Raw genomic sequence first — 57,032 nt, forward strand, 5'->3', positions numbered from 1 at the left:
GTAGTGCGTCTCGAGGTCGCGGATGCCGGGCATGTCGGCGCCCCACTCCCCCGTGCCCAGGAAGCCGAGTGCCCCGGGGACCGCGATCAGGGTGATGACGTCGCCGCAGTCCTTCGATCCAGGGTCGCCGAGCGAGAGCACCGAGAAGTCCGAGCCGGTGTGGCAGGCGGCTTCCGCAGCAGCCATCTTCATCGGCTGCTGCTCGTACATGAGCTTGCCCTGGACATCGCCGGAGACGACCGTCCCGAGGAAGCCGAGGACGGCGATGACGGCGCCCAGCCGCAGCGACCAGATCCAGACGCCGTGGTCGGTGCGGTCGCGCCCGGGCGCGGCATCCGTCTCCCCCACGACCACACGACCCGCCTCGTCGACCGTGTCGATGCCGTCGTGGCGACGGCGCCACAGGTGGTACCACGAGATGCCGAGCAGGAACATGCCGGCGACGACCAGCGCACCGAGGATCGTGTGCGTGTAGGCGGCGAGGGCGGTGTTGTTGGTGAGCACGGCCCAGACGTCGGTCATGACAGGCCGTCCGTCGGCCCCCATCTCCACGCCGACGGGATGCTGCATCCAGGAGTTCGCGACGATGATGAAGAACGCCGAGATCCACGATCCGATCACCGCGCACCAGAGCGCCGCGAGGTGCAGGCCCTTGCGCAGGCGGCCCCAGCCGAAGATCCAGATTCCCAGGAAGGTCGACTCGACGAAGAAGGCGAGCAGGCCCTCCATCGCGAGCGGGGCCCCGAAGACGTCACCGACGAATCGGGAGTACTCGCTCCAGGCCATGCCGAACTGGAACTCCTGCACCAGACCGGTCGCCACGCCGACGATGAAGTTGATCAGATAGACCTTGCCCCAGAACTTCGTCATGCGCAGGAACTTCTCGTCTCCCGTGCGCACCCAGCGGGACTGCATGATCGCGACCATCATGCCCAGGCCCAGCGTCAGCGGCACCATCAGGAAGTGGTAGACGGTCGTGATGCCGAACTGCCAGCGGGCGATGTCGAGCACGTCCATGCGGGTCTCCTCCTCGGATCGTTCCGTGCGTCCGATCCTCTTTAATTCTACGCTTTGTAGAACTACTTCGACACACAATAGAACAATTTCGACGAGAGGTAGAATGGATGCGCCGGAAGAAACCACCACAAGCACGGGAGGCGCCGATGAGCACGCTCGGAGAACTGGAACGCGCCGTCATGGACGCGCTCTGGGATGCGGACGGCTCCCTGAGCGCCTACGACGTGCAGCACACCCTGGAGGCCGACGGCCGGACCCTGGCCGCGACCACGCTGCTGACCGTGCTGTCGAGACTCGAGAAGAAGGGCTTCGTCGCCTCGGACCGCTCCTCGCGCCCGCACCGCTACACCGCGGTCGCGTCGCGAGCCGATCACGTGGCCGAGCTGATGCACTCCGTGCTGGGCGATGCGGGCGACCGCACCGCCGTGCTCGAGCGCTTCGTGGGCGGTGTGTCGGCGGAGGATGCCGCCGTGCTGCGCCGTCTGCTCGGCGGCGCGGGCTGAGCACACGGCCATGCCCGGCCTGCTGACCTCGGTCGACCACGCGCTGGCGGATCCCGGCATGGCCGGGGCGCTGGTGATCCCGCATGCGGTCGTCATCGTCGCCGCTGTCGCCTTCGGCGTGGTCGCCGTCGCACTGGCGTGGCCGGTGCCGGTCGTCCTCTCCCGGGCCACGTGGCCCATGCGCGCACCGGTGATGGCCCTGCTGCTCTGGCAGGTGATCGGCCTGGCCGGAGGACTGTCGATGATCGGCGCGCTCGCCCTGGCCGGCTACGCGGCCCTTCCGCAGCATCCGTGGCTCGCGCCGATCCCCGCCGTGCTGTTCACCGTGTACCTGCTGACCCACCTCGCGATCACGGTGGTGCAGGTGACGCGGCTGCGCCACCGCCACCTGGCGCTGCTCGAGATGCTCACCTCCCCGCACCCCACCCGTGCGCGCACCCGGGTGCTGGACGACGCCGTGCCCGTCGCGTACTGCCTGCCGCGCGGCGCGCGCTCGGTGACGGTGCTGTCGCAGGGTCTTCTGGATCGTCTCGATGCGGACGAGCTCGTCGCGGTCATCGCGCACGAACGCGCCCATGTGGAGCAGCGCCACGACCTGCTGCTGCTGGCGTTCCGGGCCTGGCGCTCGGCGCTGCCCTGGTTCCCGATCGCGGCGCGCGCCGAAGTCGAGGTCGCCGCCCTCGTGGAGATGCTCGCCGACGACCATGCTCGCCGTGAGGTGCACGACGAGGTGCTGGCGCGCGCGATCCTGCAGGTGGGCGCCAGCGGGGTACCCGGTGCGGATCAGCCGGTGTCGGGATCGATGAGGGTCAGCGACCGATTCCGGCGGCTCGCAGGCTGACCCGGTCCGCCGCCGGCGCAGGCGACGTGTCGCCGAGCCGCAGGACCACGTCGTCCTCCCTTCGATCCCCGGGACGATGCGAGACCAGCACGACGATGCGGTCAGCGGTCGCCGCGCGGACGTCCGCCATCATCGCCGCTGCGGTGGGCTCGTCCAGGTGCGCCGTGGGCTCGTCGAGCAGGATGACGTCGGCCCGGGTGAGCAGCGCCCGCGCCACGGCCAGTCGCTGGCGCTCGCCTCCGGACAGGGCCGATCCCCCTGCGCCGACCCGGGTGTCGAGCCCGTCGGCGAGGGAGCCCATCAGGGCACCGAGCCCGGCACGCTCGAGCGCGTCGCGCATGTCCCGGTCGTCCGGCGCATCATCGCGCGAGCGGGCGAGCAGCAGGTTGCCCCGAAGCGTCGAGTCGAAGACGTACGCGTCCTGCGGGCACCAGGCGACGAGGTCCCGCCAGGCGCGCTCCTCGAGCGCGGTGAGCGGACGGTCGTCCGCGCGGATCTCACCCGTCTCGACGGGCAGCACCCCCATGATCGCGGACAGCAGGGTGGACTTGCCCGACCCCGACGGCCCGTCCAGGACGAGCCAGCGGCCGCGCTCCGCCATCCCCGTCACCCCGGCCACCGCCGGGCGGGCGGTGCCCGGGTAGCGCACCGTGACGCGCTCGAGCGCGACCTGGCGCACGGCATCCGGATGCCCGGTCCGCCAGGCCGGCGCGGGTGCCGGCTGCAGGATCGGGTCGAGCCGCGCGAGCAGGGCGCGCAGCGCCGGCATCCGCTGCGCCGACGCGACGAGGGCCGCCAGGGGCTCCAGCACCGCGAGCGCGAGCAGAGCCACGATCGATGCGGACGCCGCGGGTGCGCCCGCCGACAGCACGGGGACGAGCACGGCCAGCAGCGTCGTAGCCGCGGTGACGACGGCGGTGCCGAGCCCGGCCGACCAGGCGGCCCGGCGCTCGGCGGTCGCGAGCAGTTCGGCATGCGCGTCGAGCTCGCGCAGGGCGCGATCGCTGACGCCGTTCCCCCGCAGATCCGCGGAGGCGGATGCCAGCGCCGATGTTCCGCGGACGATCGCCGAGCGCGCGGCGATGCGCTCAGCTCCGGCGCCGCGCGCGCTGCGGACGGCGAGAAGCGTCCCGACGAGGACGGACGCGATCAGCGTGACGCTGACGAGCAGGGTGAGGCGGGGCATGACGGCGGCGGTCGTCGCGACGGTGCCCGCGATGACGAGGATGCCCGCGCCGATCGGCGGGATGATGCGCGGAAGCTGGTCGCGCAGGTCGTCGGCCAGCGTCACGAGATAGTCCAGCGGCGCACCGCCCTCCAGCAGCCGGCGAGACCCTGCGCCGCGCGCGGCGATGGCGCGCCACAGGCGCAGGCGCAGCGCGTCGACGACCTGGAATGCCGCCCGGTGCGTGACGAGCCGCTCCGCATAGCGCGCCACCGAGCGGCCGATGCCGAAGGCCCGCACGCCCACGATCGCGACGAGCAGGTACATGATGTACTCCTCAATGCCCGCGCGGACGATGAGCCATCCCGACACGGCGGTGAGCGCGGCGGCGAGACCTGCGGCGAGCGCCCCGAGCGCGACGGACGCCGCCCACAGCGGGGCGTGCGGGCGCAGCAGCGAGAGCAGGGTGAGGCGGCGCGCGGGCTCGGGCGCACGCGGCGCGCTTTCGAGCGGCTCGCTTCTGAAGGACGCCTGCACTTCTGAAGGATGCTCGGACGCGGATTCTCCTTCAGAAGCGGAATCCTCCTTCAGAACGGAGGGTGCGGATGCCTCTCCGACCGGGATGTGCCAGTCGGCGAGGGCGAGGGTCTCCGGCTCATGACTGGCGAAGACGATCATGCACGCCGCTGCGCGCCGGCGGATGGCATCCCGCACGAGCTGTGCGGCAGAAGGGTCCAGGTGGGCGGTCGGCTCATCGAGCACCAGCAGCCGGGCGCCGGCATCCGCTCTCGCCAGCGCGCGGGCCACGGCGAGACGCCGCAGCTCCCCCGGGCTCAACTCGGCGACGGCCGCATCGGCGAGCGCGCCCAGGCCGACCTCCTCGAGGGCGTCGACGCTCCCGCCGTACAGCGCGACCTCCGCCCGTGGCGTGTCGGCGAACGCCCTCGGCGCCTGCGGCGCCCAGGCGACGGCATCCGCACCTCGGATCGCTCCCGTGACCTCGGCATCCGCCGGCAGGACTCCGGCGAGCGCGGCGAGCAGCGTCGACTTGCCCGCACCGCTCGGACCGGTGATCGCGGTGACCCCATGCAGATGGGTCGTGAAATCGCTCAGCGTGGGGACCTCCCGTCCGGCATACCGGACCGTGAGCTTCTCGACGTGCACACCCGGGGCCGCTTCCGTCCTGGCCCCGCGCGGACGCGGCTTCGCCAGCAGAGTTCGGGCGCGGTCGAGCGCGGACAAGCCGTCTTGAGAGGCATGGAAAGCCGCCCCCACATCGCGCATGGCCTGGAAGCACTCCGGCGCGAGGATCAGGGCGATCAGCGCCGGCTCCAGCGTCATGCTGCGGTCGAGCAGCCGCAGGCCCAGGACGACCGCGACGAGGGCGACCGAGATCGTGGCGATGAGCTCCAGCGCGAGCGATGACAGGAACGCCCAGCGCAGGGTCTCCTCGGTGCGGGCGCGATAGCGCCGCTGGATGTCGTCGAGCGCGCGCGTCTGCTCGTCGACGCGACCGAGTCCGACCAGCACGGGAAGCCCGCGGGCGAGTTCGGTGAGGTGGTCGGCGAGCCGGGTGAGGGCGGTGAGCGCGGCATCCGTCCGTTGCTGGGTGTGCTTGCCGATCAGGATCATGAACAGCGGAACCAGCGGGATGGTGAGCACGATGATCAGCGCGCTGAGCCAGTCCGCACCGAGGATCCTCACGCCGACGATCAGCGGCACCACGGCCGCCGCGATCAGCGCGGGGAGGGTCTGCACGTAGTAGTCGTCGAGGTCGTCGAGCCCGTCGGCGGCCAGTACGGCGGTGCCGCCGCCGGAGTCACCGCCACCCTGGTCCGTCCCGCCGAGGGCGATGCGTCGCCACAGACGGCTCCGCAGGTCGCGCTTGACGGTGGTGGCGATGCGACGCGCGACGACCGAGGTCGCCCACTCGCCTCCGGCGCGGAGCAGGATGCCGAGGAGTCCGAGCAGAAGGATGATCCGGGTGGTGTCCGGGGTGATGCCGGCCCCCGCGAGAGCCCCGATTCCGCGCGCGACGGCCTCGGCGATGAGCACGAGTCCGACGGCACGCGAGGCGGCCAGCACTCCCAGCAGGTAGATCGAGGGCTTCGGCACCGGCCCGAGATCGGGTCGGCGGAATCCGGGCGCTCGCTGCGCCCGTTCGGCCTCGGCCGCCCAGGGATCGTTCGGGATCGGATCGACGCTCACTCCTGAATTCTACCGCCTGTAGAAGACTGGTCGTGCCGGATCGTTCCGCTCCGGACGACGCGCTCGGTGCGCAGGATGCTACGGTGGCGGCATGCAGTGCAGGTGAGTCGCCTCCGTCCCCGCCGTCAGGCCGCCGTCCGGCGTGCCGCGGCATCCCCGACCGAAGGACCCACGATGCACCGCCCGCTGCCCCTTTCCGGACAGACCGCACTCGTCACCGGCGTCTCCCGCCGCAAGGGCATCGGCTTCGCCGTCGCCCGCGAACTCGCCGCGCTCGGCGCCCACGTCTTCATCCACCATTTCCGTCCGCACGACACCGCGCAGCCATGGGGCGGCGACGACCTCGATGACGTGCGGGGCGGCATCCGCGATGCGCTCGCACCCGGCGCCGTCATGGCCGACCAGCACGCCGATCTGCGGGACGCGCAGGAGATCGAGAACCTGCTCGACGCGGCGACGGCGCTGACCGGCGCCGTCGACATCCTGGTGTGCAACCAGGCCCTGAGCGGATCGGACGGCAGCATCCTGGAGATGACCGCCGACCGGCTCGACGCGCACTGGCGGACGAACGCGCGGGCAAGCCTGCTGCTGACGGCCGGGTTCGCGCGCCGGAAGCGGGATGCCGGCGCATCCGCCCCCTTCGATGCGCCCACCGGCCGCGTGATCTGGATGACCTCGGGTCAGGGGGACGGTCCGATGCGCGACGAGGTCGCCTACGCGACCAGCAAGGCCGGTCTGGCCGGCGTGACCCGCACGGTCGCCGCCGAGCTCCTCGACCTCGGAATCGTCCTGAACACGCTCAACCCCGGGCCCGTGAACACCGGCTACCTCGACCCGGAGACCACAGACCGCGACCTGAGCTGGCTTCCGGGTTTCCTGGAGAGCACCCCGTTCGGAAGGTTCGGCCGGCCGGAGGACCCCGCCCGTCTGATCGGCTGGCTGTGCTCCGATGCGGGATCGTGGGTCGTCGGTCAGGTGCTCAGCAGCGACGGCGGCTTCGCCCTGCGATGAGGAGGACGCCATGACCCTGCAGCCCTACGCCTCGCTCCCCCTCGACCAGAGCGAGGTCAGCTACGCCTACGGTCCGGACTCGTATACGCGTCCCGGAGTCGAACCCGGCCGGATCGACCGGTTCACGATCGACGACAGCACCGTCTACCCGGGCACGACCCGCTCCGTCTGGGTTCATGTGCCGGCAGGCCACGACCCGCTGCGGCCGGCACCCGTGATGCTCTTCAACGATGGCTGGTGGTATCTCGACCCCGAGGGCGATGTGCGCGCCGGAGTCGTGCTGGACAACCTCGCCGCTCAGGGCGCGATCCCGTCTGTGGTGGGTGTCTTCGTCGACCCGGGCATCCGCACGGCATCCGAGGAACCGAAGAACCGCAACGTCGAGTACGACGCCGCCGACGACCGCTATGCCGGATTCCTCATCGACGAGGTGCTGCCGCGGGTCGCTGCGCTGCACACCCTCGAGCCGGGCGGCCACGGCATCTGCGGCGGGAGCTCGGGCGGCGACGCGGCCTTCACGGCCGGCTGGCGGCGGCCGGAAGTCTTCCGACGCGTCATCGCGTTCAACCCCAGCTTCGCGCAGATGCCGCAGGGCAATCCCTACCCTCGGCTGCTGAGCGGAGGCGAGCGACGCGATCTGCGCATCCTGCTGCACGCCGCGCACCGGGACATCGGCTGGAACGACCCGGAGTGGAACTGGTTCGCCGAGTCGCTGGAGACCGCCGCCGCTCTCACCCGCACCGGGCACGACGTGCGACTGGTCGTCGGCGACGGCGGGCACAGCCCGAACCACGGCGGCGTGCTGCTTCCGGATGCGCTGCGCTGGCTGTGGCGCTGAGCGCCGTCAGACCCGGCGGGCCTCGATCAGGTGCCGGGAGGAGTGGTCCACGAACACACCGTCCCGCTGAATCTGCTCGTGCAGGTCACGAAGGCGATCGCGATACTTCTCGACCGTGAATCCCGGCACCCACCAGACCAGCTTGCGCAGCAGGTAGACCACCGCGCCGATGTCCCTGATCTCGATGCGCAGGCGGGCGGTGCGCAGGTCGACGATCTCCAGGCCGGCTGCGCGCGCGGCATCCGCCTCGACCTGCGGATCGCGGCCCTGGCGCTCGCTCGGGAGCGGGCCGAGGAAGTACTCGATCAGTTCGAATCCGCTCGCGGGACCCACGTGCTGCGCGAAGTAGGCGCCGCCGGGGACCAGCACGCGCGCGATCTCCTGCCAATCCGGCGAGACCGGGTGCCGGCTGGTGACGAGGTCGAACGCACCGTCCGCGAACGGGAGCGGCTCGCCCGACGTGGTCCGCACGACGGCGACGCCGCGGGGGTGCAGGCGTGCCGTCGCCTGCGCGGCGTTCGGCGGCCATGCCTCGGTTGCGACCGCGACCGGAGGGAAGACGGATGCCTCGCCCAGCACCTCTCCGCCGCCGGTGTCGAGATCGAGCGCCGCCCGTGCCGATGCCCAGCGCTCCGCCAGCAGGCGGGCGTAGCCCCAGGGCGGACGCTCCTCCGTGGCCCGATCGTCGAGCCAGCCGAAGCCCCAACCCGTGACGTCCGCGGCCTCCGCATCCGCGATGAGTTCCTCGAAGGTGCCGTCCATCCTTCGATCCTGACACGCTCAGCGCGCTGCCGCGTCCCACTCCCGCAGGATGCCGACGATCGCCGCCGACGTCTCCTCCGGGGCGTCCGCCATGACGACGTGGCCGGCGCCGGGGACCGCATGCAATCGCACGCCCTCGGCGTCGGCCCACGCCTGCATGGCTGTCCGGATGTTGCCCGTGCGGTCCTCCGCACCGACGACCAGCCCCAGCGGCACCGGCGAGCGGTACTCCGGATCGGGTGCGACGAACGACGCCGTCGCGCGCCACACGTCCAGGAACACGGCCTTCGGCATCCCGGTGAAAGTCGCGCGGATCGACTCGACCGCGTCGGGCGTCACCGCCGAGGCATCCGCCATGAGCGCGGGCAGCTTCGCCCCGGGGATGAGGCGGAGCAGGGGCGCCGCCATGCGCAGCCCGAGCCGCTCGCCACGGCCGAGCGGGCCTGTGTTCCAGGTCGTGCCGACGGCGATCAGCCCGCTCGCGCGGCCGGGGTGCGCACGCACGTGCGCCTGAGAGAGATTGCCCCCGAGGGAGTGCCCGACCAGGACCGGCCTTTCCAGCCTCAGTTCGTCGATGAGAGCGCCCAGATCGGCCAGCGCGTCCTGCGCGGTGAAACGCACGCCGGGCGCCAGCGTCGAGGCGCCGTGCGCACGCAGATCCCAGCGGATGCTGCGGAATCCGGCATCCTGCACGGCCTCCGCCTGCGCGGCGAACGAGGCGGAGTCCATACCCGCGCCGTGTGTGAACACGACCGGCCGTCCAGAGCCGCCCCCGTCGCGGTAACGGATGACCGCCGTGCCGCGCTCGAGGATGCCCGTCATGCCTCGAGCCTAGGAGATCCCGTTGCTCAGGCGACCGGCGCAGCCTTCGCCGGCTCGGGGAACATCGCCGTGAACAGGTTGCCGACCCACTCGATCAGCTCCGCGTCCAGCGGCATCGGCACGACGAGAGCCTCTCCCCCGCCGACCAGCTTGGCCTTCGGGTACAGCCGTGCCAGCCGCACCTTCATGGAGTCCTCGAAACGCGCCGGAGCGATGCGCAGGTTCGAACCCATCGCCACGACATCCGTGAGACCCGCCCGAGCCGCCCTGCGCCGCAGTCGCGCGACGGTCACGAGCGTCTCGACCTCCTCCGGCAGCGCGCCGTAGCGGTCGATGAGCTCCTCGGCGACCAGGTCGATCGCGTCCTCGGCCGCGCCGGCGCCGGCCGCGGCGGAGAGCTTCTGATAGGCCTCCAGACGCAGCCGCTCGCTGTCGATGTAGTGCTCGGGGATCCGGGCGTCGACCGGCAGCTCGAGGCGAAGCTCGACATCCGACGAGGTCTCCTCGCCGCGGAACGTCGCCACGGCCTCGCCGATCATGCGCAGGTACAGGTCGAAGCCGACACCGGCGATGTGACCGGCCTGCTCGGCGCCCAGCAGATTGCCCGCCCCGCGCAGCTCGAGGTCCTTCAACGCGACCTGCATGCCCGAGCCGAGATCGTTGTTCACCGCGATCGTCTGCAGCCGGTCGGCCGCCGTCTCGCTGAGCGGCTTGGCGTCGTCGTAGAGGAAGTACGCGTACGCCCGCTCGCGACCGCGGCCCACACGACCGCGCAGCTGGTGCAGCTGCGACAGCCCGTACTTGTCGGCCCTGTCGATGATGATCGTGTTGGCGTTGGAGATGTCCAGGCCCGTCTCGATGATCGTCGTCGACACGAGCACGTCGTACTTGCGCTCCCAGAAGTCGTCGACCACCTGCTCCAGCTGATGTTCGCCCATCTTGCCGTGCGCCACGGCGATCCGCGCCTCGGGCACGAGCTCGGCCAGCTCCGCCGCCACCCGCTGGATGGACTGCACGCGGTTGTGCACGAAGAACACCTGGCCCTCGCGCAGGATCTCGCGGCGGATCGCCGCGGCGATCTGCTTGTCGCTGCGCGGACCGACGAAGGAGAGGATCGGATGCCGGTCCTCGGGCGGGGTCTGCAGCGTCGACATCTCACGGATGCCGGTGACCGCCATCTCGAGCGTGCGCGGGATCGGCGTCGCGCTCATCGCGAGGATGTCGACGTTGGTCTTCATCTTCTTCAGCGCATCCTTGTGCTCGACGCCGAAGCGCTGCTCCTCGTCGATGATCATCAGGCCCAGATCCTTGAAGATCACCTGGTCGGTGAGGATGCGGTGCGTGCCGATGACCATGTCGACCGACCCGTCCACGAGCCCCTGCAGCGTGAGCCGCGCCTCTTTGTCGGTCTGGAAGCGCGAGAGGGGACGCACCTTCACCGGGAAGCCGGCGAAGCGCTCGGTGAAGGTCTCCAGGTGCTGCTTGACCAGCAGGGTGGTCGGCACGAGCATCGCCACCTGCTTGCCCTCCTGGATGGCCTTGAACGCGGCGCGCACGGCCACCTCTGTCTTGCCGAAGCCGACGTCGCCGGAGAGCAGTCGGTCCATCGGGATGGGCCGCTCCATGTCGGCCTTGATCTCGTCGATCGTCTGCAGCTGGTCGTGCGTCTCGGCGAACGGGAACGCCTCTTCCAGCTCGCGCTGCCAGGGGGTGTCCGGCCCGAAGGCGTAGCCCTTCGAGTTGACGCGCGCGGAATACAGCTTGACCAGTTCCACGGCGATGTCGCGGACGGCCCTGCGGGCCTTGCCCTTGGCGGCCGACCAGTCGCTGCCGCCCATCTTGGACAGTGCGGGCGCCTCGCCGCCGACGTACTTGGAGAGCAGGTCGAGCTGGTCGGTGGGCACGAACAGCTTGTCGCCCGGGTAGCCGCGCTTGGAGGGCGCGTACTCCAGCACCAGGTACTCGCGGGTGGACTTGACGGCGTTTCGTCCGCCGGAGGACACCTCGCGCTTGGTCATCTCGACGAACCGGCCGATGCCGTGCGTGGTGTGCACGACGTAATCGCCCTGCTTGAGCTGCAGCGGGTCGACGACGTTGCGCCGCCGGGACGCCAGCTTCTTCACGACGCGCTGGTCGCCGCCGATCGTGCGGCCGTAGAACTCGCTGTCGGTGAGCACGGCGAGCTTCGCCTCGGGCACCTGGAAGCCGGACTCGACGGAGCCGACCACGAGCGAGGCGATCCCGCCCTCAGGTGCGTCGAGGAGATCCTCGACGATGCGTGCGGCCAGGCCCCGGTCGCTCAGCACGTCCCGGGCGCGCTCCACGAGCCCGTGCCCGGAAGCGATCACGACCACGCGCCATCCTTCGCCCAGCCGTGCCTCGACGAAGGCGATCGCGCCGTCGACGTTGCCGTGGAAGGACGGGATGACCGAGGAGTCGAGGTTCGCGGCATCCGCGTCGTCGATCGCGAACGGACTCAGCCGCCACCACACGCCCTCGCGTCCGCGCACGATGTCGCGCAGCTGTGCGATGGTGCGGAAGTCACCGGCGCCCAGATCGATCGGAGCGGATGCCCCGGAGGTGGCCGCGCTCCACGCGGCGTCCAGGAACTCCCGGTTCGTCTCCCCCAGGTTCTGCGCGCGCGTGCTCGCGCGCTCGGGGTCGACGATCGCCGTCGCGGATCCTTCGGGCAGGTATTCGGCCAGTGTCACCAGCGGTCCTGCGACGGCAGGAAGCAGGGACTCCATGCCCTCGACCGGGATGCCCTCGGCCATCTTCTCGAGCATCCCCGAGATCGCGGGGAACCGGCCGACCAGTGCGGCGGCGCGCTCGCGCACGTCGGCGGTCAGCAGCAGCTCGCGGCTGGCGGGCAGTCCGACGGATGCGACGTCGCCCGGGAGGGAGCGCTGGTCGGCGACCGAGAAGGCACGGATCTGATCGACCTCGTCACCGAAGAACTCGACGCGGGCAGGGTGATCGGCCGTGGGCGGGAAGACGTCCAGGATGCCGCCGCGCACGGCGAACTCGCCACGACGCGAGACCATGTCCACGCGGGAGTACGCGCGCTCGACGAGCTGCTCCACGGCGTCCTCGAGCTCGATGCCGCGCCCTCCGACGCGGAGCTCGAGCGGAGCCGCGTCACCGAGGTTCGCGGCGACGGGCTGCAGCGCGGCGCGCACCGAGGCGACGACGACCAGCGGCTTCTCGCCGCTCCAGGTGCGGATCCGGCGCAGCGTCTCCAGCCGGCGCCCCACGGTGTCGGGGCTGGGGCTCAGGCGCTCGTGCGGCAGGGTCTCCCAGGCGGGGAAGGTCAGGACCTCGGCATCCGAGAGATAGGTGCCGAGCGCTGCCGCGACCGATTCGGCGCGACGGCCCGTCGGCGTCACGACGAGGGCGGATGCCGGGTGCCCCGCCTGTGCACGCTTGCGCAGCAGGCCCGCGATGACCGGGGCGTCGAGCCCGTCGACCACCGAGATCTCGCCGTCGGTCTGCGCCCAGGTGAGGGCATCACGATAGAGGTTCGCCTCTTCCAAGGCGCGCAGAATCCCCGGAACAGTCACCGGAACATACTATTCGGCTGCGCCGACATCGGGTTCTGCTGGACGCCGCCGCGCCGCCCGGAAGCCCTCGACGCCCAGCAGCGCGAGCGCCACGGCAAGGATCAGGTAGACGACGGCGTCCGCTCCCTGCATCCGCTCGCCGAGCACGAACGCGACGCCGACCAGCAGCACCGGCTCGACGTAGGTGAGCAGGCCGAACACCGGCATGGTGAGCATGGTCGACGCGCCCAGGTACAGGACCATCCCGATCCCGCCGAGCAGGCCCACCAGGGCCAGGCCGGCGAACTCGGCGATCGGCAGCGGACCCGGCGTCGCCGTGAGGAACACGACCGCGGCGACCGGCGACATGACGGCCAGCTCCACGCCGAACACGAGCGGTCCGTCGAGCCCGAAGCGCTGCCGCAGCACGAAGTACACGGCGTAAGGGATGCAGATCACGATGGTCACCCAGGACAGCTGCGGCGTGGCAGCGAACTTCACCGCCACGGCCAGCAGGGCGAGCGCGACCACGCACCACTGCACCCGGCTCACCGGCGCGTGCAGGATGAAGCGCCCGCCCAGCACGAGCGTGATCGGCAGCAGCAGGTAACCGAGCGAGGCATCCAGCCCGTGCCCGTGCATGGGCGCCCACATGAACAGCCACAGCTGGAAGCCCACGATCGAGGCGAGCAGCAGGGCGAGCAGCGGCATCCACCAGCGGGCGCGCAGCCGGCGGAACAGCACCCGCAACGCCTCCCGTGCCCCGGGGTGCCACAGCGCCATCAGGTAGAGCGCCAGGGTCACGAACACCCGCCAGGCCCACACGACCTCCGCAGACGAGCTCAGTTGCGCCGTCAGGTAGAAGATGCTCGCGAAGAGCACGGACGCCAGCACGCCCTTGGGCGATGAGCGCTGCATCGGCACGGCCGTCCTCCCCGGTCTGACGGCGGAACGGCCGTGCCACCAGCGTACCGACCGGGCCGTACGCTGGGCGGATGGAACCCGTCACATTGCGCACCGAACGTCTCGTCCTCAGCATCCCGACCGAGGCGGACGTCGACGCGATCACCGCGGCCTGCCAGGATCCCGAGGTCCCGCGCTGGACGACGGTGCCGAGCCCTTACTCGAGACAGGACGCGGAGGAGTTCGTCGCGCTCGTCGCCTCGTGGTGGGCGGACGGCGTGGAGACGGTCTGGGCGATCCGCCGGGACGGTGCGTTCGCTGGAATGATCGGGCTGCACAAGATCACGCAGCGCGCGGACGGCGGTGACGCCGAGATCGGATTCTGGGGTGTCGCGGAGCAGCGCGGTCAGGGCGTCATGACCGAGGCCGCGCGCGCCGTCGTCGACTTCGCGTTCGGCGAACTGAACCTCGCCCGAGTGGAGTGGCGCGCTGTCGTCGGCAACGTCCCGTCAGCACGCACGGCCCGGGCTCTCGGTTTCCGGTACGAGGGCCTGCTCCGCCAGGGACACTCCAGCCCCCGCGGCCGCGACGACGCCTGGATCGCCGGACTCCTGGCATCCGACGACCGCACTCCCGTGGAGTGGCCGGTGCTCTGAGGCGCTGGCCGTTGTCGGACGCGGATGACAGGATGTCTGCATGCCCGAGATGCCGGAGGTGCAGGGGCTCGTCGACTTCCTCGGCGAGCGCGCGGTGGGACACGCGATCACGCGCACGAGCGTGGGCGAGATCGCGGCGCTGAAGACCTACGATCCCCCGAACACCGCGCTGCACGGAGCGACCATCACGGCGACCGCGAGGTACGGCAAGTTCGTCGACATCGCCTGCGGCGATGACCTCCACCTCGTCTTCCATCTGGCGAAGGCCGGCTGGCTGCGCTGGTACGACACCCTGCCGACGACGCTGATCAAGCCCGGGCGCAGCCCGATCGCGCTGCGGATCGCGCTCGACGACGGCAGCGGATTCGACCTCACCGAGGCCGGAACGAAGAAGTCGCTCGCCGTGTACGTCGTGCGCGACCCGCAGGAGGTGCCCGGCATCGCCCGGCTCGGTCCCGATCCTCTGGATCCGTCGTTCACGCGCGACGTCTTCGCATCGCTGCTCGAGGGAAGGCGGATGCAGATCAAGGGCCTGCTGCGCGATCAGGGCGTGATCGCGGGCATCGGGAACGCCTACAGCGACGAGATCCTGCATGTCGCGAAGATGTCGCCGTACGCCCCGTCCGGCAACCTCGACGACGAGGCGATCGACCGCCTCTACACGGCCATGCAGGAGACGCTGCGCGAGGCTGTCCGGGTGGCCTCGGGCAAGCCGCCGTCGGATCTGAAGGATGCCAAGCGCGCCGGCTTCCGGGTGCATGCGCGCCGTGGCGAGGCCTGCCCCGTCTGCGGCGACACCGTGCGCAGCGTGTTCTTCGCCGACCGCAGCCTGGAGTACTGCCCCACCTGCCAGACCGGCGGCAAGCCCCTCGCCGACCGCCGGCTGTCGCGCCTGCTGAAGTGAGTTGTATTACCGGGAATGAATCATCGGATGCCGCGTTGACTAGACTCAGAGCATCAACGTGCTCCGGGGTCGGTGTGAATCCGAACCGGCGGTGACAGTCCGCGAACGCCTGGTCACAGGCGCCGATCCGGTGGAACTCCGGAACCGACGGTGATGCGAGCAGCAGCTCGCTAGTCCGGAGGAGAGGCAGCACGGGCGACGCGTCGAGCGTGCCGCCGGACCCCGGGAATCCAGAGAGAGACGACCGATGGCATCCAGCGAGGCGGAACGCGAGGCCATGACGCGCGCCCTGGCGCTGGCGCTGAACGGCCCGCGCGGGCTGAACCCGCAGGTCGGCGCCGTGATCCTCTCCCCCGCCGGAGAGCTGATCGCCGAGGGCTGGCACCGCGGTTCCGGCACCCCGCACGCCGAGGTCGATGCGCTCTCGAAGCTCTCCCCCGGTCAGGCCCGCGGCGCCACCGCCGTCGTCACTCTCGAGCCCTGCAACCACACCGGTCGCACGGGCCCGTGCTCGCAGGCGCTCATCGACGCCGGTGTCTCGCGGGTGATCTATGCGCTCGACGACCCGGGCCGGGCATCCGGCGGCGGAGCCGAGCGCATGCGCGCGGCCGGCCTCGATGTCGAATCCGGCGAGCAGCAGGACGCGGCGCGCACGCTCATCGCCGACTGGCTCACCGTGCAGCGACTGCGTCGCCCGCACGTGACCGTGAAGTGGGCGCAGAGCCTGGACGGCCGGGCCGCGGCATCCGACGGCACCAGCCAGTGGATCACCGGACCCGACGCCCGCGCCGATGTGCACCGCCGCCGCGCGGCGTCGGACGCGATCGTCGTCGGCACCGGAACCGTGCTCGCCGACGACCCGTCGCTCACCGCCCGCGACGGCGACGAGCTCTACGAGCACCAGCCGATCCCCGTCGTGATCGGCGCCCGCCCGACCCCGGCGGACGCCGCGGTGCGCCGCCACCCGCACGAGCCGCTGTTCTACGACACCCGCGACCTCGCCGCCGTGCTCGGCGACCTGCGTGAGCGCGGCGTGCAGCGCGTGTTCGTGGAGGGCGGACCGACGCTGGCCAGCGCGTTCATCGCCGCGGGACTCGCGGACACCGTGCTGGCGTACCTCGCCCCGGTGCTGCTCGGCGGCGGACGCCTCGCGCTCACCGACATCGGCGTCGACACCATCGCGGATGCCCGTCGCCTCACGGTCGACGAATGGCTGCCACTAGGCGACGACCTTCTCGTGGTCGCCCGCCCTTCCGTTCTGAAGGAGAGAAGCTGATGTTCACCGGAATCATCGAGGAGATCGGCGAGATCGCCGGGATCGCGCCGTCGGGAGACGGCTGGCGTCTGACCGTGCGCGCCCCGAAGGCGGCATCCGATGCGGTGCACGGCGAATCGATCGCCGTGAGCGGCGTGTGCCTGACCGTGGTCGGCTCCACAGCCGACACCTTCGACGCCGATGTCATGAAGCAGACCCTCGACGTCTCGGCCCTCGCAGCTCTGAACGTCGGCTCCCGCGTGAACATCGAGAAGGCCATGCCGGTCGGTGCGCGCCTGGGCGGCCACATCGTGCAGGGGCATGTCGACGGCACCGGTGCTGTGCTGGAGGTGCGCCCGGGCGACCAGTGGCGCGTGCTGCGTATCTCCCTGCCCGCCGACCTCGCCCCGCTCGTCGTCGACAAGGGCTCGATCAGCGTCGCGGGCACCTCGCTCACGGTGAGCGCCGTCAGCGACCCCTCACTTCGGCTCGCTGACGCTCGCTCAGTACAGGCGACGGACGCAGGAACCCAGGCATCGGACGCGTGGTTCGAGGTCTCGCTCATCCCCGAGACCCTCGAGGCGACGATCCTCGGGGCGCTCGCCCCCGGCGACGTCGTCAACCTCGAGACCGACATCCTTGCCCGTCACGTCGAGCGCCTGCTCGCGTTCCGCTCTCTCCCGGAAGGAGGCTCCCGATGAGCCTTTCCACCATCGACGCCGCCCTCGATGCGCTGCGCGCCGGCCGTCCCGTGATCGTCGCCGACGATGAGAACCGCGAGAACGAAGGCGACATCATCATCTCCGCGGAGCTCGCGAGCCCCGAGGTGATGGCCTTCATGGTGCGCTGGACGTCGGGTCTGATCTGCGCGCCGATGCCCGCCGACCTCGCCGACAGCCTCAACCTGCCGCCCATGGTGGAGAGCAACGAGGATGCCCGCTCCACCGCCTACACGGTCAGCGTGGATGCGGCCGAGGGCGTGACCACGGGCATCAGCGCGCACGACCGCGCGCACACCCTGAACGTGCTCGCCGACCCTTCTTCCACCGCGACGAGCATCATCCGCCCGGGGCACATCCTGCCGCTGCGCGCCGTCGACGGCGGCGTGCGCGAGCGCGGTGGTCACACCGAGGCGGCCGTGGAGCTGATGCGCCTGGCTGGTCTGCACCCGGTCGGCGCGATCGCCGAGGTCGTCGCCGAGGACGGAAGCATGATGCGCCTGCCTGCGCTGCAGGAGCTGGGCGCCCGCGAGGACATCCCGGTGATCACCATCGAGCAGCTCATCCGGCACCTGAACGAGGTCGACCCCCGCGACGAGGCCGACTGCCGCGCCAAGAAGACCGCCCGTCGCGTCAGCCTGCGCGCCGACGCGACCGTGCCGACCGAGCACGGGACCTTCCGGTTCCTCGCCTACAAGGACCGTGTCACCGGCACCGACCACATCGCGGTCGTCTCGGGCACGCCCGGCGAGACCGCCCTGGTGCGCGTGCACTCCGAGTGCCTGACCGGCGAGGCCTTCGGCTCGCAGAAGTGCGAGTGCGGGCCGCAGCTGCAGGCGGCGCTGGACCGCATCGACGCCGAGGGCGGCGTGGTCATCTACATGCGCGGCCACGAGGGACGCGGCATCGGCCTGATCAACAAGCTGCGCGCATACAGCCTGCAGGAGGAGGGCCTCGACACCGTCGACGCCAACCTCGCGCTCGGACTCCCCGCCGACGCCCGCGACTATGCTGCCGCCGCCGGCATCCTCTCGGATCTCGGCGTCTCCAAGGTGCGGCTGCTGACCAACAACACCGACAAGGTGAAGCAGCTGCGCGAGCTGGGCCTGGACGTCGTCGAGCAGGTTCCCCTGATCGTCGGCGTCGGCCCCAACAACCACCAGTACCTCGAGACCAAGCGCGATCGCATGGGCCACATCATCGGCGAGTCCGAGCTGGCCGAGGCGCTCGCCCACGGAAAGGACGACGCATGAGCGGCGCCGGAGCACCCACCCCTCTCACCCCGGTCGACGGCACGGGCCTGCGGGTCGTCGTGATCGCCGGTACCTGGCACGAGGTCATCTCCAACGGTCTCATCGCCGGCGCGCAGCGCACGCTGGACGCCGCGGGAGCCGAGCACACCCTGGTGCGCGTGCCCGGGTCGTTCGAGCTGGCCGTCGCGGCGCAGGCCGCGTTCGCCGGCGGAGCGGATGCTGTCGTCGCCCTCGGCGTCATCATCCGCGGCGGAACGCCCCACTTCGAGTACGTCTCGGCCGCCACCACCGATGGCCTCACCCGCGTCTCGCTCGATGCCGGCAAGCCGGTCGGTTTCGGCCTGCTCACGCTCGATGACGAACAGCAGGGCCTCGACCGTGCGGGGCTGCCGGGCTCCCAGGAGGACAAGGGTGCCGAGGCCGCGGATGCCGCGCTGCGCACCGCCCGCGTGATCGCGGACCTGCGGGGCTGACGCCCTTCTCGACGGGCTCAGCGGACCGGCATCGGTTCCGCTGAGCCCGTTCGCGTATCGCATTCCGCGACGGACCGTTCCTGGATAGCCTGGACGGCATGGGAACCCTCCGTGAGATCGTCGTCTTCCTCCACATCATCGGCTTCGCCACCCTGTTCGGCGCCTGGGCAGCTCAGGCGTTCGGCGGCAAGAAGCAGTTCACGCAGCTGATGAACGTCGGCCTGGCGATCGCCGGCATCGCCGGTCTGCTGCTCGCGTGGCCGATGGGCCTGTTCGAACCGGGAGCGGGCTTCTACATCAAGATCACCGTCAAACTCGTCGTGCTGATCGTGATCGGCGCGCTGATCGGCATCGGCATGGCCCGCCAGAAGCGCGGCGAGGCCGTGCCCGCCGGGATGTTCTGGAGCGTCGGCGTGCTCGCGCTGCTGAACGCGGGTCTCGGGCTGTTCTGGCACTGAGCGGATCCGCGCACCGCGCGTAACGCTGCACGCTCGACCCGCATCAGCGGTCGTAGACTCCGAGCAGTTCCCTAGGGACTGTCACCGGAGGAGCATCACATGACCACGACCAGCGCGCCCGCCAACCCCCGATCCCGGGTGATCCTCGCGAGCCTCATCGGCACGACGATCGAGTTCTACGACTTCTACGCGTACGCCACCGCTGCCGTGCTGGTCTTCCCGATCCTGTTCTTCCCGACCGGGAACGACACCACGGCACTGCTGTCGTCGTTCGCCGTGTTCGGCGCCGCAATGGTCGCACGCCCGATCGGTGCGATGGTCTACGGGCACTTCGGCGACAAGTTCGGCCGCAAGGCGACCCTGGTGGCGTCACTGCTCACGATGGGCATCGCCACCTTCCTGATCGGCCTGCTCCCCACGTTCCAGCAGATCGGGTGGTGGGCCGCCCTCCTTCTGCTGGTGCTGCGCCTCGCCCAGGGCTTCGCGCTCGGCGGCGAGTGGTCGGGGGCGGCTCTGGTCGCCACCGAGAACGCGCCGTCCGGCAAGCGCGCCTGGTACGGCACCTTCCCCCAGCTGGGCGCGCCGCTCGGGTTCATCATCGCGAACGGCCTGTTCCTCATCATCAACTTCGCCCTGCCGCATCAGTCGGATCCGGCGCTGAAGTCGGAGGCCTTCCTGAGCTGGGGCTGGCGGGTGCCGTTCCTGTTCTCGGCCGTGATGGTGATCATCGGACTGTGGGTGCGCCTCAAGCTCGTCGAGTCCGACACCTTCAGGAAGGCGGCGGACAAGGGCGTCATCCGCAAGCTGCCCCTTGCGACCGTGTTCCGCCACCACTGGAAGCAGCTCATCCTCGGCACGTTCATCATGCTGGCGACATACGTGCTGTTCTATCTGATGACGAACTTCACGCTCAGCTACGGCACCAAGGCCGCATCCCTCGAGGCGGCCTCCGCGGCAGCCAAGGCCGCTGCGGAGGCCAAGGGCGCGACGTTCGACGCCGCCACCTTCGCCGCGCAGTTCTATCCGGGCCAGGGGTTCGGCTACACCAACTTCGTCCTGATGCAGATCGTCGGCGTGGTGTTCTTCGGCATCTTCACCATGGTGTCCGGCCCCTGGGCGGACCGGATCGGCCGCCGCAAGCTGCTGATCGGCGTGACCGTCGCGATCATCCTGTTCGGGTTCACCTTCCCCCTGTTCCTCGGTCAGTCGGCGACGGAGCCAGGTGCGGTGCCCCTGACCCAGGCGTTCCTCATCCTCGGCTTCCTGCTGATGGGCCTGACCTTCGGACCGATGGGTGCTCTGCTGCCCGAGCTCTTCCCGACGAACGTGCGCTACAGCGGTTCGGCGATCGCCTACAACGTGTCGTCGATCCTCGGCGCAGCACTGGCTCCACTCGTCGCCGTCTGGCTGTGGTCAGCGGCAGACGGCTCGTCGTGGATGGTGGGCATCTACCTGTCGGCCATGTCGGTGCTGACCCTCGTCGCGCTGATCCTCACGCCGGAGACGAAGGATCACGACTACGAGGACGACCTCGGCGTCGCCGCGCAGCTCTGAACGGGAAGCTGGCTGATTCGGGCCGCGGTCGGGATCGCGCCGCTCTGGATGCCGGGCGCGGGTCCGCGTAGCCTGACGGCATGGCGACGATCGAGGATGTGCGTCGGATCGCGATGAGCTTCCCCCGCGTGGAGGAGCGCAGCGGCGGCCACAACGGCGGGCTCGCGTGGCGCACGAGCGCCGGGATGCTGGTGTGGGAGCGGCCGCCGCGCAGACATGACCTCGAGCAGCTGGCGGAGCTCGGACGGGAATGGCCGGAGGGCGCGGTCGTCGGCATCCGGGTCGACGGCGAGCAGGCGAAGGCCGCGGCCATCGAGACCTACCCGGAGGTGTTCTTCACCATCCCGCACTTCGACGGCTTTCCCGCTGTGCTCACCCGGCTGGACGCCATCGACGAGCAGCTGCTGCACGAGATGCTCACAGATGCCTGGCTGCTGCGCGTCCCGAAGACGGTCGCCGCGGCCTGGCTCGCCGAGAACGGGCTGTCCGAGTAGCCGGATCCGCGGGAATCATGGTGGCGGACGCGAGATCAGCCGTCAACTTCTATTGACAACCGACGGGAAGTCAACCTAGATTGACACCATGACCCCGCACACCGCCCTCGCCGTCGATCCCGAGGGAGAGCCGATCGCCGAGCTGCATCGGCTCACCGGCATCCGCCGCGAGCTGGCCCGAGCGGAGGAGGCGCAGGTGCGCCGCGCCCGCCTGGCCGGATACTCGTGGCAGGCGATCGCGAGCGCCCTCGGCGTCACCAAACAGGCGGCGCATAAGAAGTTCGGCAGACAATAGATCGGATGCCGCGGCCCGATACCGTCGCACCGCTCCCCAGAACGAGGTTCCCCATGTCTCGCACGGCGACAGCACGCCGACGCGGTCGCGGCGCGCAGCAGGACGGCCCGCGCGCCACGTTCCGCCAGCTCCTCCCCTTCCTCTTCGAGCACAAGAAGGTGCTGGTGGCCGTCGCGCTGCTCAGCATCGTCGGCGCCGCAGCATCCCTCGCGCAGCCGCTGCTCGTCGGGCAGGTCATCGACCGCGTGCAGAAGGTCCAGATGCTGGGCGCGCTGGTCTGGCTGCTCATCGGCCTGGTGATCGTGGCGTCGGTCATCTCCGGCTACCAGCACTACCTGCTGCAGCGCACCGGCACGGCGGTGGTCTACTCCAGCCGCCGCAAGCTGATCGCGCGCATCCTGCACCTGCCGATCAGCGAGTTCGACGCGCGCCGCACCGGTGACCTCGTCTCCCGGGTGGGCACCGACACGACGCTGCTGTACGCGGTCCTCACGCAGGGGCTGGCGGATACCGTCGGCGGCGCCATCCTCTTCATCGGCGCCCTCATCGCCATGCTCCTCATCGATCCGCTGCTCCTGCTGCTGATCGTGCTCGTGATCGGCGCATCGGTCGTGGTCGTCGTGCTGCTCAGCGGCCGGATCCGCACGGCATCCGCCGCGCAGCAGCACAAGGTCGGCCAGCTCGCCTCCGGCATCGAGCGCGGCATCTCCAGCATCCGCACCGTGCGCGCCTCCGGTGCGACCGAGCGCGAGACGGCGGCCGTCGAGGGCCTCGCCGGCGAGGCCTACGGCCTGGGCGTTCGGATCGCGAAGATCTCGTCCATGGTCGTTCCTGTCGCCGGCATCGCCCTGCAGCTCTCGCTGCTGGTGGTGCTGGGCGTGGGCGGCTTCCGCGTGGCATCCGGCGCCCTCACCATCGCCTCGCTGGTCACGTTCATCATGTTCCTGTTCATGCTGGTCATGCCTCTCGGCCAGGCATTCGGCGCCATCACCTCCGTGAACCAGGCGCTGGGCGCGCTCGGGCGCATCCAGGAGATCCTCGATCTGCCCACCGAGACGCAGGACGACGAGTCGGATGCCGCCATCACCTCGGCCGCGGTCGCGGGTGCCCCCGCCATCGAATTCCGCGACGTGCGCTTCCGCTACCCTGACGACGTCATCGCGGCGCGGGAGGCGGCCGCGAAGGAGGCGCGGAACCTGCTCGCCGACGCGCACCTGCGGCGTGCGGGCGAGGCGGACCCTGAGATCAGCCGCGACGTCCTGAAGGGCATCTCGTTCTCCGTGCCGCGCGGCGCGCGGGTGGCGCTGGTCGGGCCTTCCGGTGCGGGCAAGAGCACCACACTCGCACTCATCGAGCGGTTCTACGACCCGACCGGCGGCTCGATCCGGCTCGCGGGCCACGACGTGCGCAGCTACCCCCGGCAGCAGCTGCGCGCCCATTTCGGGTATGTGGAGCAGGATGCCCCGACGCTCGCCGGCACGCTGGCCGAGAACCTGCGTCTGGCAGCGCCGGATGCCACGGATGCCGACTGCGAGCGCGTGCTGCGCTCGGTGAACCTCGGCGACGTGCTCGAGCGGAGCCCGCTGGGCCTGGACGCCCCTGTCGGTGAGGACGGCGTGATGCTCTCCGGCGGTGAGCGCCAGCGTCTGGCGATCGCCCGCGCGCTGCTGACAGAGGCTCCGATCCTGCTGCTGGACGAGTCGACGTCCTCGCTGGACGGCGTGAACGAGCAGCGCATGCGCGAGGCCATCGACGCTGCGGCGGCCGACCGCACCCTCGTCGTGATCGCGCACCGCCTGTCGACCGTGGTGGACAGCGACCTGATCGTGGTGCTGCAGGACGGCGTGGTGGTCGGCCAGGGCACGCACGACGAGCTCATCGAGTCCACGCCGCTGTACCGCGACCTCGCCAGGCATCAGCTGCTGGTCTGAGCGGCCCAGCCGAGGTCAGCCCTGCGCGCGGACCGTGCTCTCGTGCTGGACGCGGCCGCGGAGGACTCCCCCAGCCGGAGAAGCGCGACGGCGGGATGCCGGAGACCACTCAGCCATGGGTCGTCTCCAGCATCCCGCCGTCGCGGGTCAGGGTGCGCTCAGCGCGCGGCGCTGAGCCGGTAGCGCAGCGCGTCCAGCTCGCTGCGCAGAGCGGCGGGAAGCCGGTCGCCGAAGATGCCGAAGTACTCCTCGGTCGAGTCGGCCTCGGCCATCCAGGCGTCGACGTCGACATCGAACAGTTCGTCGAGATCGGCATCCGAGATCGTCAGCCCGTCGAGGTTGAGGTCCTCACGGCGCGGCAGGCGGCCGATCGGGCTGTCGACGGCTCCGACCTCGCCCGAGATGCGACGGATGATCCAGTCGATCACGCGCGAGTTGTCGCCGAAGCCCGGCCACAGGAAGCGCCCGTCCTCGCCGCGGCGGAACCAGTTCACCTGGAAGATGCGCGGGGCACGATCGAAGCGCAGCTGGCGTCCGACCTTGAGCCAGTGGCTGAAGTAGTCGCCCATGTTGTAGCCGCAGAACGGGAGCATCGCGAACGGGTCGCGGCGCAGCTCGCCGACCGTGCCCTCCGCGGCGGCGGTGCGCTCGGACGAGATCGTCGATCCGAGGAAGACGCCGTGCGTCCAGTCGGTGGCCTCGACGACGAGCGGCACGTTGGTCGCGCGGCGACCGCCGAACAGGATCACGTCGAGGGCGACACCCTCGGGGTCCTCCCAGTCCGCGGAGATCTGCGGGCACTGCGCGGCCGAGACCGTGAAGCGGGAATTCGGGTGCGCCGCGGGGCGGCCGGACTCCGGCGTCCACGGGTTGCCCTGCCAGTCGGTCAGCTCGGACGGCGCCTCGTCTGTCAGGCCCTCCCACCACACGTCGCCGTCCGGGCGCAGCGCCACGTTCGTGAAGATCGTGTTGCCCCAGAGGGTCTCGACGGCCGTGACGTTGGTCGACTCGCCGGTGCCGGGGGCGACGCCGAAGAAGCCGGCCTCGGGGTTCATCGCGTACATGCGGCCGTCCTCGCCGGGACGGATCCAGACGATGTCGTCGCCGAGGGTCTCGACCTTCCAGCCGGGGATCGTCGGGCGCAGCATCGCGAGGTTGGTCTTGCCGCAGGCCGAGGGGAACGCGGCGGCCACGTGGTACGCCTTGCCCTTCGGGTCGATCACGCGGATGAGCAGCATGTGCTCGGCGAGCCAGCCCTCGTCGCGGGCGATCACCGACGCGATGCGCAGCGCGAAGCACTTCTTGGCGAGGATGGCGTTCCCGCCGTAGCCGGAGCCGTACGAGTAGACCTCGAGCGTGTCGGGGAAGTGCACGATGTACTTCTCGTCGTTGCAGGGCCACTCGACGTCGGCCTGACCGGGCTCGAGCGGGGCTCCGACCGAGTGCACGGTCTTGACCCACGGGGCGCCCTCGGCGATCTGGCGGGTAACGGCGTCGCCGACGCGGGTCATGATGTTGATCGATGCCACGGCGTAGGCGCTGTCGGTGACCTGGACGCCGATGTGCGAGAGCTTGCCGCCGACGGGGCCCATGGAGAAGGGGATGACGTACATCGTCCGGCCGCGCATCGAGCCGGCGAAGATCCGGTTCATGGTGTCGCGCATCTCGACCGGGTCCGCCCAGTTGTTGGTCGGTCCGGCGTCGATCTCCTTCTCCGAGGAGATGAAGGTGCGGGCCTCGGTGCGCGCGACGTCGCTGGGGTGCGAGCGAGCCAGGTAGGAGCCGGGGCGCCACTCGGGGTTGAGCTTGATGATCTTGCCCTCGTCGACCAGCTCGCGCAGGATCGCGTCGTTCTCCGCACGGGAGCCGTCGATCCAGTGGACGCGGTCGGGCTGAGTGAGCGCGGCGATGCCGTCGACCCACTCGCGCAGCTCGGCCATGGCCGGGGTGTCATACGCCGGCACGGCCCCGAAGCTGCGCACGGGGGCGACCGGGGAGGTGCGAGGGGCGTATGTTTCAGCCATGGCCATGGGTGCTCCTTTGTGAAGAGGTGGGCGTTACATCCATCTTCTGCGCACTTTCCGCACGCTTTCGGCCATTTAAGCTTGAAAGAAGCATGTTTCTTTCGGGTATGCTCAAGGAATGGCGACAAGTGGACTCGAGCTCAGCACCCTCGGACATCGCATCCGGCATCACCGCACCAAGAAGGGCTTCACGCTCGACGAGCTCGGCTCCCTGGTGGGTATCGCCGGTTCGCAACTGAGCCTGATCGAGAACGGCAAGCGCGAGCCCAAGCTCTCGCTGCTGCAGGCCATCGCCCTGGCGTGCAGCACCGACGTCGCCGACCTCATCTCCGGTGAGCCGCCGAACCACCGCGCGGCGCTGGAGATCGAGCTGGATCGCGCACAGACGAGCCCGGTGTTCCGTCAGCTGGGCATCGCGCCCATCCGGGTGTCGAAGAGCATGAGCGACGAGACCATCGAAGCCGTGCTGGGCCTGCACCGCGAGCTGCACCGCCGCGAGCGCGAGGCCATCGCCACGCCGGAGGAGGCACGCCGGGCCAACACCGAGCTGCGCCTCACCATGCGCGAGAAGTCGAACTACCTGCCGGAGATCGAGGCCCTCGCCGAGAAGCAGCTGAAGGCCGCCGGGCACGTCTCCGGCGCGCTGACGCATCGCACGGTCAGCATCATGGCCGAGCGACTCGGCTTCGAGCTGATCTACGTCGACGACCTGCCGCATTCCACGCGCTCCATCACCGACCTGGACAACGGCCGCATCTACCTGCCGCCGGCCTCGATCCCCGGTGGTCACGGCCTGCGTTCCATGGCGCTGCAGGCCATGGCGCACCGACTGCTCGGGCACACCCGTCCGACCGACTACGCCGACTTCCTGCAGCAGCGGCTGGAGATCAACTACTTCGCCGCGTGCTGCCTGATCCCGGAGAGCGCCGGAGTGGCATTCCTGCAGCAGGCCAGGAAGGACCGCAACCTCGCGGTCGAGGACTTCCGCGACGCCTTCGGCGTCACGCACGAGGCTGCAGGCCTGCGCATGACCAACCTGATGACCCACCACCTCGACATGCGCCTGCACTTCCTGCGCGTGGACGAGAACGGCGCGATCACCCGCGTGTACGAGAACGACGATCTTCCCCTGCCGATGGATGTCACGGGCGCGGTCGAGGGGCAGCCCGCCTGCCGCAAGTTCTCCGCACGGGCCGCGTTCGAGCAGCGAAACCGCACCACCGAGCACTACCAGTACACCGACACCCCGTCAGGCACGTTCTGGTGCGCGACCCAGACCGGGTCGACCAGTTCCGGCGGCTTCTCGATCACGGTCGGCGTGCCCTTCGACGATGCGCGCTGGTGGCGCGGACGCGAGACCACCCATCGTGCGCAGTCGACCTGCCCCGACGAGGCGTGCTGCCGACGCGCGCCCATCGCGGTGTCGCAGCGGTGGGAGGGGCGCGCATGGCCGAGCGCTCGGGTGCACACGCACATGTTCTCGCCGCTCCCCCGCGGCGCCTTCCCCGGCGTCGAGGAGAGCGAGGTCTACGCGTTCCTCGACCGCCACGTCGACGAGTAGCATCCGCTCCTGTCTCTGGTGTTCCGCCGACGACTGCTGAGAACAGGAGGATTGCCGAGAACATGCTGTTTCCCGGGTGAATCGTCCTGTGCTCAGCAAAGTGCCTGTTCTGGTGCCGCCGAACGGAGCAGTGAGAGCGGACGTTTCAGCGCGGGCGGACGGTCAGCGTCTGGGACGAAGTTCCCACCGGGCCATCGGCGTCGCTCAGCACGGACTCGGTCAGTCCGATGCCGTCGGGTCCGAACGACACCGAGGTGTCCAGGCCGAACCACTCGCCCGCGGGTTCGCGGAAGATGCTCGCGGTCAGGTCGATGTTCGGATAGAGCGCGCGCTCAGGCGCGACCCGCGTGGCGATGCCGTTGGCGAAGTCGGCCACGCCCAGCATCCGCGACCGTGACGAGATCGCCTCCCCGTCCAGGAGCGGATGCTGCGGGCGGATCCACGCGCGCGATCGGCCCGGCGCGACCGCCTCCCGGCGGGCGTCGATGGAACGGATGGCACCGCCGGGCCAGACATCCGCCGGAGACCACTCGGGCAGGGTGTCCCGGGCGGGCATCGTCGGCAGCGGGATGCCCGAGATCGCATCGGTGTCGTTCGGCTGCAGCATCCACGCCCGCAGCGTCGCCGCGGCGCGACCCCCATGGCTCAGGGTCACCTCGACCAGCTCGATCGTGCGGCCAGGACGGACCAGACGGGGCGGGGAGATCTCGAACGCGTCCATCGGGATGACACCGAGGATGTCGTAGCTCGCGCGGGCGAGCACCAGCGGTACGTCGGGGCGGCGCACGGCGTGCTCCAGCTCGACCACGTGCGCGAGCAGGCCCAGCACGGGGGCGATGTGCTGCTCGTCCGGATTCCACGCGCCGCCGACGTGCTCGGTGGGTTCGAAGGCGGTCTCGGACAGACGATGGAAGTAGCTCGACACGCCATTCATTCTGTCAACTGCGGCGCACGGCGCGGTTCAGGCCGCCACGAAGGCGGCGAAGCGGGCGAGCGCGGACCCGGTCGGCTCCGTCTGCGTCGCTCCGTCGAACAGCTCGGGAGGCAGATGCCGGGTGGCGTCGGCATGCGACCAGGTGCCCACGACCCGGCCGTCCGCGACGAGCGTGGCACGCACCATCCCGTTCTTGCCCGGCCCCACGGCATCGAGCTGCTCCGGAGCGCAGACCGCGGTGCGATCGGCGTACGAGATGTAGTACTCGTCGAACGCGGGGAGCGCGAACGCGTGCGCGGCCTTCGGCGAACGCCGCGGCGTGGACGATGCCGCGTACAGTCCCTCGCCGACCTCGTCGACCCGGTCCGCGGCACGCTCGGCCGCCTCTCGGGCCGTCCCGAGCGTGAGGCCGGACCACCAGGCGAAGTCGGCGACGCCGGCGGGGCCGTGCCCGTCGATGTAGCGGATGAACAGCTCGGCGAGCGGGTCGTCCGGAGCGTCCGACTCCCGGATCCCGTCCTCCACCCGCACGAACCGCTGTTCGCGGGCCACTCCCCTGCCGTTCGGCACCAGAGGCCCCTGGCAGATCTCCCCCGCGATGGTCAGGGCGAAGAGCAGGTGGATGCCGCGCTGGTTCCGCGGATCGATGCCGACGCTCTCGAACCGCTCGAAGGCCTCCGCCCGCGTGCACCCGCCATCTCGGAGAGCGGGAGCGAGTGCGCGCGACGCGGTCGTCATCACCTCGTCGTCGATGCCGAGGTCCCGGTGCCGGCCTGCGGCCTGGCGCCGCTGCCGCTCGGCCGTGACCGACAGCACCCAGGCGAGGTCCCGAGCCGGCACGATGTGCAGGGTGCCGCGCATGGTCCAGGCCCGCACCAGCTCGCCGCGCTCGAACGCGGCATCCACCGCCGTCAGAGTCGGCGCCCCCTTGGTGCGCACGCCGAGCGCCCAGCGGCCGGCGAGGAGGTCCTGGCTCTGCACGGCGAGCATGTGCCGCGCGGCATCCGCCGGAGTCGCGGCGGGGGCCGTCAGCCGATGCGAGCGGAGTCGGCGCTCCAGCAGTGCACGGGGTGTCATCCGTCCATCATGCCGGGAGCGTACGACATCGGCGTGCCGCCCGGAGCGCTCTGACCCCCGGGCGGCACGCCGCGGTGTCACACGGTCAGACGAGAACGTCCTCGTGCAGCGTCACCTCACGGCGGGCCGGGAGGACGACGGGGTGCGAGCCGGCCATCACCTCGAGCACGCGCACCACCTGGCAGGAGTAGCCGTACTCGTTGTCGTACCAGACGTACAGCACGACGTCCTTGTCATTGGCGATCGTGGCCAGGCCGTCGACGATGCCCGCGCGATGCGAACCGACGAAGTCGCTGGAGACGACCTCCGGGCTCTCGACGTAGTCGATCTGCTGACGCAGCTTGGAGTGCAGCGAGGCACGGCGGAGGTAGTCGTTGAGCTCGTCCTTGGTGGCCGGATTCTCGAGCGTCAGGTGCAGCACGGCGAGCGACACGTCGGGCGTGGGGACGCGGATCGCAGAGCCGGTGAGCTTGCCTGCGAGCTCGGGCAGCGCACGGGCCACGGCCTTGGCGGCGCCGGTCTCGGTGATGACCATGTTGAGCACCGCCGAGCGCCCGCGGCGGTCGCCCTTGTGGAAGTTGTCGATCAGGTTCTGGTCGTTGGTGAACGAATGCACGGTCTCGACGTGGCCGCGCACGATGCCGTAGGCCTCGTTCATCGCCGCCAGAACCGGGGTGATCGCGTTGGTGGTGCAGGATGCCGCGGACAGGATGCGGTCCCCCGGCTCGATCGTGGAGTCGTTGATGCCGTGCACGATGTTCTTCAGCTCGCCCTTGCCGGGCGCCGTGAGCAGCACGCGGGCGACGCCGGTGGACTCCAGGTGGCGGCTCAGGCCCGCCTCGTCGCGCCAGCGGCCGGTGTTGTCGACGACGATCGCGTCGCGGATGCCATAGGCGGTGTAGTCGATCGTCCCCGGGTCGTCGGAGTAGATCACCTGGATGCGGGTGCCGTTGGCGATGATCTGGGAGTTGGCCTCGTCGACGTCGACGGTGCCCTCGAAGCGGCCGTGCACGGAGTCGCGCAGCAGCAGGGAGGCGCGCTTGACCAGGTCGTTCTCGGCGCCCTTGCGCACGACGATCGCCCGCAGGCGCAGACCGCTGCCGCCGCCCTTGTGAGCGATGATGATGCGGGCGAGCAGACGGCCGATGCGGCCGAAGCCGTACAGCACCACATCGACCGGCTCGGAGAGCTCGGCGTCCAGCGCGGGCGCGAGCTCGCCGCGCAGGTATGCGACGAGGTCCATGCCGCTCGCGGCGTGCCCTTCGACCAGTCGGGCGACGTCCAGCGAGGAGGCGCCGGGGCCGATCTCACGCAGCGCCTCTAGCACGGCGAGCGTGTCGGTGAGGGCCAGGTGGCTGTGCCCCAGCTGCGCGACGCGCTCATGCACCTCGAGGATGCCGGTCGTCGACAGGCCCAGCAGGCGGTGGCCGTGCAGCGAGGTCACGACGTCGTGCTTGCGGTTCAGGCCGCCGATCAGCGGGATCATCCGCTCGGCGAGCTCTTCGTTGATGTGCCAGTCATCGTGGTGCGTCACGACGTTTTCCATGTGCGTCCTTGCGAGCGTAGTGCAGCATCGTCGATTCACGATGCGAAGGTGGGAGGCGGATCCGCCACATCAAGGCTAACGTCCGGTCGGGCATGAACCCGCGGTTTTCCGGACGCAAGACCCGTCTGGAACCGGCGTTCTGAAAAGAATCGGCCTTCTTAAGTTGCAGAACAGGCGCGACGCCGCAGAGCGGGTCTCATCGAACGCATTCACTTCGGAATACCCCCCGGGGGTATTGGTTGACTCCTTCTGACGGACGCCGAACCCCGGCATCCGCACCTACGAAGGGACTTCCCCCGTGTCCACCCAGACCTTGCCGACCGGAGAGACGGCGACCCGCAGGCGCACCGGGCTCGGCCTCGTGCTGATCGCGGCCGCGCAGTTCGTCGTCATCATGGATACCTCGATCATCGGCGTCGCGCTGCCCGACATCCAGCGCGACGTCGGCTTCAGCCCCGATGCCCTCACCTGGATCTTCAACGCCTACGTCATCGCGTTCGGCGGACTGCTGCTGCTCGGTGGCCGCCTGGCGGACCTGTTCGGCGCTCGGCGCATGTTCGCCCTCGGCTGGACGGTGCTTCTCGTCGGCTCCGTCGGCGCCGGACTGGCCACCGCACCCTGGGTGGAGATCACCGCCCGCGCCGTTCAGGGAGCCGGAGCCGCGCTCATCGCCCCGGCGGCCCTCAGCCTGCTCATGACTCTGTTCGGCGGCACGGCGCAGCTCCCCCGCGCCTTCGCGGTGTACGGCGCCGCCGCGCCCATCGGCGGCACGGCGGGTGTCTTCCTCGGCGGCGTGCTGACCGAGTACCTCGGATGGCCGTGGGTCTTCTACGTCACGGTCCCGATCGCGCTCGCGATCCTGCTGCTCGTCCCTGCGGCGTTCCCGGCAGGCACCCGCAGCGCCGGACGCGTCGACCTGCTCGGCGCGGTCACCGGAACCCTCGGACTCGCGGCGGTCGTGTTCGGCGTCGTGCAGGCTCCGGAGATGGGATGGGCCAGCCCGTCCACCCTCATCGCGTTGGGCGCCGGTGTCCTGCTGCTGATCGGATTCGGTGCGCGTCAGGCACGTGCGGCGGAACCGCTCCTGCGACCACGGATGCTGCGGATCCCGCAGCTCGGCGGAGCCAACATCGCTCAGCTGCTGCTCGGAGCGGCCTGGATCCCGATGTGGTTCTTCCTGAACCTCCACCTGCAGAACGTCCTCGGAGCCTCGGCGTTCGCGGCCGGCGCCGCGCTGATCCCGATGACCATGCTGATCGTGCTGGGCATGACGCTCATCGCCCCGCGCCTGGCTGCCCGATTCGGAACCAGGGCCATGGTCGTCTCCGGCTTCGCGGTACTCGCGGGCGGCATCGCGTGGCTCGCCTTCGCAGACGGCGGCTACGCCTGGCACGTCCTCCCGGCCTCTCTGGTGGCCGCAGCAGGGATGGCGCTCGCCTTCGTGCCGTCGTTGAGCACGGCGATCTCGAGCGCCCCTCCCGCCGATGCCGGCGTGGCATCAGGTCTGGTCAACACGAGCTACCAGATCGGGTCCGCGCTGGGGCTGGCCGCCCTGTCGGCGGTCTCGGCGCCTGTGGCCGCGTCCGCCGGCCCGGACGCGGGCTACTCCGCAGCATTCGCCGGCGCGGCGATCATCGCCGTCATCGGCGTCCTCCTCGGCGCCGCACTGCTCCGCGCGCCGCGATCAGGACGCTGATCCGGATCGCGCCCCGACCGCGGCATCCGGGATCTCCCCGCCGGATGCCGCGGTCGTCACGCTCGCGGTGCGCAGGAATACGATGATCCAGCTGAAGATCAGGACGGCCGCGATCAGCTCCACCGCGGTGAGGTTGTAGTAGCCCGTCGCGAAGAAGATCGCCAGCAGGGCGATCACGGCGACGTAGGTGTATCCGAAGCCGAAGAACACCTTCGGCAGGCTCGGAAGCAGCCACGGCAGCGCGCAGATCAGCATCGCGTAGACGACGGCCATGCCGGTGGCGACGGTGTTGTGCACGAGGAAGAAGCGGTCGACGGGGAACACCCCGACGCAGGCCAGGAAGATCCCGACCAGCACGAGCCCCGTGCGCATCAGCGTCCGCCCGCGGCGCTGAGCGCGGGTGTCGACCGGGAGACCCGCTGTGGCGTACCGGGCGATGGTGGTCACGATGATGCCCGAGATGATCAGGGTGACGTTGAAGGCAGGGGCCGCACTGTTGGTCGTCTGCCCGAGCGAGGACAGATTGTCCTGCCACCATTTCGGATCGCTCGAGGTGAGCATGGCGGCGAAGGCTCCGACCACCAGGAAGACGGCGAGATCGAGGGAGAGCGTCATGGGCGTGAGTCGCGCGGCGCCGAGGAAGGACACGTAGGCGGTCAGCGCGAACGCCACGGCGACGAGGATCGCTCCGGGGAAGGCGAACACCGGGGCGCCGATGAAGCTCAGCTCCAGCAGCTGAGCGATGCCCAACCACCCCAGGAAGACGATCGACGCATAGGCTCCGCCGATCGCGATGAGGTCGAACCAGCGCAACCGGTCGGCGGGGCCGACGAAGCCGTCACGAGGCTGATCGGCCGGCGCGTCGGAGGGCCGCACGGCCAGCCGCCCGGCCGTGAAGGCGAGCACCGCGACGATCGCACCGCCGACCGCCGCGTACCATCCGATCGATCCCGGGCCGGTGATGGCCAGATGCGCACCGCCGAAGATCAGCCAGGAGACCGGGAACCCGATCACGAACGCGGCTGCGCCTGCCAGGAGGGCGACGGTCTCGCGCGCCTCCGCCGTTCCCAGCGGACGTCGGAGCACGTCCTGTACCTCTGCGGCGATCTGCTTCAGCTGCGGCATCCGATTCCGGCCGGCTCCCGGCCGCCTCCCGCGCTCACTCTATGGCACCCGCCGTGCCGTCCTTCACGGGCACGGCGGATAGCCTGGGCGCATGACTCACAGCATCCGCGCCCGGGCGATCCTCCTCGACATGGACGGCACGCTCGTCGACTCCACGGCCGTCGTGGAGAGGCTGTGGCTGCGGTGGTCCGAGGCGCACGGACTGGACCCGCGACGCGTGCTCGAGGTGATCCACGGGCGCCAGGGGCACCAGAGCATGGCGATCCTGCTCCCCGACCGCGACCACGCGATCAACCTCGCCGAGAACGCCGAGATGCTCGCGACGGAGACGGCCGATGTCGAGGGCGTCGTCGAGATCCCCGGCGCGGCCGCGCTGCTGGTCGCCCTGCAGGACGCACCGCACGCGATCGTGACCTCGGCGGACGTGGCGCTGATGACCGCGCGCATGCACGCAGCCGGGCTGACCGCACCGGCGATGACCGTGACCGCCGAGAGCGTGTCAGCGTCCAAGCCCGACCCGGAGGGATTCCTGCTCGGCGCGCGGATGCTGGGCATCGAGCCGGCCGACTGCGTGGTCTTCGAGGACTCCGAAGCGGGCGTGCAGGCCGGGCTCGCGGCCGGCATGCGCGTGATCGGCGTCGGCGCCCACGCGCACGCGCACGGCGCGACGTTCGTCGTCGACGACCTCACGCACGTGCAGGTGCGCACGGCTCAGGACGGGATCGAGCTCACGCTGAGGTGAGACCCGCAGCTGCACGACAGCAGGAACCGCGCCGGCATCCGACCTCTCCGGCGGCGGTGCTAGAGTGCCGACACGGATCATAAGCAACGACGTCGTTCCACTCCGAGGTGATCTTCCCGTGTCCGGACTACCCGCCGCGCCCGCTGAATCGGTGGCAACGCTCATCGCGCGTGACATCGCCACATTCCGCACTGCCGTGTCGGACTCGTTCGTGCCCCTGCAGGTAAGTGGCGGGACACCCGGGCGGTTCCGCAGCATGCTGCGCGCGGCAGCGGTCGACGAAGTGCACTTCACAGATCTGCGCGCCAGCGCGCACGTGGTCGAGCGCACTCCCGAGCTCATCGCACGAGGCGATCGCGCGTATTTCAAGCTCAGCCTGCTGCTCGCCGGCACCGGTCTGCTCATCCAGGATGATCGCGAGGCGGTGCTGCGTCCCGGCGACCTGGCCGTGTACGACACCGAGCGCCCTTACTCGCTGGTGTTCGACGACGACTTCCGCTCGATGGTGGTGATGTTCCCCAAGCACCTTCTGAGCCTGCCGCCCGATCTGGTCGGCCAGCTCACGGCGGTGCGCATCTCCGGGCAGGAGGGCCTGGGCGGGATGGTGGCCCCGTACTTGTCGCAGCTAGCCACCAACCTCGATCAACTCGCAGGGGCCACCGGCGCGCGGCTGACGCAGAGTGCGCTGGATCTGGTGGCCACGGTATTCACCCGCGAGCTGGGCCTCGATGAGGCATCCGCCGATCCACATCGCGCGCTCATGCAGCGCATCCGCACGCACATCGACCGCAACCTCGCCTCTACGGACCTCTCCCCCAGCAGCATCGCGGCCGCGCACTTCATCTCGACCCGGCACCTTCACGGGCTGTTCCAGAGCATGGGCACCACCGTGTCGACGTGGATCCGCACCCGTCGGCTCGAGCAGTGCCGTCGCGATCTGCTGGACCCGACACTGGCGGATCGCCCGCTCTCCGCGATCGCCGCGCGCTGGGGGTTCGTCGACGCTGCCCATTTCAGCCGCGCGTTCAAGTCAGCGTACGGCGTGGCTCCGAGCGAGTACCGCGCGGCCCACTGACCCGCCGTCCGTCCCTCCTTGCCGCTGCGGGCACGGGGGTTGACTCTCGGCGCGCGATCGCCCCTGGAGCCTTGAGCCGCGCGCGGCGGTGACCTGTGCTGGTACGTGAGCCCCGCACAGCCGCGGGGATGCGATGGAGGAGCACAGGTGCCCGTACCCGCTGTGAGCAGGCAGATCGTTTTCCCTGAGCGCGACGTGATCGCCCTCGACACGATCGCGGTGCCCGCACCCGGACCCGACGACGTGCTGGTGCGCATCCGACGTGTAGGGATCTGCGCGACCGACCTGCATCTGCTCGCGGGGCACATCGGAAATCCGTTCCCGCTGGTCCCCGGCCATGAGTTCGTGGGCGAGGTGGCGGCGATCGGCACTCGCGCAGGCCTCGACCGCTCGCTGAGCATCGGCGACCGCATCGCGGTGGAGATGCTGCTGCCGTGCCGCGCCTGTGCCTGGTGCCGCAGCGGCCGATACAACCTCTGCGCCCACGACGATCCGTCCGCCGGCCTGCCGATCGGGCGGCAGCTGGGGGTGAACATCCCACGGACGACGGGTCATGGGCTGTGGGGCGGGTACGCCGAGTATCTGATGGCCCCGCAGGAGGCCATCATCCATCGTCTGCCAGACGACCTCAGTTGGGACGCTGCAGTCCTCGTAGAGCCCTACGCCGTCGCGCACAGGGCGGTGGCCCGGGCGGGCATCCGCCCCGGTGACAACGTGGTCGTAGTCGGCCCCGGGCCCGTCGGGCTGCTGACCGTCGCCGCTGCACGCAGCGCCGGAGCCGCGCGGATCGTCGTGGCCGGGACGCGTGCGGCGCGACTCGAGCCCGCACTGCGGTTCGGGGCGGATGCTGTCGTGAACATCCGCGAGGCCGCCGACCCGATCGCCGCCGTTCGCGATGCCCTGGGCGGCGCCGGCGCGGATGCCGCCATCGAGACCGCCGGAGTCCCGTCGGCCCAGCAGGATGCCGTGCGCTTGGTCCGCCGCGGAGGGCGAGTCGTCCTGGCAGGAGCCTGCGGGGCGCACGCCGAGCTGACGCTGCACGCCGACGAGGATCTGCTCACCCGTGAGATCGACGTTCTGCCCAGCTTCCTGTCGGCGGGCGGATTCGAGCCCGCCATCGCCGGGCTCGCCCGCGGAGAGGCTCCATACGAAGAACTCGTCACGCACACTCTGCCGCTGGCCGAAGCCGAGCGGGCGTTCGCACTGATCGCCTCGCGCGACCACTCCGTGATCAAGATCGCGCTCGACCCGACCCGGTGAAGTCATCACTCAACACAGTAAGGATCAACATGGCAGACACCACCACCGCCGCCGTCGACGACGAGTGGCGCACTTACGAGGAGTTCGCCGACGGAATCGACACCTACCGTCTGCCGAACGTCGCGCTCGAGGGCACGGCCCTGCGTCTGGCCCTGGACGGCGCCGGCGAGTTCACGCTGAGCTTCGGCGCGGAAGAGGTCACCTGGGAGGGTCTGGGCGCAGGCGGAACCGACCCGTACGACGCCGTGCAGATGCGCGAGGACGTCGTCTTCGTGAACCTCCCGTTGCGCAGCACGGAGCGTGAGGCCCTCACCGTCGTGTACTCGACGACCACGCACCGTGCCCTGGTCGTGCGCTCTCGCATCGCCGCAGAGGCCGTGGAGGGCGCCCCGCAGGTGGGTCAGGAGTTCTGGGCTGCCACCACGGATGCCGGTGAGCCGAGCGGCGAGGTCCCCGGCCCGAGCCGGGACCTCATCGGCAAGCGCAACATCTACCGGTACAGCCCGCATCACCTGTATGAGCACGTCTACATCTCCAGCGAGCGCTACGCGTGGCAGTGCCTGCAAGGCGTGCAGCGGGGCCACGGCGACATGGATCTGTCGACCGTGTGGAAGTTCGCCGAGGGGCTCTACCTGTTCTGCTTCCGCGAGTTCCGGATCGCCGTCGCTAGCGTGTGGCTGCATGATCTGGGCTACCAGCTCAAGACGACGGGCATCTTCCTCGGCCTCACCAGCGATGGTGCATCCACCCACTCCCGCGGCGGCGGGCACATCTATCCACTCGGTTCCGTCGCCTACCCCGACGCGCAGCCGATCTGAGCACGGTTCGGAGCAGAGACATGAACAACGCAGACATCATCCGCGCCCATTACCAGGCCAGTGATCGCGGCGACCTCGAGGGGATGCTTGCGCCGCTCGCTCCGGACATCCGCTGGACCGAGGCAGCGGGCTTCCCCTACGCGGGCACCTACGTCGGCCCTGAGGCGGTCGCGGCGAACGTGTTCGGCCGGATCCAGCAGGAATGGGACGGCTACCGGCTCGCCGTCGACGAGGTCATCGACGGCGGCGACGTGGTGGTCGGAATCGGCACCTACTCCGGCACCCACAAGCGCACCGGGCGATCCTTCGCGGCCCGAGTCGCACATGTGTGGCGACTCGAGGACGGACATGTCGTCGCCTTCGAGCAGTTCACCGACACCGAGATGGTCAACCGCGCCCTGCGCGACTGGTCGTCCCTACATCCACAACCGCACACAACAGACAGGACTCTCATGAACAGCCGTGCATTGACCGCCGCTGCGGTCCTCCTCGTCGGCGCACTCGCCCTCTCGGGCTGCTCGGCCCCCGGTTCCGACGGCGGATCCGGATCGCCGATCATCGTCGGCTCCGTGAACACGATCAGCGGGCCGGCGACGTTCCCCGAGGCATCGCAAGCCGCGGCCGCGGTTTTCGACGCCTTCAACAAAGCGGGCGGCCTGAACGGTCGCAAGATCGAGTACAAGAAGCTCGATGACAAGGGTGACCCGGCCACGGCCACCGCCTCGGCTCGCGAGCTGGTCGGCAGCGACGGGGCCGTCGCGCTGGTCGGCTCCGCCAGCCTGATCGAGTGCGAACTGAACGCCAAGTACTACGAGCAGGAGGGCATCCTCTCCATCCCTGGAATCGGCGTGGACACCGGCTGCTTCGACAGCAAGAACATCTCTCCCGCCAACGTCGGTCCGTTCAACGATTTGACGCTCACACTGCAGTACGGCTCGGAGGTGCTCGGACTCAACGACATCTGCGTACTGCTCGAAATAGCCGGCTCCACCAGGCCGACCTATCAGGCGGCTATCGACAAGTGGACGAAGCTGACTGGGAAGAAGCCGAAGTACATCGACGACACCGTTCCCTATGGCGCCAGCGACTACACGCCGTACATCGTCAAGGCCCGCCAGCAGGGCTGCAAGGCGCTCGCGATCAATCCGGTCGAGCCCGACGCCATCGGGCAGGTGAAGGCCGCCAACGCGCAGGGCTGGAACGACGTGACGTGGCTCTACCTCACCAGCGTGTACAGCGAGAACTTCGCCAAGGCCGTCGACAACGCCGGTGCTGGCATCTACGTCCCTGCCGAGTTCTACCCGTTCACTGAGGAGAACGACATCAACAAGGAGTGGCGCGATCTGATGGCCGCGAACAACATCCCTTTGACCGCGTTCAGCCAAGGCGGCTACCTGGCAGCGACGCACTTCATCGAGGTGCTCAAGACCATCAAGGGCGACGTGACCCGTGAGTCCGTCACGGCTGCGCTGCGCAAGATGAAGCCCATCGACAATCCGATGATCGGCACCCCATACACGTTCGGGGTCAACAACACAGCCGGCTGGCCGATCGAGCTGAAGTCCGGGACGCACACTTGGCAGAAGGTCGCCGACGACTGGTTCCGGTTCGAAGGCTGATGCTCATCCTGCGGCCGCCGGAGCACGAGCCCTCCGGCGGCCGCAGGCCCCTAATCCGAAAGGAATCACGATGCTCCAAGGCGCCATCGCCGGCCTCGCCGCCGGCGGCCTCTACGCCGTACTGGGCGTGTGCCTTACCCTCATGTCACGACTGGTCCGCGTGGTGAACTTCGCCCAGGCCGCGACCGGCATGTTCGGCGCCTTCACCGCCGTGTGGGCCGTGCGGCAGCTTGGCCTGCCCATCTGGCTCGGATCTGCACTGGGCGTCCTCGTCGCCGGTGTTCTCTCGGCGGCGATCGGCTGGATTGCCGCGACCTGGTTGTCTGAGGCCTCGACGACCACGCGCTCCGCCATGACCGTCGGCCCCCTGCTGCTGTTGATCTCGCTGTCGTTCATCCTGTTCGGCAACAAGCCGCAGCCTTTCGCCCCGATCATCGCGGGCCCCGCCTTCTCGTTGGGTGGCGTCACGGTCAGTCAGGTGACTGTGGCGACCGTGGTGATGGCGATCATCACGGCGGTGATCGTCCACGTGGTGCTCCGCCGCACCAGGGTCGGAACGCAGCTGCGGGCCCTCTCCGAGCGCCCGACCACGGCCGAGCTGCTGGGCATCCGCTCGCGCCCGCTGTCGATCTCGGTGTGGTTCGTGACCGGCGTGATCAGCGCCCTCGCGATCACGATCGTTGCGCCGTCCCAGTCCAATGACGCGACCAGCCTGTCCATGCTGATCATCCCGTCTGCAGCCGCTGCGCTGCTGGGCGGGTTCCAGAGGCTGACCCTCGCCGTGATCGGCGGTCTGGTGCTGGGAGTGGCGAGCGGCCTTGTGGCGCAGATCGACGAGGTCGCACTCGTGCGCAACTTCCTTCCGTTCCTGTTCATCGTCGTCCTGCTGCTCTGGACGCAGCGCAAGGAGGTGTGGGATGTCGCGCGCTGATACGCCGTTCACCCAGTCGAGGACCTTCCGGCTCAGCTGGCCGGTCATCGTCGCCATCGCGGCCGTCGGCGTCGGGATGCTGCTCAGCGGCGTCCTGCCCGGCTACTTCGTCTTCCTCGCGATAAGCGCGGTCATAGCCGCCATCGCGATCCTCGGCCTGGGCATCGTGACCGGATCTGCCGGCATGATCGCACTGTGCCAGCTGACCTTCGCGGCCGTCGGCGCGTGGATCGTCTCGCTGCTGAACATCATGCACGCGCCGGGCGGATTCATCCTCTGGCTGATCGTCGGCGGCATCGGGGCCGGACTGGTCGGCATCATCGTCGGCCTGCCTGCGCTGCGGCTGCGCGGCGTGAACCTCGCCGTCGTGACGCTCGGATTCGCGGCCGCGGCGGACGTCACGCTCGTGCAGATCCAGTTCCCCGGGTCCGCTGACGGGATCGCCGTCGAGCGGCCCGCCATGTTCGCGAACGATCGTCAGTTCTTCCTGCTCTCCGTGATCGTGCTGGTGGCCTGCTGCCTGATCGTGTACTTCCTGCAGCGCGGGCGCTGGGGCTCCGGCTGGAAGGCGGTCGCGTTCTCGGAGCGCGGCACGGCGGCATCCGGTCAGAGCGTGCAGACCGCCAAGCTGACCGCGTTCGCCGTCTCGGCCGCGCTGGGCGGCATCTCCGGTGGGCTGCTTGCCGGGCAGGTCCAGTTGCCGTTCGCGTCGAGCTTCACGCCGCTGCAGTCGCTGGCGCTCTACGTGCTGGCGATCATGTCTGGGGCGCACCTGATCGACATGGCGGTGCTGGGAGGCGTCCTGTGGGTGCTGGTGCCGGAGTTGCTCAAGCGCTGGGGCGTGCCACAGGACTGGGCATTCGTGGTGTTCGGCGTTCTCGGCGTGCAGGCGTTGACTGGCGGCTCGAATCTCGGCCAGGTCATCCGCAACCTCATCTGGCGGCGTGCCGATCGGCGCACGCCTGCCGCGGAACTGACACCGCTGCCGCCGGATGCCGATCAGGACGCGGCGCCGGTGACGACGACCACGGTGGCCACAGCCCACCAGGTGCTGCTGTCGGGCGAGCCCGTGCTGCAGGTGCAGGGCCTGACCGTGCAGTTCGGCGCGCTGAAGGCGCTGGACGACGTCTCGCTCGAGGTCCCGGCCGGTTCCATCATGGGCCTGATCGGTCCGAACGGTGCAGGCAAGTCCACGTTCGTCGACGCGATCAGCGGCTTCCTGCTCGGTCACGGCGGACGGGTGGTGCTCGACGGCCACGACCTGGGTGCGGCCTCACCCACCCGACGGGCTCGCTTGGGGCTGCGCCGCACCTTCCAGCAGGACAGAGTTCCACCCCTGCTGACTGTGGGTGCGTACGTGCGCTTCGTCGCGCGGCGCCGGCTCGCCGCCTCTGACGTCGAGGAGGTGCTGCGATTCCTCGGATGCCCGCCCGCGCGCACCCGACTCGCGGGTGTGGATGTCGGTACCCGGCGGCTCGTCGAGGTCGCGGCGCACGTGCTGGCGCGACCTCGACTGCTGATCCTCGACGAGCCGGCCGCCGGTCTCTCGCACGAGGAGCATCTGGCACTGGGCGCCCGGCTGCGCGAGCTGCCGCAGAGGTTCGGTCTGGCCCTCATCATCATCGAGCACGACCTCGACCTGGTCCGCTCCGTGTGCCCCTCACTGACCGTGCTCGACTTCGGCCGGGTACTGGCGTCAGGCCCGCAGACCGAGGTGCTCGCGAACCCGGATGTGGTCAAGGCGTACATGGGGGAGACGGAGCTGCTGAAATGAGCACCCTGGAACTGCAGGACGTCAGCGTCAGCCACGGCGCCGGCGCAGTGATCTCAGGCGTGACGCTGAGCGTGACGGGCGGCGAGGTGCTGGCCTTGGTCGGTCCGAACGGCGCGGGCAAGAGCAGTCTGATCGAATCGATCTCGGGGGTGACACCGCTCGCGACGGGACGGATCCTGCTGGACGGTGAGCCTGTCGAACGACTCTCACGCGTCGCCAGGGCCCGCCGCGGGATCGTGCACATCGAACAGGGAAGGGCGGTGTTCCCTTCTCTTACGGTGCGCGAGAACCTGTCACTCACCGCTCGCACTCCGACCGCGATAGAAGCGGCACTCACACCGTTCCCTGAACTCGAGAAACGCATCGACTCCCCGACGGGACTGCTCTCGGGCGGAGAGCAGCAGATGGTGGTGCTGGCCAGGGCGTTCGCTGCCGAGCCTCGCATTCTGCTCATCGACGAGATGTCGCTGGGCCTGGCACCGGTGGTGTTCATGCGGCTGATGCCGGTGGTGAGTGCGATCGCCGATTCGGGCGTGGGCGTGCTTCTCGTGGAGCAGTTCACCCAGCTCGCGCTGGGCATCGCACGCGAGGCTGTGGTGGTCGCGGGCGGACGGGTCTCGTTCCAGGGCACTGCCGAGGACCTGCAGGCCGATCCTGACCTGCTGCACCGCGCGTATCTGGGTGGCTGACGGGTCTGAACCAGAAGGCGCCGCCCCGGATCATGCGGGGCGGCGCCTTCGCGCTTCCCGGGCTCACATACCCGCGTGCTCGAACGCGAGAGTGGGGACGTCGACGATGTGCGCGCCGCCGTCGGCGAGGATGACGGCTCCCGTCACGTACGACGACTCGGCCGACCCGAGGAAGCGCACGACGGACGCGATCTCAGAGGGCTGTGCAGGACGCTTCAACGGGATGTCGCGGGTGACGGTCTCGTAGGCGTGCTCCCGTGATCCCAACCTGGCCTGGTGGGCGAACTCGTCCATCTCCTCATCAGCCATCGGCGTCTGCACCCAGCCCGGGCACACGGCGTTCACTCGCACTCCGTGTCGTCCGTAGTCGCGTGCCATGGACCGTGTGAGGCCGATCAGTGCGTGTTTGCCGACGGTGTACCCGGCCACGGCGGGCCCCGCGAAAAGCCCCGCCAGCGACGAGATCACGACGATCTGCCCTCGTGACTCGATGAGCGCCGGCAGCGCCTCGCGTGCCATCACGAAAGCCGTGGTGAGGTTTGAGCGCAAAGCAGCCTCCCACGCACTGTCGTCCGTGTCGCGGACCGGTGCGAAACCGTGACCGCCCGCGTTGGCGACCAACACGTCCAGCCGCCCATAGGCCGCCAGCACCTCTTTGATCGCGGCACGCGCGGATGCGGAATCGGCGGCATCCGCGACGATCACGTGCGCGCCGACAGACGCGCTCACCCGTTCCAGGGGCGGCCGGCGACGGCCGACGACGACGACCCGCGCCCCGTCGGCGGCGAATCGCTCAGCCGTCGCGGCCCCGATACCGGTGCCGCCGCCGGTGATGACGACGATCTTTCCGGCGATGCTGGCGGGATTCCTGTCCATTATGTGCTCCGGTCGTATGCGGGGAGGATGAGGGGGATCACGCAGGGAACCCGGAGAGAGCCGAGTATCCGAAGTCGCTGAGAATGGCCGTGGCGTTGATGGCACGGCTGCGCGGGGACAGTAGGAAGACGATCTGGGATGCGACCTCAGCAGCGGTCTGCACGGGATGCACGGCATCGTCGAAGCCGTCGACGCCGAGGTCGCGTCTGCTCATCGGCGTGTCGACGATGGACGGGGCGACGGAGTTCACCCGGATGCCTGTATCTGCGAGGTCGACGGCGAGCGCGCGGGCCAGCTGCGATACTGCGCCCTTCGACGCGCAGTATGCCGTCATCCCTGGTGAGGCGACGGTGGCGGAATCACTCGACAAGAACACGACCGATGCAGCGGATGCAGCCCGCAACGCGGGCAGTGTGTGCTTGACCATGAGGAACGGACCCGTGAGGTTCACGGCCAGTACGGCGTCCCACTCCGCCCGAGTGGTCTGCTCCACACCTCGGCCGATCGGGCCCGAGATACCGGCGCAGCACACCAATCCGTCGAGCCGACCGAATGCTTCCGAGACTGCCGATGCGACCGCGGCGACCTGCGTCTCCTCCGTGACATCGGCGTTGAGGGCGAGAGCCCCGCCGACCAGTCGCGCAGTCTCGGCCAGAGCCTCGGCGTCACGATCCAGCAGCGCGAGCCGCGCCCCCTCCTGCGCTAGCTCCACCGCGACCGCGCGCCCGATCCCGCTCGCGGCGCCGGTGACCAGGATCCGGGAGCCATCAAGCTGCAGCCGCATGTCTTCCTCCGTCGTGATGGCTGGGGATGCCACCGGGTTCATCCTGATCCCGTCCCAGGTGCTGGGCTGAGTGCTGCGGGCGCAGTGTGCACGCTCGCACCAGCGCCCTGCCCTCAGGATCAAGCGATCGTGTGAGCGTCCGAGCAGACTCGCCGTATGACCACGATGAACCCCTCTGACACGTCCACCTGGCTCCCGCTGGAAGGGCTCGCGCCCGGGTTCGACGCGTATCGGGCACCGCACTCGACAGCTCTGTCGGGCCGCACCGTCGACCTCGTCCAGCCCGACGGCACACGCATCTCACACCGCTTCACCGACCACCAGGTGGCTTGGGAGTACCGGCCCGCCGATGGGACGACGACCACGGCGTCCGAAGACGATTACGACGCCGTCGTCGTGGACGAGGGGCTGCTCTACGTCCAGTTCCATCCCCATCAGCACCTAGAGAAGGCGGTCTCTCTCGTCATCGACATGCGCCACGGCAGGGCTCTGTCTGCATTGGCGGAGATCGCCGAACCCGAGGCCGGGCACACCCGTGTGCGTCAGACGTTCACACCGTCTGAGATCGAGGGCGCCGAGGTGACGGGCGAGGCGCCGCATCCCAGCGCGGCGCTCATCGGCCGCCGGGTCGAGTGGGTCTACAGCCCCCAGCACGCGTACGAGCACATCTACCTGTCACCGCACTGGTACTCGTGGCAGTGCCTCGCGGGTCCCGAGCGAGGCCTGGCCGACACCGACGAGGCAAGCGTGTGGGAAGTACGCCCCGGTATCTACGTCTTCGCATGGCGCGAGAAGGTGATCCCCTGCGCATCCGTCACTGTCGCCGACCACCGCGACGCCCGTGCGATCCGCTCGCACGGCGTGCTGTTCGGTCTGGACGAGACCGGGGAGGTGCCCACGCATTTCACATTCGGTGCGCATGGGCGGTTGCTGTCCATGACGCAGCACACGCCGGAACTCGAGCCCGCGACGTTCGACGAGGCGTGAGATGAGCGGTCACGCCGACCTCATCGTCACCGGAACGATCCGCACCGTCGACCCCGCCCTTCCGCTGACCTCGGCACTCGCGGTCAAGGATGGCAGGATCATCGCGACCGGCGGCCTCGATGAGATCGACGGCCTGCGCGGTGTGTCCACCCGGATGCTGGACGCCGGCGACGGCGCGGTGTATCCCGGCTTCGCCGACGTGCACAACCATCACGCGCTGGCCGGGCGCACCGAGCTGTTCGAGCTCGTGCTGCCGCCGCAGCTCACGCTCGATCAGATCCTCGATCGAGTCCGCAGCCGTGCACGCACGCTGCCCGCGGATGCCTGGATCAACGGCGGCGTGATCGCCACCACCCTGCTGCCGGCGCTGTCGAGCACTGCGGTGCGGCACCTGCTGGACGAGGCCGCGGGCGGTCGTCCGGTGATGCTCGTGGAGGATTCTCGGCACAATCGCTGGGCCAGCACCCGGGCCCTCGAGCTGGCGGGGGTGTCCGCCGGCGCCGAGGGCGTGTTGTGTGATGACACGGACGGCACCCCGACGGGTGTGCTCCTCGAGGGCGCGAGTCTGCCGGTGCAGGAAGCGTACGACCGCGGTGGCGGACTCACTCCGCAGCAGCATGTCGCGGCGTCCCGCCGTGGGGTCGAGCTGCTGAACGCGAGCGGCGTGACGGCGTTCCAGGATGCGGGTGCGTCAGTGGACATCCTCGCTGCCCTCGCCGCCCTCGACCGCGACGATGCGTTGAATAGCTGGGTGGTGTCGTCGCTGCTCATCAACGACGAGATCTTCGGCTTCGATCCGATCGGCACACCGTTGCTGGACCGTGCTGAGCAGTTCCGGACCCCGCATCACCGCCCCGATTTCGTGAAGATCTTCCTCGACGGCGTCCCGCCTGCACGGACAGCATCCTTCCTGGAGCCCTATCTGCCGGACACCGCCCACGGCGCGCACTTCCACGGCACGACGACCATGGAGTTCGACGAACTGTACAGCTGGATGCGGGTGGCCGCCGAGCGCGGGCTGGGCGCGAAGGTGCACTGCACCGGTGACGGCTCTGCGCACCTGGTGCTCGAGGCGGCGGCACGACTGCGTGCGGAGGGGCTGCGAACGCCGATCCAGATTGCGCACGGGCAGTTCCTATCGGCATCTGACATCCCCCGGCTGGCCGAGCTCGACGTGGCCGCCGATGTGTCGCCGTTCATCTGGTTCCCCGGCGTGATCCCGCAGGCGCTCACCGAGGTGCTCGGCGAGCGCGCCGAGCATTCCCAGCCGAACCGTTCCCTGATCGACGCCGGCGCTCTGGTCGCCGGCGGCTCGGACTGGCCTGTGAGTGAGTCACCGAACCCACTGGAGGGGCTGCAGGGCCTGGTCACCCGCGCGGATCCGCTGCGCCGCGCCCCCGGCGTGCTGTGGCCTGAGCAGGCCATCACGGCCCAGGAGGCGCTGACGGTGTTCACGCTCAACGCCGCACGGGCCATGGGCCTGGGAGCGCAGACCGGGTCGCTGACACCGGGCAAGTCCGCCGACTTCGTCGTGCTGGATCGAGATGCCGTGGCAGGCCCGCCGGAGGAGATCATCGATGCCGAGGTCGTGTCGACGTGGTTCGCGGGTCGTGAGGTGTTCAGCAGGCACTGATGATCCACGCGTCGGCGGCCCCTCACCTTCGGTGCGGGGCCGCCGTCGCGTCCGGCTCAGACGATGCCGATGTCCTCCAGCAGGAATCGCGCGCCGCGCTCGGCGATCATGGCAGCCGGCGCATTGGTGTTACCGGTGGTGATCACGGGCATGACCGATGCATCGATGACGCGCAGGTGATCGACGCCTCTCACGCGCAGGCGGGGGTCGACGACAGCGTCCGCATCGGAACCCATCCGGCAGGTACCCACTTGATGGTGATAGGTGATGGCCGTACGACGCACCCAGTCGACGTCGTCGACGCCGGCCCCTGGGTACGCCTCGACGGCTCCCCAGGCATCGGCCAGCGCAGGCTGGGCGCCGATGCTGCGGCACTGCCGCACGGATGCCGCGAGGGCGACGACATCTCGCTCGTCGGCCAGCGCAGCCAGGTCGATCAGCGGGGGATCCGCGAGCCCCGCGCCCGAGAGGCGCAGCGAGCCGCGGCTGTACGGGGTGACCAGACCCGCCATCAGTGTGAAACCGTCGTCCGAGCCGTTCGCACCTGGACGGGGCTCGTGCTCGCCCCACATCGGAACCGAGAAATGGATCGGCTGGGTGTCGGGTTGGTCGAGACCCGCGCGACTGCGCCAGAACAAGTGGGTCTGCGTCACCGAGACACCGGGCCGCGGAGGGCCAACGGGCTGGCCCGTGGTGAAGATGACCGGAGAGAGCAGATGGTCGTGCAGATTCTGCCCAACGCCAGGAGCATCCTGCACGAGCGGAATGCCGAGAGCGTCCAGATCGTTGGCCGGGCCGATACCCGAGCGCATGAGGATCACCGGCGAGCCGAGGGCCCCGGCCGCCAGTACGACCTGATCGGCGCGCAGCTCCTGTGCATCCTCGCCCTCTCCGAACCGCACCCCGACGGCCCGACCGTTGTCGAGGATGATCGAATGCACCTCGCGATCGGTGATCACCTCGAGTCGATCGGCGACAGGCTGCGCGTACGCTGTCCAGGTGTTCACACGGCGCCCATCGCGCATCGTGACCTGCTCCTGCGAGATGCCGTCAAGGGTTCCGCCGTTGTAGTCAGGATTGCGCGGCACGCCTTCCTGCACCGCAGCGTGGACGATGGACTCCTGGATCGGGGTCAGAGCGTAGTCGTCGGTGATCGGAAGCAGGTCGTTCTCCATGGCGTCGAACACGGGCTCGACATCCGCCCAGGACCAGCCTGTCGCGCCCAGGCGCTCCCAGCCGTCGTAGTCGGATGCCGCACCGCGCACCCAGATCATGGCGTTGAGCGCGTGGGATCCGCCGGTGACCCGACCGCGTGGAAGGTGCAGGCGCCGCCCACCCGCGTGCTCCTGCGGAACAGTTCGGAAGTCCCAGTCCTCGACCGCGTGCCACAGCTCTCCTGCACGGGACGGGTCGTGAATCGCGGGATTGGTGTCGTAGCCGCCAGCCTCGACGAGCGCGACCTGTATGCCCGCGTCGGTCAGTCGTCGCGCGACAATGGATCCTGAAGTGCCCGCGCCGACGACGATCGCTGTCCGGATCATCATCTCCCCTTCCGTCCCGGCCCCGAGATCACCTGCGTGACCGCCACGGACTTCAGGCCCTCCACGCCGAACTCCAGCCCGTATCCGGAGCTCTTGATGCCCCCGAACGGGACCATCGGGTGCAGGCCGCCGTGCGAGTTGATCCAGACCGTCCCTGCCTGCATGCGCGCCGCCGCCTGCCTGGCGTCTTCCGGATCGCTCGACCAGACCGAAGAGCCCAGTCCGACGTCCACGCCGTTGGCCCAGGCGAACGCCTGGTCGACATCCGAGTAACGGATGATCGGCAGCGCGGGCCCGAACTGCTCCTGCTGAACGAGCCCGGCATCGTTGTCGATGTCGGCGACGATCGTGGGACGGTAGAACAGCTCGCCCAGGTCAGTGGCCGCGGCACCGCCGGTGACCACGCGTGCACCGCTCGCCCTTGCCTCCTCCACGAGCCCGCTGACGATGTCGAACTGCGGGCGGTTCTGCAACGGCCCGAGTACGTTGTTCTCGTCCAGACCGTTGCCCATCGGGGTGCTCTCGGCGATCTCGGCCAGGGCATCCACCACCTCGTCGTACACCGAGTCGTGCACGTACAGACGCTTCATGGCCGCGCACGTCTGGCCTGTGTTGATGAACGCACCCCAGAACAGATCCTGTGCGATGTCCGACACCTCGGTGCCAGGCAGCACGATACCGGCATCGTTGCCGCCGAGCTCGAGGGTGAGCCGTGCGAGGTTCCCGGCCGAGCTCTCGATGATCCGGCGTCCGGTGGCCGTCGACCCGGTGAACATGATCTTGTCGATGTCGGGGTGGGAGGCGAGCCGCGCACCCACGTCCCGCCCGCCCGAGATCGGGATGAGCACGTCGGCGGGGAGCACGTCGTTCATCACGGCGATCAGCGCCAGCACGCTCAGAGGCGTGTATTCGCTGGGCTTGGCTACCACCGTGTTCCCCATCCGGAGTGCCGGACCGATCTGCCAGATGGTGATCATGAGAGGCCAGTTCCACGGACCGATGGCGCCCACGACGCCCGCGGCACGGTACACCAGCTCGGCGTGCAGGCTCTCATCGTCGACGAGAACCTGAGACTCGAGCACCGTGGTTGCGTTGGTGCGCAGCCAGGCGGAGCATGCGCCCAGTTCGAACCGGGCGTTGGGACCGTTCAGCGGCTTGCCCTGTTCGCGGGAGAGCAGGTGGGCGAGCGCCTCGGCATTGGCGTCGATCGCGTCGGCCGCCTTCAGCAGCAGCGCGCTTCGCTCTTCATGCCCGAGCGTCTCCCACGCGTGCTGAGCGGCCCGTGCCCGCTCAATGGCTTGGTCGAGGTCGGCCACCGTGTGCGCAGGCGCGCGGCCGATCACCTCGCGCGTCGCCGCATCGGGGATCTCGCGTCCGGTGCCGTCCGGCGCCTGGACTCGGTCGAGCAGCACAGCGGCGGCTGCGGCGGCTGCGGCGGCTGATTCGGACATCGACGTCTCCTTCGTTCCAAGGCGGATGAGCCTCCTTCCCCATCATCAGGTGCAGAACGGGTGACGTGCTTGTCCGTCAGCGCGACGCAGATGTCCAGCCGCGAACGGCTGGTCTCAGTCGCGGCCGAAGTCCTCGAAGATCAGCGTGGTGCGGGTCGAGCGGATGAACGGGATGGCCTGGATGTCCTCCAGGACGATGCGCCGCAGATCGCGTGCGTCGCTGGCCCGCACGAGCAGGATCACGTCGAAGTCGCCTCCGACCAGCGCCATGTGCTCGATCTCCCGGATCGCCCGCAGCCGCGCCTGCACGTCCTGCCAACTGGACTGCTCGATGGCGAGCATGACGTAGGCAGATGCGTGATGGCCGAGCTGCACCGGATCGGTGCGCACCGTGTAGCCGGTGATCACCCCGGCATCCGTCAGCCGTTTGATGCGGGCGTGCGCACCGGCGCGCGAGATGTGCACGGCGTCGGCGATGGCCGTCATGGAGGTGCGCGCATCCCGGCGCAGCTCATCCAGGATCGCCCGATCCACGGCATCCAGATCCGACATCGTCACCCCTTTCGTTCCGTCAGCAGATCCTGACACTTCGTACGTATTCAGCCGATCGTACTGTCGAACGTCCACTCTTGGGTCACCCCTGTCGAACGATTGATGATTCCGGGGCACACTGTGCGAAGAGGTTCCGCAAGGAGGCGAACACCATGCAGCACGAAGACCTGCTCCCCCGCGACACTCCCGTCGCACTCATCGACAAGGACGGCGCGACCGTCTCCGACGAGCAGTACGCGCTGCCGGATGCCGAGACGCTGCAGCGTGCGTACCGCGGCCTCGTCGAGGGCCGTCGCATCAACGACCAGGCCTACGCGCTCGTGCGGCAGGGACGTCTCGCCGTGTACCCCTCCTCGCACGGTCAGGAGGCATGCCAGGTCGCCGCCTCCATGGTGCTCGGCGACCACGACTGGCTGTTCCCCACGTACCGAGACTCCGTCGCCGTGATCTCCCGCGGCGTGCGCCCGGCAGACGCCATGGTGCTGCTGAAAGGTGACTGGCACTCCGGCTACGACCCGGCCGAGCACCGCGTCGCCCCGCAGTCCACGCCCCTGGCCACCCAGCTGCTGCACGCCGTCGGCTTCGCGCAGGCCGCCAAGCATCGCGGCGAGGACACAGTGGTGCTCGCCCTGTGCGGCGACGGCTCCACCAGCGAGGGCGACTTCCACGAGGCGCTCAACTTCGCCGCCGTGTTCCACGTGCCGGTCGTGTTCTTCGTGCAGAACAACGAGTTCGCCATCTCGGTCCCCCTCTCCCGCCAGACCGCAGCGCCCTCGCTCGCGCACAAGGCGATCGGCTACGGCATGCCGGGGCAGCGCGTGGACGGCAACGACGTCGCAGCCCTGCTCGCCGTGCTCGGCGAGGCCGTCGACCGCGCACGCAGCGGCGGCGGCCCCTCGCTGGTCGAGGCGCACACCTATCGCATGCAGGCCCACACCAACGCCGACGACGACACCCGCTACCGCGACCGCGACGAGGTGAAGGCGTGGGCGGACCGCGACCCGCTCTCCCGGATGCAGGTCTTCCTGAGGGCCCAGGGTCTGCTCGACGACATCGCGCAGCAGACCATCGCCGACGGCGCCGAGACGATCGCCGCAGCGCTGCGCGATGCACTGAACGCCGATTCCGACCTCGACCCCGAGGACCTGTTCCGCTTCGTCACCGCCGAGCGCTCCCCTCAGCTCGAGGAGCAGTGGCAGCTGCTGCGCGGCGAGATCGAACGCGCATCCCTCACCGACGCTGGAGGCCACCGATGACCATGGCGAACGACATCGAGATCGAGACCCCGCACGTGGTCGGCACCATGACCATGGCCGCGGCGATCAACCGCGCACTGGCCGACGCCATCGCCGAGGACCCGGACGTGGTCGTCTTCGGCGAGGACGTGGGCGCGCTCGGAGGGGTGTTCCGCATCACAGACGGGCTGGCCGAGCGCTTCGGCGAGGACCGCTGCTTCGACACCCCGCTGGCCGAGTCGGGAATCATGGGCACCGCGGTCGGCATGGCCATGAACGGCATGCGTCCCGTCGTCGAGATGCAGTTCGACGCGTTCGCCCTCCCCGCCTTCGAGCAGGTGGTCAGTCATGTCGCGAAGATGGGTAACCGCACGCGAGGTGCCGTGCGGATGCCGATCGTCATCCGCATCCCGTTCGGCGGCGGCATCGGCGGTGTGGAGCACCACTGCGACTCCTCCGAGGCGTACTACGCGCACACCCCCGGGCTCACCGTGGTCTCACCGTCCACGCCGCAGGACGCGTACTCGCTGCTGCGAGCGGCGATCGCCTCCCCCGACCCGGTCGTGTTCCTGGAGCCGAAGAAGCTGTACTGGTCGAAGGGTGAGGTCGACACCTCCGTCACGGCCGACCTCGGCACCGCGCGCATCGCCCGCGAGGGCACGGATGTCACGGTCCTGGCGTACTCGGCCATGGTCCCCGTCGCACTCGAGGCCGCCGAGATCGCGGCATCCGAAGGGCGCAGCGTGCAGGTCATCGACGTGCGCAGCCTCTCCCCCTTCGACGACGCGACAGTGACAGCCGCCGTGCGCTCGACCGGTCGTGCCGTCGTCGTGGCCGAGGCGCCCGGCTACGTCAGCGTTGCGAGCGAGATCCAGGCCCGGGTGTTCGAGCGCTGCTTCGAGTACCTCGAGGCGCCGGTGCGTCGCGTCACCGGTTTCGACACGCCCTTCGCGCCGCCGAAGCTCGAGCACTGGTACCTGCCGGATGCCGATCGCGTCCTGGACGCCATCGACTCGCTGCACTGGGATGACGACGCGGAAGGCGCAGCACGATGAGCACCACGACCGCGCGGGTGTTCCGCCTGCCCGATCTCGGCGAGGGCCTCACCGAGGCCGGTCTCGTGCAGTGGCTCGTGAAGGTGGGCGACACCATCGCCACGGACCAGGCCATCGCCGAAGTCGAGACCGCGAAGAGCATCGTCGAGCTGCCCTCCCCGTTCGCGGGCGTCATCACGGCGCTGCACGGCGAGCCCGGCGATGTCATCGACGTCGGCGCCCCGGTGCTCGAGGTCGCCTCGGATGCAGCGGAGGCGCCGACGTCCGCCGCATCCGACACCACCGAGAAGGATGCCTATCGCGCCGAGGAGCGCGCCGGCTCCGGCTCCGGGAACGTGCTGATCGGCTACGGGACCACCGAGCGCACCGGCTCCGGCCGTCGCCGTCCTCGCGCGGCATCCGCTGCATCCGCCCAGCCCGCGACACCCGCCGCCGCTGTGCCCGCCGCTCCGGCGCCGACCGCGCCGGATGCCGCCGAGAGCACCACTTCCCCGCGCAGCCAGGCGGTGCAGTCGACGGCAAGCGGTGCGGTCGGAGCTGCATCCACGGCGAAGCACGCGCCGGTCGCCGTGCGATCGCCGCTGGTGCGCAGGCTCGCCCGCGACCTGGGCGTCGACGTGCACACGATCACGGGCACCGGATCCGACGGCGCGATCACCCGCGCCGATGTGCTGCGCGCAGCCGTCGACACAGCGGTGGACGGGGTCACCATCTCCGCCCCCGCCACAGCATCCCCCTCGCCCGCAGCATCCGCCGCGACGAACCGAGGCGAACTGGACGGTCTCGCGGTGCTCTCCCGGGAGCGGATGAGCCCGCTGCGCAAGGCCGTCAGCGCCAAGCTGTCACGCAGCCGCGCCGAGATCCCCGAGGCGACCGTCTGGGTCGACGTCGATGCGACCGAGCTGTGGAACCTGCGCGCGCAGATGGCTCCCCAGGGCGGCAAGGCGCCGTCGCTGACCGCCCTGATCGCCCGGTACACGCTGATCGCCCTGGCCGAGTATCCTCTACTGGCGTCGCGTCTGAGCGAGGACGCCACCGAGATCATCTCGTTCGAGGGTGTGAACCTCGGCATCGCGGCCGACACCGATCGCGGCCTGATGGTGCCGGTCATCCCGAAGGCCCACGTGCTCAGCGTCGAGGAGCTGGATGCCTCGCTGCGCGAACTGGCCGCCACAGCACGCGCCGGCGGTATGCCGCCCGAGCGGCTGCGCGGCTCGACGTTCACGCTCAACAACTACGGCGGCTTCGGCGTGGACGGCTCCACCCCGATCATCAACCACCCCGACGTGGCGATGCTCGGCATCGGCCGCATGATCGAACGCCCCTGGGTGGTCGACGGGGCGATCGTGGCCCGCCGCATCGCCCAGATCTCGCTCGTGTTCGACCACCGGGTGTGCGACGGCGGCTATGCCGCCGGCTTCCTGCGCCGCGTGGTGGAGCTCATCGAGCATCCGCTGCGCGCCTACGGCCGGGTCTGAACCGCGCTTCCGGACGGACAGAGGTGAGGGCTGATCGGGAATCCCGATCAGCCCTCACTCGTCAGCCGGCAGTCAGCGCGTGACAGTGCCACTCGCCCGCGCGGCGACGATCTCGATGCTCTGCGTGTCGAGCGGCGCACCCCGCGTCTCCTTCACGAGCGAGACCGCCACCAGCGACACGATCGTGATGACGAGGATGTACACGCCGATCGACCAGGAGGCGCCGGTGTTCTTGAGCAGCAGCTCGGCGATCAGCGGAGCGAACGCGCCGCCCAGGATCGCGCCCAGTGCGTAGCCGATCGAGACGCCCGAGTAGCGCACGTCCGCCGGGAACATCTCCGCGTAGAGCGCCGACTGCGGCCCGTAAGAGAGCCCGAGCCCGATGGTCAGCACGAACAGCGCGACGAAGTACAGCCCCACGTTGCCCGTGTCGATAAGGAACCACATCGGCACGGACCAGACGGCCAGCAGGCCGTACCCGATCTGGAAGGTCCGCACGCGTCCGATCCGGTCCGACACCCAGCCACCGGCCATGGTGAAGATCAGCCAGCCGAACGAGGCGAGGGTGGTCATCAGCAGCGCGGTCGGACGAGGCATACCGATGACGGTCGACACGTAGGTCGTGAAGAACGCGATGAGCAGGTAGCCGGCGGCGTTGTTCGCGATGAAGATCAGCGCCGTGAGGACGACCTCGCGCGTGTGGTGCTTGAACAGCATCGACAGCGGCGCGGAGGACTCCCGGCGACGTTCCTGCAGCTCCAGGAAGACCGGCGACTCCTCGACCGAGCGGCGGATGAGGTATCCGACCACGATCAGCACGATCGAGAACAGGAACGGCAGGCGCCAGCCCCAGGCGAGGAACGCCTCGGGGCCGATGGCGAGGTTCAGCACCCACATCGTGAAGGTGGCGAGGATCATGCCGACCGGCACGCCGATCTGCGGGTAGGCGCCGAAGAAGCCGCGACGCTCCTTCGGGGCGTGCTCGACGGACATCAGAGCGGCCCCGCCCCACTCGCCGCCGGCGGAGAAGCCCTGCAGCACGCGCAGGAGCACGAGCAGCACGGTCGCCATGATGCCGATGTCGGCATATGTCGGCAGCACGCCGATCAGCGAGGTGGAGGCGCCCATCAGGATGAGGGTGAGCACCAGCATCCGCTTGCGCCCGAGACGGTCGCCGAGGTGGCCCGCGATCACGGCCCCCAGCGGCCGGAACAGGAACGAGATGCCCAGCGATGCCCAGGACGCGATCTGGCCGCCGGTCGCCCCCAGCGGAGCGAAGAACAGCTCGCCGAAGACGAGCCCGGCTGCTTGGGCGTAGATGAAGAAGTCGTACCACTCGATGGTCGTGCCGACGAGTGTGCCGGCCAGGACCCGGCGCTCCTCGCGCCGTCTGTCGATCGTGTTCGCCATGGGGAACTCCGTTGTTCGGGTAGCGGAAACTGACCGTTGGGTCAGCAAATCGGGACACTACCGCATCCGGGGCCCGGGCCGCGCGCCTTTCGACCGGAAGATGTCGCCGTCGGGTTGCCAGCCGCGCGATGATCTGCCATCGTATTACTGAACGATCGGTCTGCTATTGGCGCCGAGCGCGCGCGAAAGGATGACGATGTCCGAGGCCTTCCTGGTTGATGGGATCCGCACGCCCGTGGGGCGCTACGGAGGCGCGCTCTCGAGCGTGCGCCCGGACGATCTCGCCGCGCTCGTCGTGGGTGAGACCGTCTCCCGATCCGGCGTCCCCCATGAGGCGATCGACGAGGTGATCCTGGGCGCGGCCAACCAGGCCGGCGAGGACAACCGCAACGTCGCCCGCATGGCGGTGCTGCTGGCGGGCCTGCCCGACACCCTCCCCGGAATCACCGTGAACCGCCTCTGCGCATCCGGCATGTCCGCGATCACGATGGCCTCCCAGGCCATCCGCTCGGGAGACGCCGACGTGATCGTGGCCGGCGGCGTGGAGTCGATGTCCCGCGCCCCGTGGGTGCAGGCCAAGCCCGACCGCGCGTGGGCCAAGCCCGGCGCGGCATTCGACACGTCGATCGGCTGGCGCTTCGCGAACCCCAAACTGGTCGCCCGCGACAAGGCCACCTTCTCGATGCCGGAGACCGCCGAGGAGGTCGCCCGCGTCGACGGGATCCGCAGAGCGGATGCCGATGCCTTCGCGCTGCTGAGCCACCAGCGCGCCCTCGCGGCGATCGACGCCGGTCGCCTCGCCGCCGAGATCGTTCCGGTCGAGACCGCCCGTGGCATCGTCGACACGGACGAGGGCCCGCGCCCGGAGACCTCGCTGGAGGTGCTCGCGAAGCTGCGCCCCGTGGTCGCAGGCGGAGAGGTCGTCACCGCAGGCAACGCCAGCTCCCTCAACGACGGCGCCTCGGCGATCGTGGTCGCCGGCGCGGATGCCGTGCAGCGCCACGGTCTGCGCGCCCGGGCGCGCATCGTCGCCTCGGCGACCGCGGCGCTCGCCCCCGAGATCATGGGCCTGGGTCCGGTGCCCGCCACCGAGAAGGCCCTCGCGAAGGCCGGACTCACCGTCGCCGACCTCGGCGCCGTCGAACTGAACGAGGCGTTCGCGACGCAGTCGCTTGCCAGCATCCGCCGCCTGGGCCTGGACCCCGAGATCGTCAACGCCGACGGCGGGGCGATCGCCCTCGGGCATCCGCTCGGCTCCAGCGGTTCGCGCCTGATCGTCACCCTGCTGCGCCGCCTCGAGGCGACCGGCGCCCGCTACGGCCTCGCGACCATGTGCGTGGGCGTCGGCCAGGGCACGGCCATGATCGTGGAGCGCCTGGATGCCTGAGTCCTCCGCCGCCGGTGCGCTGCTGCTGGAGCGCCGCGACGACCGCGTCGTCGCCACCCTGAACCGGCCCGAGAAGCGCAATGCGATCGACCAGGGCATGATCGACGAGCTGCACGCGCTGTGCGAGGAGCTCGAGCGCGATCCGCGCGTCCTCATCCTGATCGGAGCGGG

General features: G+C 69.8%; 49 protein-coding genes and 1 riboswitch (2 of these 50 only partly in view). Of the genes, 32 read left to right on the plus strand and 17 right to left on the minus strand.

Translation table 11 applies throughout. From position 1 onward, the window contains the following. Positions 1-1,017, minus strand: the 5' portion of a protein-coding gene (locus MIAR_RS08605) for a cytochrome ubiquinol oxidase subunit I (RefSeq protein WP_285634211.1). The gene continues 564 nt to the left of window position 1, outside the view; only the first 1,017 of its 1,581 coding nucleotides appear in the window; it begins with the start codon at positions 1,015-1,017; the stop codon falls past the left edge of the window. 146 nt (positions 1,018-1,163) lie between these two features. Here MIAR_RS08605 and MIAR_RS08610 point away from each other — a divergent pair, with 146 nt between their 5' ends. Both MIAR_RS08610 and MIAR_RS08615 read left to right on the plus strand, forming a co-directional pair. Next, positions 1,164-1,520: a BlaI/MecI/CopY family transcriptional regulator gene (locus tag MIAR_RS08610; RefSeq protein WP_285634214.1), complete on the plus strand. Its 357-nt coding sequence runs from the start codon at positions 1,164-1,166 to the stop codon at positions 1,518-1,520. Positions 1,521-1,530: 10 nt separating this feature from the next. Further along, on the plus strand, positions 1,531-2,361 hold the full coding sequence (locus MIAR_RS08615) for a M56 family metallopeptidase (protein WP_285634217.1): 831 nt from the start codon (positions 1,531-1,533) through the stop codon (positions 2,359-2,361). Here the strand turns inward: MIAR_RS08615 and cydC are convergent. Beyond that, complete coding sequence (gene cydC, locus MIAR_RS08620; protein WP_285634220.1) at positions 2,330-5,734, minus strand: thiol reductant ABC exporter subunit CydC; 3,405 nt, start codon at positions 5,732-5,734, stop codon at positions 2,330-2,332. The genes MIAR_RS08615 and cydC overlap by 32 nt on opposite strands. Before the next feature lie 174 nt (positions 5,735-5,908). Here cydC and MIAR_RS08625 point away from each other — a divergent pair, with 174 nt between their 5' ends. Together MIAR_RS08625 and MIAR_RS08630 are read left to right on the plus strand one after the other, a co-directional pair. Continuing rightward, entirely contained in the window at positions 5,909-6,745 is an 837-nt protein-coding gene (locus MIAR_RS08625; RefSeq protein WP_285634222.1) for an SDR family oxidoreductase, read from the plus strand. A 10-nt stretch (positions 6,746-6,755) separates the two neighbouring features. After that, complete coding sequence (locus MIAR_RS08630) at positions 6,756-7,583, plus strand: alpha/beta hydrolase (RefSeq protein WP_285634224.1); 828 nt, start codon at positions 6,756-6,758, stop codon at positions 7,581-7,583. 6 nt (positions 7,584-7,589) lie between these two features. On the opposite strand, the gene MIAR_RS08635 is transcribed toward MIAR_RS08630, so the two are convergent. The 4 genes from MIAR_RS08635 to MIAR_RS08650 are packed head-to-tail and all read right to left on the minus strand — an operon-like array spanning position 7,590 to position 13,630. Beyond that, complete coding sequence (locus MIAR_RS08635) at positions 7,590-8,345, minus strand: class I SAM-dependent methyltransferase (protein WP_285634227.1); 756 nt, start codon at positions 8,343-8,345, stop codon at positions 7,590-7,592. Between the two features lie 18 nt (positions 8,346-8,363). Further along, positions 8,364-9,167, minus strand: a complete 804-nt coding sequence (locus MIAR_RS08640) for an alpha/beta fold hydrolase (protein ID WP_285634229.1) — start codon at positions 9,165-9,167, stop codon at positions 8,364-8,366. A gap of 26 nt (positions 9,168-9,193) precedes the next feature. Then, complete coding sequence (gene mfd / locus MIAR_RS08645; RefSeq protein ID WP_285634232.1) at positions 9,194-12,727, minus strand: transcription-repair coupling factor; 3,534 nt, start codon at positions 12,725-12,727, stop codon at positions 9,194-9,196. A gap of 9 nt (positions 12,728-12,736) precedes the next feature. Next, the gene (locus MIAR_RS08650; RefSeq protein ID WP_285634235.1) at positions 12,737-13,630 is read right to left on the minus strand and encodes an EamA family transporter; all 894 of its coding nucleotides are present in this window, start codon (positions 13,628-13,630) and stop codon (positions 12,737-12,739) included. Between the two features lie 71 nt (positions 13,631-13,701). Here MIAR_RS08650 and MIAR_RS08655 point away from each other — a divergent pair, with 71 nt between their 5' ends. The 11 genes from MIAR_RS08655 to MIAR_RS08705 all read left to right on the plus strand — a co-directional run bounded on the left by MIAR_RS08655 (position 13,702) and on the right by MIAR_RS08705 (position 23,601). Then, positions 13,702-14,265, plus strand: coding sequence for a GNAT family N-acetyltransferase (locus MIAR_RS08655; protein ID WP_285634238.1), 564 nt, complete (start codon positions 13,702-13,704; stop codon positions 14,263-14,265). A 40-nt stretch (positions 14,266-14,305) separates the two neighbouring features. Continuing rightward, the gene (locus tag MIAR_RS08660) at positions 14,306-15,169 is read left to right on the plus strand and encodes an Fpg/Nei family DNA glycosylase (RefSeq protein WP_285634241.1); all 864 of its coding nucleotides are present in this window, start codon (positions 14,306-14,308) and stop codon (positions 15,167-15,169) included. Between the two features lie 55 nt (positions 15,170-15,224). Further along, positions 15,225-15,365: riboswitch (FMN riboswitch) on the plus strand. 51 nt (positions 15,366-15,416) lie between these two features. Then, positions 15,417-16,445 carry a bifunctional diaminohydroxyphosphoribosylaminopyrimidine deaminase/5-amino-6-(5-phosphoribosylamino)uracil reductase RibD gene (gene ribD / locus MIAR_RS08665; protein ID WP_285634244.1) on the plus strand — a complete coding sequence of 343 codons (1,029 nt, stop codon included), beginning with the start codon at positions 15,417-15,419 and terminating at the stop codon, positions 16,443-16,445. Beyond that, positions 16,445-17,125 carry a riboflavin synthase gene (locus MIAR_RS08670; RefSeq protein ID WP_285634246.1) on the plus strand — a complete coding sequence of 227 codons (681 nt, stop codon included), beginning with the start codon at positions 16,445-16,447 and terminating at the stop codon, positions 17,123-17,125. The genes ribD and MIAR_RS08670 overlap by 1 nt, the downstream gene beginning before the upstream one ends. Next, positions 17,122-18,396 carry a GTP cyclohydrolase II gene (gene ribA, locus MIAR_RS08675; RefSeq protein ID WP_285634249.1) on the plus strand — a complete coding sequence of 425 codons (1,275 nt, stop codon included), beginning with the start codon at positions 17,122-17,124 and terminating at the stop codon, positions 18,394-18,396. Before MIAR_RS08670 ends, ribA begins: the two co-directional genes overlap by 4 nt. Beyond that, the gene (gene ribH / locus MIAR_RS08680) at positions 18,393-18,869 is read left to right on the plus strand and encodes a 6,7-dimethyl-8-ribityllumazine synthase (protein WP_285634252.1); all 477 of its coding nucleotides are present in this window, start codon (positions 18,393-18,395) and stop codon (positions 18,867-18,869) included. The genes ribA and ribH overlap by 4 nt, the downstream gene beginning before the upstream one ends. Positions 18,870-18,967: 98 nt before the next feature. After that, positions 18,968-19,327, plus strand: a complete 360-nt coding sequence (locus tag MIAR_RS08685) for a Fe-S protein (protein ID WP_285634255.1) — start codon at positions 18,968-18,970, stop codon at positions 19,325-19,327. Between the two features lie 99 nt (positions 19,328-19,426). Then, on the plus strand, positions 19,427-20,881 hold the full coding sequence (locus MIAR_RS08690; protein WP_285634258.1) for an MFS transporter: 1,455 nt from the start codon (positions 19,427-19,429) through the stop codon (positions 20,879-20,881). 80 nt (positions 20,882-20,961) lie between these two features. Continuing rightward, positions 20,962-21,375: an MmcQ/YjbR family DNA-binding protein gene (locus MIAR_RS08695; protein WP_285634261.1), complete on the plus strand. Its 414-nt coding sequence runs from the start codon at positions 20,962-20,964 to the stop codon at positions 21,373-21,375. Positions 21,376-21,463: 88 nt separating this feature from the next. Next, positions 21,464-21,670: an AsnC family protein gene (locus MIAR_RS08700; protein WP_285634264.1), complete on the plus strand. Its 207-nt coding sequence runs from the start codon at positions 21,464-21,466 to the stop codon at positions 21,668-21,670. Positions 21,671-21,723: 53 nt separating this feature from the next. Further along, positions 21,724-23,601: an ABC transporter ATP-binding protein gene (locus MIAR_RS08705; RefSeq protein WP_285634266.1), complete on the plus strand. Its 1,878-nt coding sequence runs from the start codon at positions 21,724-21,726 to the stop codon at positions 23,599-23,601. Between the two features lie 158 nt (positions 23,602-23,759). On the opposite strand, the gene MIAR_RS08710 is transcribed toward MIAR_RS08705, so the two are convergent. Then, positions 23,760-25,631, minus strand: coding sequence for a phosphoenolpyruvate carboxykinase (GTP) (locus tag MIAR_RS08710; protein WP_425561565.1), 1,872 nt, complete (start codon positions 25,629-25,631; stop codon positions 23,760-23,762). A gap of 112 nt (positions 25,632-25,743) precedes the next feature. Between MIAR_RS08710 and MIAR_RS08715 the strand changes: the two genes are divergently transcribed. Next, complete coding sequence (locus MIAR_RS08715) at positions 25,744-27,186, plus strand: XRE family transcriptional regulator (protein WP_285634269.1); 1,443 nt, start codon at positions 25,744-25,746, stop codon at positions 27,184-27,186. 145 nt (positions 27,187-27,331) lie between these two features. Here MIAR_RS08715 and MIAR_RS08720 read toward each other — a convergent pair whose 3' ends face one another. The 3 genes from MIAR_RS08720 to MIAR_RS08730 all read right to left on the minus strand — a co-directional run bounded on the left by MIAR_RS08720 (position 27,332) and on the right by MIAR_RS08730 (position 30,743). After that, positions 27,332-28,120 carry a thioesterase family protein gene (locus MIAR_RS08720; RefSeq protein ID WP_285634272.1) on the minus strand — a complete coding sequence of 263 codons (789 nt, stop codon included), beginning with the start codon at positions 28,118-28,120 and terminating at the stop codon, positions 27,332-27,334. Positions 28,121-28,147: 27 nt separating this feature from the next. After that, positions 28,148-29,197 carry a winged helix DNA-binding domain-containing protein gene (locus MIAR_RS08725; RefSeq protein ID WP_285634274.1) on the minus strand — a complete coding sequence of 350 codons (1,050 nt, stop codon included), beginning with the start codon at positions 29,195-29,197 and terminating at the stop codon, positions 28,148-28,150. Positions 29,198-29,282: 85 nt separating this feature from the next. Then, entirely contained in the window at positions 29,283-30,743 is a 1,461-nt protein-coding gene (locus MIAR_RS08730; protein WP_285634277.1) for a glyceraldehyde-3-phosphate dehydrogenase, read from the minus strand. Between the two features lie 298 nt (positions 30,744-31,041). On the opposite strand from MIAR_RS08730, the gene MIAR_RS08735 reads away from it, so the two are divergent. Next, positions 31,042-32,439, plus strand: coding sequence for an MFS transporter (locus MIAR_RS08735; protein WP_285634280.1), 1,398 nt, complete (start codon positions 31,042-31,044; stop codon positions 32,437-32,439). Here MIAR_RS08735 and MIAR_RS08740 read toward each other — a convergent pair. Next, positions 32,428-33,525 carry a DUF998 domain-containing protein gene (locus MIAR_RS08740; protein WP_285634283.1) on the minus strand — a complete coding sequence of 366 codons (1,098 nt, stop codon included), beginning with the start codon at positions 33,523-33,525 and terminating at the stop codon, positions 32,428-32,430. The two genes, MIAR_RS08735 and MIAR_RS08740, sit on opposite strands and share 12 nt — an antisense overlap. Positions 33,526-33,655: 130 nt before the next feature. On the opposite strand from MIAR_RS08740, the gene MIAR_RS08745 reads away from it, so the two are divergent. From MIAR_RS08745 to MIAR_RS08780, 8 genes are all read left to right on the plus strand, one after another. Continuing rightward, positions 33,656-34,306 carry an HAD-IA family hydrolase gene (locus MIAR_RS08745; RefSeq protein ID WP_285634286.1) on the plus strand — a complete coding sequence of 217 codons (651 nt, stop codon included), beginning with the start codon at positions 33,656-33,658 and terminating at the stop codon, positions 34,304-34,306. 118 nt (positions 34,307-34,424) lie between these two features. Further along, positions 34,425-35,381: an AraC-like ligand-binding domain-containing protein gene (locus tag MIAR_RS08750; RefSeq protein ID WP_285634288.1), complete on the plus strand. Its 957-nt coding sequence runs from the start codon at positions 34,425-34,427 to the stop codon at positions 35,379-35,381. Between the two features lie 147 nt (positions 35,382-35,528). Then, the gene (locus tag MIAR_RS08755; RefSeq protein ID WP_285634291.1) at positions 35,529-36,641 is read left to right on the plus strand and encodes a zinc-dependent alcohol dehydrogenase; all 1,113 of its coding nucleotides are present in this window, start codon (positions 35,529-35,531) and stop codon (positions 36,639-36,641) included. Between the two features lie 29 nt (positions 36,642-36,670). Further along, on the plus strand, positions 36,671-37,459 hold the full coding sequence (locus tag MIAR_RS08760) for a MoaF C-terminal domain-containing protein (protein ID WP_285634294.1): 789 nt from the start codon (positions 36,671-36,673) through the stop codon (positions 37,457-37,459). Between the two features lie 20 nt (positions 37,460-37,479). After that, a complete protein-coding gene (locus MIAR_RS08765; protein WP_285634297.1) occupies positions 37,480-39,078 on the plus strand; it encodes an ABC transporter substrate-binding protein in 1,599 nt (532 codons plus the stop codon). A 70-nt stretch (positions 39,079-39,148) separates the two neighbouring features. After that, on the plus strand, positions 39,149-40,009 hold the full coding sequence (locus MIAR_RS08770) for a branched-chain amino acid ABC transporter permease (RefSeq protein WP_285634300.1): 861 nt from the start codon (positions 39,149-39,151) through the stop codon (positions 40,007-40,009). Beyond that, a complete protein-coding gene (locus tag MIAR_RS08775) occupies positions 39,996-41,783 on the plus strand; it encodes a branched-chain amino acid ABC transporter ATP-binding protein/permease (protein WP_285634303.1) in 1,788 nt (595 codons plus the stop codon). The genes MIAR_RS08770 and MIAR_RS08775 overlap by 14 nt, the downstream gene beginning before the upstream one ends. Then, on the plus strand, positions 41,780-42,472 hold the full coding sequence (locus MIAR_RS08780) for an ABC transporter ATP-binding protein (protein ID WP_285634306.1): 693 nt from the start codon (positions 41,780-41,782) through the stop codon (positions 42,470-42,472). Before MIAR_RS08775 ends, MIAR_RS08780 begins: the two co-directional genes overlap by 4 nt. 63 nt (positions 42,473-42,535) lie before the next feature. Here MIAR_RS08780 and MIAR_RS08785 read toward each other — a convergent pair whose 3' ends face one another. Continuing rightward, positions 42,536-43,348 (minus strand): SDR family NAD(P)-dependent oxidoreductase, encoded by an 813-nt coding sequence (locus tag MIAR_RS08785; protein ID WP_285634309.1) that lies wholly within the window; start codon positions 43,346-43,348, stop codon positions 42,536-42,538. Positions 43,349-43,385: 37 nt separating this feature from the next. After that, a complete protein-coding gene (locus MIAR_RS08790) occupies positions 43,386-44,132 on the minus strand; it encodes an SDR family NAD(P)-dependent oxidoreductase (RefSeq protein WP_285634312.1) in 747 nt (248 codons plus the stop codon). A gap of 156 nt (positions 44,133-44,288) precedes the next feature. On the opposite strand from MIAR_RS08790, the gene MIAR_RS08795 reads away from it, so the two are divergent. Continuing rightward, complete coding sequence (locus MIAR_RS08795; RefSeq protein ID WP_285634314.1) at positions 44,289-45,119, plus strand: molybdenum cofactor biosynthesis F family protein; 831 nt, start codon at positions 44,289-44,291, stop codon at positions 45,117-45,119. A 1-nt stretch (position 45,120) separates the two neighbouring features. After that, positions 45,121-46,752, plus strand: a complete 1,632-nt coding sequence (locus MIAR_RS08800) for an amidohydrolase (protein ID WP_285634317.1) — start codon at positions 45,121-45,123, stop codon at positions 46,750-46,752. Between the two features lie 56 nt (positions 46,753-46,808). Here the strand turns inward: MIAR_RS08800 and MIAR_RS08805 are convergent, their stop codons facing one another. The 3 genes from MIAR_RS08805 to MIAR_RS08815 all read right to left on the minus strand — a co-directional run bounded on the left by MIAR_RS08805 (position 46,809) and on the right by MIAR_RS08815 (position 50,296). Continuing rightward, positions 46,809-48,296, minus strand: a complete 1,488-nt coding sequence (locus MIAR_RS08805) for a GMC family oxidoreductase (protein WP_285634320.1) — start codon at positions 48,294-48,296, stop codon at positions 46,809-46,811. Then, positions 48,293-49,744, minus strand: coding sequence for an aldehyde dehydrogenase family protein (locus MIAR_RS08810; RefSeq protein WP_285634323.1), 1,452 nt, complete (start codon positions 49,742-49,744; stop codon positions 48,293-48,295). Before MIAR_RS08810 ends, MIAR_RS08805 begins: the two co-directional genes overlap by 4 nt. 114 nt (positions 49,745-49,858) lie before the next feature. Then, positions 49,859-50,296, minus strand: coding sequence for an Lrp/AsnC family transcriptional regulator (locus MIAR_RS08815; protein ID WP_285634326.1), 438 nt, complete (start codon positions 50,294-50,296; stop codon positions 49,859-49,861). 152 nt (positions 50,297-50,448) lie between these two features. Between MIAR_RS08815 and MIAR_RS08820 the strand changes: the two genes are divergently transcribed. The 3 genes from MIAR_RS08820 to MIAR_RS08830 are packed head-to-tail and all read left to right on the plus strand — an operon-like array spanning position 50,449 to position 54,064. Beyond that, entirely contained in the window at positions 50,449-51,552 is a 1,104-nt protein-coding gene (locus MIAR_RS08820; protein WP_285634329.1) for a thiamine pyrophosphate-dependent enzyme, read from the plus strand. Beyond that, complete coding sequence (locus MIAR_RS08825) at positions 51,549-52,586, plus strand: alpha-ketoacid dehydrogenase subunit beta (RefSeq protein WP_285634331.1); 1,038 nt, start codon at positions 51,549-51,551, stop codon at positions 52,584-52,586. Before MIAR_RS08820 ends, MIAR_RS08825 begins: the two co-directional genes overlap by 4 nt. Beyond that, positions 52,583-54,064, plus strand: a complete 1,482-nt coding sequence (locus MIAR_RS08830) for a dihydrolipoamide acetyltransferase family protein (protein ID WP_285634334.1) — start codon at positions 52,583-52,585, stop codon at positions 54,062-54,064. The genes MIAR_RS08825 and MIAR_RS08830 overlap by 4 nt, the downstream gene beginning before the upstream one ends. Before the next feature lie 72 nt (positions 54,065-54,136). Here MIAR_RS08830 and MIAR_RS08835 read toward each other — a convergent pair whose 3' ends face one another. Then, positions 54,137-55,474, minus strand: a complete 1,338-nt coding sequence (locus MIAR_RS08835) for an MFS transporter (RefSeq protein WP_285634336.1) — start codon at positions 55,472-55,474, stop codon at positions 54,137-54,139. 196 nt (positions 55,475-55,670) lie between these two features. Here MIAR_RS08835 and MIAR_RS08840 point away from each other — a divergent pair, with 196 nt between their 5' ends. After that, positions 55,671-56,861, plus strand: a complete 1,191-nt coding sequence (locus tag MIAR_RS08840; protein ID WP_285634339.1) for a thiolase family protein — start codon at positions 55,671-55,673, stop codon at positions 56,859-56,861. Next, on the plus strand, positions 56,854-57,032 hold the start of the coding sequence (locus MIAR_RS08845; RefSeq protein WP_285634342.1) for an enoyl-CoA hydratase/isomerase family protein. It continues 601 nt past the right edge of the window; only the first 179 of its 780 coding nucleotides appear in the window; its start codon is at positions 56,854-56,856; its stop codon lies beyond the right edge, outside the window. Before MIAR_RS08840 ends, MIAR_RS08845 begins: the two co-directional genes overlap by 8 nt.

The sequence above is a fragment of the Microbacterium arabinogalactanolyticum genome, assembly GCF_030268005.1.
Lineage (GTDB): Bacteria > Actinomycetota > Actinomycetes > Actinomycetales > Microbacteriaceae > Microbacterium > Microbacterium arabinogalactanolyticum.

Bases quoted from the DNA above. Each gene is read 5' to 3' on its own strand.
- MIAR_RS08610 (WP_285634214.1), top strand. From the start codon at position 1,164: ATGAGCACGCTCGGAGAACTGGAACGCGCCGTCATGGACGCGCTCTGG.
- MIAR_RS08615 (WP_285634217.1), top strand. From the start codon at position 1,531: ATGCCCGGCCTGCTGACCTCGGTCGACCACGCGCTGGCGGATCCCGGC.
- MIAR_RS08625 (WP_285634222.1), top strand. From the start codon at position 5,909: ATGCACCGCCCGCTGCCCCTTTCCGGACAGACCGCACTCGTCACCGGC.
- MIAR_RS08630 (WP_285634224.1), top strand. From the start codon at position 6,756: ATGACCCTGCAGCCCTACGCCTCGCTCCCCCTCGACCAGAGCGAGGTC.
- MIAR_RS08635 (WP_285634227.1), bottom strand. From the start codon at position 8,345: ATGGACGGCACCTTCGAGGAACTCATCGCGGATGCGGAGGCCGCGGAC.
- MIAR_RS08640 (WP_285634229.1), bottom strand. From the start codon at position 9,167: ATGACGGGCATCCTCGAGCGCGGCACGGCGGTCATCCGTTACCGCGAC.
- MIAR_RS08655 (WP_285634238.1), top strand. From the start codon at position 13,702: ATGGAACCCGTCACATTGCGCACCGAACGTCTCGTCCTCAGCATCCCG.
- MIAR_RS08660 (WP_285634241.1), top strand. From the start codon at position 14,306: ATGCCCGAGATGCCGGAGGTGCAGGGGCTCGTCGACTTCCTCGGCGAG.
- ribD (WP_285634244.1), top strand. From the start codon at position 15,417: ATGGCATCCAGCGAGGCGGAACGCGAGGCCATGACGCGCGCCCTGGCG.
- MIAR_RS08670 (WP_285634246.1), top strand. From the start codon at position 16,445: ATGTTCACCGGAATCATCGAGGAGATCGGCGAGATCGCCGGGATCGCG.
- ribA (WP_285634249.1), top strand. From the start codon at position 17,122: ATGAGCCTTTCCACCATCGACGCCGCCCTCGATGCGCTGCGCGCCGGC.
- ribH (WP_285634252.1), top strand. From the start codon at position 18,393: ATGAGCGGCGCCGGAGCACCCACCCCTCTCACCCCGGTCGACGGCACG.
- MIAR_RS08685 (WP_285634255.1), top strand. From the start codon at position 18,968: ATGGGAACCCTCCGTGAGATCGTCGTCTTCCTCCACATCATCGGCTTC.
- MIAR_RS08690 (WP_285634258.1), top strand. From the start codon at position 19,427: ATGACCACGACCAGCGCGCCCGCCAACCCCCGATCCCGGGTGATCCTC.
- MIAR_RS08695 (WP_285634261.1), top strand. From the start codon at position 20,962: ATGGCGACGATCGAGGATGTGCGTCGGATCGCGATGAGCTTCCCCCGC.
- MIAR_RS08700 (WP_285634264.1), top strand. From the start codon at position 21,464: ATGACCCCGCACACCGCCCTCGCCGTCGATCCCGAGGGAGAGCCGATC.
- MIAR_RS08705 (WP_285634266.1), top strand. From the start codon at position 21,724: ATGTCTCGCACGGCGACAGCACGCCGACGCGGTCGCGGCGCGCAGCAG.
- MIAR_RS08710 (WP_425561565.1), bottom strand. From the start codon at position 25,631: ATGGCCATGGCTGAAACATACGCCCCTCGCACCTCCCCGGTCGCCCCC.
- MIAR_RS08715 (WP_285634269.1), top strand. From the start codon at position 25,744: ATGGCGACAAGTGGACTCGAGCTCAGCACCCTCGGACATCGCATCCGG.
- MIAR_RS08720 (WP_285634272.1), bottom strand. From the start codon at position 28,120: ATGAATGGCGTGTCGAGCTACTTCCATCGTCTGTCCGAGACCGCCTTC.
- MIAR_RS08725 (WP_285634274.1), bottom strand. From the start codon at position 29,197: ATGACACCCCGTGCACTGCTGGAGCGCCGACTCCGCTCGCATCGGCTG.
- MIAR_RS08730 (WP_285634277.1), bottom strand. From the start codon at position 30,743: ATGGAAAACGTCGTGACGCACCACGATGACTGGCACATCAACGAAGAG.
- MIAR_RS08745 (WP_285634286.1), top strand. From the start codon at position 33,656: ATGACTCACAGCATCCGCGCCCGGGCGATCCTCCTCGACATGGACGGC.
- MIAR_RS08760 (WP_285634294.1), top strand. From the start codon at position 36,671: ATGGCAGACACCACCACCGCCGCCGTCGACGACGAGTGGCGCACTTAC.
- MIAR_RS08765 (WP_285634297.1), top strand. From the start codon at position 37,480: ATGAACAACGCAGACATCATCCGCGCCCATTACCAGGCCAGTGATCGC.
- MIAR_RS08770 (WP_285634300.1), top strand. From the start codon at position 39,149: ATGCTCCAAGGCGCCATCGCCGGCCTCGCCGCCGGCGGCCTCTACGCC.
- MIAR_RS08775 (WP_285634303.1), top strand. From the start codon at position 39,996: ATGTCGCGCGCTGATACGCCGTTCACCCAGTCGAGGACCTTCCGGCTC.
- MIAR_RS08780 (WP_285634306.1), top strand. From the start codon at position 41,780: ATGAGCACCCTGGAACTGCAGGACGTCAGCGTCAGCCACGGCGCCGGC.
- MIAR_RS08785 (WP_285634309.1), bottom strand. From the start codon at position 43,348: ATGGACAGGAATCCCGCCAGCATCGCCGGAAAGATCGTCGTCATCACC.
- MIAR_RS08790 (WP_285634312.1), bottom strand. From the start codon at position 44,132: ATGCGGCTGCAGCTTGATGGCTCCCGGATCCTGGTCACCGGCGCCGCG.
- MIAR_RS08795 (WP_285634314.1), top strand. From the start codon at position 44,289: ATGACCACGATGAACCCCTCTGACACGTCCACCTGGCTCCCGCTGGAA.
- MIAR_RS08800 (WP_285634317.1), top strand. From the start codon at position 45,121: ATGAGCGGTCACGCCGACCTCATCGTCACCGGAACGATCCGCACCGTC.
- MIAR_RS08805 (WP_285634320.1), bottom strand. From the start codon at position 48,296: ATGATGATCCGGACAGCGATCGTCGTCGGCGCGGGCACTTCAGGATCC.
- MIAR_RS08810 (WP_285634323.1), bottom strand. From the start codon at position 49,744: ATGTCCGAATCAGCCGCCGCAGCCGCCGCAGCCGCCGCTGTGCTGCTC.
- MIAR_RS08815 (WP_285634326.1), bottom strand. From the start codon at position 50,296: ATGTCGGATCTGGATGCCGTGGATCGGGCGATCCTGGATGAGCTGCGC.
- MIAR_RS08820 (WP_285634329.1), top strand. From the start codon at position 50,449: ATGCAGCACGAAGACCTGCTCCCCCGCGACACTCCCGTCGCACTCATC.
- MIAR_RS08825 (WP_285634331.1), top strand. From the start codon at position 51,549: ATGACCATGGCGAACGACATCGAGATCGAGACCCCGCACGTGGTCGGC.
- MIAR_RS08830 (WP_285634334.1), top strand. From the start codon at position 52,583: ATGAGCACCACGACCGCGCGGGTGTTCCGCCTGCCCGATCTCGGCGAG.
- MIAR_RS08835 (WP_285634336.1), bottom strand. From the start codon at position 55,474: ATGGCGAACACGATCGACAGACGGCGCGAGGAGCGCCGGGTCCTGGCC.
- MIAR_RS08840 (WP_285634339.1), top strand. From the start codon at position 55,671: ATGTCCGAGGCCTTCCTGGTTGATGGGATCCGCACGCCCGTGGGGCGC.